Origin of the sequence: Metasolibacillus sp. FSL K6-0083 (assembly GCF_038630865.1) — a bacterium.
Classification (GTDB): domain Bacteria; phylum Bacillota; class Bacilli; order Bacillales_A; family Planococcaceae; genus Metasolibacillus; species Metasolibacillus fluoroglycofenilyticus.
Genome location: NZ_CP152046.1, coordinates 1,384,116 through 1,441,786, shown reverse-complemented (window position 1 = coordinate 1,441,786; position 57,671 = coordinate 1,384,116). Strand labels below are relative to the sequence as shown.

Sequence of the window (57,671 nt, the reverse complement as noted above, 5' to 3'; positions counted from 1 at the left end):
TTCAGATGCAGCCAAAAGGTGAGCTAACAGTTATTTTATTTGTCGGTGTAAACGGTGTCGGAAAAACGACGACAATTGGTAAGCTTGCACACCGATTAAAGTCAGAAGGAAAAACGGTGATGCTTGCAGCGGGCGATACGTTCCGTGCCGGGGCGATTGACCAGTTACAAGTATGGGGCGACCGCGTAGGCTGTGAAGTGATTAAACAAGCGGAGGGTTCAGACCCAGCAGCCGTGATGTATGATGCGATTCGCGCAGCCAAAAACCGCCATGCGGACGTTTTAATTTGCGATACAGCGGGGCGTTTGCAAAATAAAGTAAACTTAATGAATGAGCTAGAAAAAGTACACCGTGTTATTTCACGTGAAATTCCAAATGCACCACATGAAGTATTGCTAGCATTAGATGCAACAACAGGTCAAAACGCGCTTGTACAGGCACAAATGTTTAAGGATGTTACAAATGTAACAGGTATCGTCTTAACAAAGCTAGATGGTACAGCAAAGGGCGGTATTGTCTTAGCGATTCGCAACAAGCTACATATCCCTGTGAAATATGTAGGTTTGGGTGAAAAAATGGATGACCTCCAACCTTTCGATGCAGAGCGCTATGTATATGGGCTATTTGCAGAAGGCTTGGAGAAAGAACTAGAGCAAATCGAAGAGTAAGCAGAGTCGGACGCTAACGGATGGTGTTTTGGTAAAATATTTGCTCATTAAGATAGAGAGCACTCTTTGAAAATGAGAGAAACATGGAATAAACTGCTGAAAACGTAGAAGAAAACCGAAAAAACGTGGAATAAATCTCCGAAAACATGGAATAAAATCGGAATGCACGAGTGCCAGCTAATAAACCCGCTTGAAGTATGCGATATAAAGGGATTTTCCTTGACGGACATTGAGAAACATCATATGATACAAGAGAGAAATTATGAATGGAGAGAGTAAAATGCTACTGGAAAAAACAACACGCATGAATTTTCTCTTCGACTTTTATCAAGCATTATTGACAGATAAACAGCGCAGTTATATGGAACTGTATTATTTAGACGATCACTCCTTAGGCGAAATTGCAGAGTCGTATGAAGTGTCTCGTCAAGCAGTTTATGATAATATACGTCGCACTGAAGCGATGCTTGAAGAATATGAGGATAAACTACAGTTGTTGGAGAAGTTTCAAGAGCGTCAAAAAGTACTTGAACAACTGACAAAGGCGCTACAGCAGGGGACGACGCTTGAAGAACAATTAACACTGATTGAACAACTGAAAGAAGTGGATTAGGGGGCAACGGCGAATGGCGTTTGAAGGATTAGCAGAACGGCTCCAAGGAACGATTCAAAAGATTACAGGTAAAGGGAAAGTAACGGAGCAAGACGTAAAAGAAATGATGCGCGAAGTCCGAATGGCATTAATTGAAGCGGACGTAAACTTGAAGGTTGTAAAAGAATTCGTAAAAAAAGTAAGTGAGCGTGCTGTCGGTTCGGAAGTAATGAAAAGCTTAACACCAGGCCAGCAAGTTATTAAAATCGTACAGGATGAATTAACAGAGCTGATGGGGGGCGAGCAAAGCCCAATCAAATTTAATTCAAGACCACCGACTGTCATTATGATGGTTGGCTTGCAAGGTGCTGGTAAAACGACGACAACTGGTAAGCTTGCAAATGTTTTGCGTAAAAAGTATAATCGTAAGCCGCTTTTAGTAGCAGCTGACGTTTATCGTCCGGCAGCCGTGCAACAGCTTCAAACATTAGGGAAACAGCTAGCATTACCTGTCTTTTCATTAGGGACGGATGTTTCACCTGTGGAAATTGCGCGACAAGCATTGGCTCATGCGAAAGAAGAACATTTAGATGTTGTTATTATCGATACAGCAGGACGTTTGCATATCGATGAGGAGCTAATGCAGGAGTTAAAGGATATTCGTGCATTAAAAGAGCCAGACGAAGTCTTTTTAGTTGTAGATGCGATGACAGGGCAGGATGCTGTGAATGTTGCAGAGAGCTTTAATGAAGCTGTAGGTATTACCGGCGTTGTGTTAACAAAGCTTGATGGTGACACACGTGGTGGTGCAGCGTTATCGATTCGTGCTGTGACAGAGAAGCCGATTAAATTTGTCGGTATGGGTGAAAAGATGGACGCGCTTGAATCATTCCATCCAGAGCGTATGGCAAGCCGTATTTTAGGGATGGGTGATGTGCTATCATTAATTGAAAAAGCACAGGCAAATGTCGATATGGAAAAAGCGAAGGAGCTAGAAGAAAAGTTTTTAACGCAAAGCTTTACATTCGACGATTTCATCGAACAAATACAGGCACTGAAAAAAATGGGTCCACTTGATGAATTATTAAAAATGATTCCTGGCATGAATAAAGTAAAAGGAATGGACAATGTACAAGTCGATGAAAAGCAAATGGGGCGCATTGAAGCAATCATTTACTCGATGACACCGGCTGAAAAAACAAATCCTGAAATTATTAATTCAAGTCGCAAAAAGCGTATTGCACAAGGGTCAGGTACGTCAATTCAAGAAGTGAATCGCTTATTGAAACAATTTGAGGATATGAAAAAAATGATGAAGCAAATGACAGGGATGGCATCTGGAAAAGGAAAGAAAAAGATGAAATTACCTGGTTTAGACTCATTGTTCAAATAAAATTTTTAGGTGTTAAGAAAAAACACTTTACAAACAACACAAACATTGATAATATACTATCTTGTGTGAAACTTATTCGGAGGTGCTATTAAAATGGCAGTTAAAATTCGCTTAAAACGTATGGGAGCTAAAAAATCTCCTTTCTATCGTATCGTAGTTGCAGATGCTCGTTCACCACGTGACGGTCGTCAAATTGAAACAGTAGGTACTTACAACCCACTTACAGTTCCAGCTACTGTAGCTATCGATGAAGAGAAAGCTCTTAAATGGTTAGCTGATGGTGCAAAACCATCTGACACTGTTCGTAACTTGTTCTCAGAGCAAGGCATTATGGAAAAATTCCATAACCAAAAATTCAGTAAATAATCTGAGGTGACATGATATGCAGCAACTGATTGAAACAATCGTTAAACCGTTAGTCGATTACCCAGAAGAAGTCCGTATTGAGACGGATGAAAATACCAATCGAATTGTTTATAAGCTTTTTGTTCATCCAGAGGATCGAGGAAAAGTCATAGGCAAACAAGGACGTGTCGCAAAGGCGATTCGAACAATTGTTTATTCAGCGGCGGGCAGTCACCGTAAGAAAAAGACTTACGTCGATATATTGGATGATTAAGGCTGACCAAGCATTTGGCTAGCCTACATAAAAAAGGAGGAGGGAGCGCACTAGTTCCCTCCTCTTTTTTGTTATATAATGAGCGAAGATAGACTATATAAGAGGTGTACAAACATGGAATGGTTTAATGTAGGACGCATCGTTAATACACATGGTATCCGCGGGGAAGTTCGTGTTATTTCCACGACGGATTTTGAGGATACGCGCTTTGCTGTTGGCAGCAAACTAGCGGTGTTTAAAAAGGATGAGAAGCGTCCGATTTGGGTGACAGTGGAAAGTGTTCGCCGCCATAAAAACTTTATTTTATTAACATTTGAGGGCATGAACAATATTAATTTAGTTGAGCCATTTAAAGAAGGCTTATTAAAAGTGACGATGGACCAGCTTGAAGATGATGAGCTTGAAGAAAATGAATATTACTACTTTGAAATTAAAGATTGCGAAGTATTTTCTGAAGATGGCGAGCGTGTCGGCGTTATTACAGATATTTTAGAAACAGGCGCAAACGACGTATGGGAAGTGAAGGGCCCTAAAAAAATGCATTACATTCCCTATATTGAGGATGTTGTAAAAGAAATTGATATTGATAATAAAAAAATTATTATCCATGTGATGGAAGGGTTATTATGATGAAGATTCATGTGCTGAGCCTATTTCCAGGAATGTTTGAGGGCGTGTTTAATACATCTATTTTGAAAAAAGCGCAGGAAAAAGATGCTGTTACACTTGCTGTCTCCGATATCCGTGATTTTAGCGATAATCGTCATAAGCAGGTGGACGACTATCCATATGGTGGTGGCGCAGGTATGGTGCTGAAGCCTGAGCCAATGTTCCAAGCGGTTGAGGAAATTACAGCCGGGCGCAAGCCGCGTGTTATTTTAATGTGTCCACAAGGTGAGCGCTTCACACAAAAGAAGGCTGAGGAGCTAGCGCTGGAAGAAGAGCTTGTCTTTTTATGTGGCCATTATGAGGGCTATGATGAGCGCATACGCGAATTTTTAGTAACGGATGAAATATCGATTGGTGACTTTGTATTAACGGGCGGTGAGCTTCCGGCTATGACTGTTATTGATGCAGTCGTCCGGTTATTACCCGGGGTTTTAGGAAAAGCCGACTCCCATATATTAGATTCCTTTTCAACGGGTTTGCTAGAGCATCCGCACTACACGCGTCCAGCCGATTTTAGAGGCATGACAGTACCGGAAGTATTAACATCTGGAAATCACGGGAAAATTGAAGAGTGGCGTGAAGAACAATCTTTAAAGCGAACATTGCTGCGTCGTCCTGATTTACTGGAGGCATTGGCGCTAACAGATAAGCAACAAAAAATACTTGAAAAATTAAAAAGTGAATTGTAAAGTAAAAATGCTTGCAAGTATAAAAAAACTATGATAATATTCAATCTGTGCTTTTAAGTAAGCGCTGAATTACGGTGTTCCGCTGTGGCCAAAAATGAGCGTGCATGAGCATCTGTCCAAGGAGAGAAAACAATGACAAACATTATTGCAGAAATCACAAAAGACCAACTTCGTTCAGATTTACCTTCATTCCGTCCTGGTGACACAGTTAAGGTACACGTAAAAGTTGTCGAGGGTACACGTGAGCGTATCCAATTATTTGAAGGCGTAGTTATTAAACGTCGTGGTGGCGGAGTTAGTGAAACTTTCACTGTTCGCAAAATTTCTTATGGTGTAGGTGTTGAGCGTACTTTCCCAGTACACACACCAAAAATCGCTAAATTAGAAGTTGCTCGTCGTGGTAAAGTACGTCGTGCGAAACTTTACTACTTACGTGAATTACGTGGTAAAGCAGCTCGTATTAAAGAACGTCGCTAATATTTATTTAAAGAAGGGGGCTTGTTGCGACAAGCTCTCTTTCTTTTCGTCAAGCGGTAGAATTTTTTGCTTGTCTTTATAATTTCGTATACAATAAGTATGGAAGAACGAGGGGGATATTCGCTTGGAACAAACAAAAAAAGAAAAAAATGAGCTTTTTGAATGGGCAAAAGCGCTGCTCATCGCATTTGCTGTTGCAGCTATTATTCGCTATTTTTTATTCACACCAATCGTTGTAGATGGAGATTCGATGATGCCAACCCTTGAAAATGGCGATCGAATGATTGTGAATAAAATAGGCTATAAAATCGGTAGCCCTGATCGTTTTGATATCGTTGTATTTCATGCACCAGAGCAAAAGGACTATATAAAACGTGTGATTGGACTGCCGGGCGATCATGTTGAATACAAGGATGATCAGCTATATATAAATGGTGAACCGATCGACGAGCCATATTTAGATCAATATAAAGCCGAAATTGTGGAAGGTAATTTGACAGGGAATTTTAAGTTGCAAGATATTGACCCAAATTTAGATGTCATTCCAGATGGTCATGTATTCGTGATGGGCGATAACCGTCGTTTTAGTAAAGATAGTCGTCATATTGGCATTGTCAATCAAAAGGAAATTATCGGTAATACAAGCATTATTTTTTGGCCTGTAAGCGATATAAAGATAGTGAAATAATAGGGCATAGGGCGTCCAAAAAGCAGTGTCTCGCACGCTTTTTGGACGTTTCGGTTGTGTTTGATTAAAATAATCATCACATAGAAAAGTAGGTAATTTGTTTTAAAAGGTTGTAAACGCTGAATGTAACAGTTTGTTGGATTTATCCTGCATTAAAGAGCAGTAAGACATCCACCTCAAGACTTAAGTGAAAACCGGCTTAAGGATAAGAGGGAGCTTAACTGCCCGTAAAAGCCCGATTGATTCAACTAACATTTAGTGGGGATGAGGAAAACCCTCACTGATTGAAGTTTCACTTTATAAGCTGTATAAAAGATGAGTTACATTTGTTGGATAGCCCCTTTTAAGGTAGGAGGATTTATTGTGACAATTCAATGGTTTCCAGGGCATATGGCGAAGGCTCGCCGCGAGGTGTCTGAAAATTTAAAGCTTGTCGATATCGTGTTTGAGCTAGTCGATGCAAGGCTCCCACTATCGTCGCGCAATCCGATGATTGACCAAGTCATTCATCAAAAGCCACGCCTATTAATTTTAAATAAGCAGGATATGGCAGATGAAACTGAAACGCGCAAATGGCTGCAATACTTTGAAGAGCATGGCTATAAGGCAGTGGCGATTAATTCGCTTGAAGGGAAAGGGCTACAATCTGTAACAAAGGCTGCCCAAGCTATTTTAGCGGATAAATGGGCGCGCATGAAGGCGAAGGGTATGAAGCCACGTGCTATTCGTGCGATGATTGTCGGCATTCCAAACGTAGGGAAATCAACGCTCATCAATCGCTTAGCTAAGAAGAATATTGCCAAAACGGGTAATACACCGGGTGTTACAAAGGCACAGCAATGGATTAAAGTAGCGAAAGAGCTAGAGCTGCTTGATACCCCCGGCATTTTATGGCCGAAATTTGAAGATCAAGAAATTGGTTATAAGCTAGCATTAACAGGAGCCATTAAAGATACGATTACCAATATGGAAGACTTAGCAGTATACGGCCTGCGCTTTTTAGCATTACACTATCCTACACGTATGGAGGAACGCTATGGGCTATCCTTTGTACATGAGGACTTAGTCGAAACATTCGACCACATCGGAAAACTACGTCGTGTATTCGGACAAGGTGGCGAAATTGATTACGACCAAGTAGCTGAGCTAATTGTGCGCGACATTCGCAGCCAGCATTTAGGAAAGTTAACATTTGATTTTGTGGACGAGCAATTAGAGAAAGATGCATTTATAGAACAATAAAATAGACGGCTATCGAGGTGACTTTTTTCGATAGCCGTCTATTTTTATTTTTTAACCTAATTTTAACCTTGGTTGTATATATTGGATTTATATAAAAATGAAATATAGAGAGGATAGTCAAGAATGCGAAAAAAATTCTTTTTTATAGTTGGCATTTTAGTAATAGGCACGCTGCTAGGAATACCCACCCCAGCAAATGCGACTGGTTCAACTTACTTTACTGACACAGATAATTGGGGAGGGGGAAATGCTGATAGTGTGGCAGATGGTGATTTAGATATTGAATTAAAAAATGCTAATTCAAATGTTAATTCAAAATATCCAATTGAAGTTAAAATTGAAAATGTTACAAATTTACCGCAAAAAAACGCTCACCTACTTATTCGCGCCTATGATGTAGATGAATATAGGCAGCAAATAACTAATACTGGTGAGTGGAATCGAGTTTATTTTTCAAGTAATCCATCTGATATAGTACTTGGTCCAAATTATACACCATTTCCATGGATTTCCCTCACAGACATTTACAAAAGGGAAATACCTAGTCAATCGTATCTTGGCACACTTGTTGGTGAAAATAATAAATGGAGTACCACAGTTCTGCCCTTTCAGGCGAATGAATGGAGCCGAATTGCGCAGGGGGATAATTATGCTGGGCTAACAATCCATCATTATTATAAAGCCACAGGCGATGTTAATACGGGTTGGGCGCTCACTGTAGACTGGATACAATTAATCATTGACGGTGGGGAGCAGGAATTTGCAGAAATTACAAATGCCACTGTGAAGGTTGAGAATGGAAAAATATTATTGGATACTTCCTTTCTATCAAAAATTTCAGGGGATTTTAGTATGGAGGTATTTATTACAGAAGAAGTGCTAGAAGATGATATATTTATTACAAGAACTGTCGGTCAAACTAAGAAGCTTTTTAATAATATAAATACAATGCAACAAATTTGGAAAAATATTGAGATAATTAATTCACAGATTAGACCAACTGATAATTACCAAATTAGCTTTATATTATCTGAAGATAGAGGCGGAGGGCTGCTTAGTGAAAGCTATACAAACCCTGGGAAAGTTCAACATCTTATCTCGTTTTCTACTAACAATTTAGCTACACCAGTTATTGATTTACATCCTGTAGGGGCAACAGTTACAGTAGATGATGCAAATCCGACAATAAATGTAGGAGCGACTGTTAGCGATGGTGGGCCATTGAACTATCAATGGTATAGTAACTCAATAAATAATAACACAACTGGTACAATTATAGATGGCGCAACAAGTCCAACTTATATTGTACCAACAGGAGTGGAGGGTACTACCTATTATTACGCTGTTGTAGCAAATCGAAACGGCGGTAAAACAGCAGTGAGTAATCCGGCTAAGATGGAAGTTATAGCCAAAATAAACGTAGCCCCACCAATGATTACTAAGCAACCAAGTGGAGCAATAATTCTAGAGGGAAGTGCCCCTCCATTGCTTCATGTAGATGCAACGACAAATGGTAGCGGAACATTGAGTTATCAATGGTATAGCGCTACAACAAATGACCCGAACGATGGTGTGCTAATAGATGGAGCAACAAATCCCCGCTATGAAGCACCGACAAGTATAGAGGGAACAACCTATTACTACTGCATTGTGACGAATACAGATAACAATGCGACTGGTCAAAAGACAGCAACGGAGATTAGTGATGTAGTAAAGGTGCAAGTAAATGCCTTAACTCATGCAGAAAAACTAAGCGTTATGCTGCAACCAGCAAATCAAACTGTAAATATAGGAGAGCCTGCTATATTAAGTGTGATAGCAAGTGGAGGTGCATCACTCAGCTACCAATGGTATAGTAGCGCAACAAATGTTGCAAATAAGGGGATGCCAATAAACGGAGCAATAAATGCAAGTTATTTAGCACCAACAAATACAGAGGGAATTACCTATTACTACAGCGTTGTAACGAACACGGACAGCAGTGCAACAGGCAATCAAATAACAACAACGACTAGTGATGTAGCAAAGGTGCAAGTAAATGCTTTAACAAATGCAACAACTCCTAGCATTATTACGCAGCCAGAAAATCAAATAGTGAATAGAGGAGAGGCTGCTATATTGAGTGTAGTGGCAAGTGGAGGCGTCTCCTTGAGTTATCAATGGTATAGCAGTACAACAAATGACACGAACAATGGCACATTAATAAACGGTGCTACAAATGCAACATATTTAGCACCAACAAATGTGGAAGAAGAAGTCTATTATTACTGTATTGTGACAAATACAGATAATAATGCAACAGGTACTAAAACAGCAGCAATAATTAGCAATATAGTAATAATACAGGTGAAATCAAAGGATGTACCGCCAATCCGAGGCAGCTATTCACCTCCATCAACTGTAAAAATCATTTTGCACATGAATGATGGAACAATACTTGAACCAATTGAAATTACTTATAATACAAAGATAAGCGATTTACCTGTACCAACAAGGGAGGGCTATCGTTTTGATGGCTGGTATCAAGATAAAGCATTAACAAAACGATGGGAAGAGGAGACGCTTGTTCGAGAAAATATCGAGCTTTATGCGAAGTGGATAAAATTGCCGCAAGAGGAATCTGAAACAGCGCAAGAGTCGCCACTACCTAGCATGGTATTTAGCGATATGGAAAGCCATTGGGCAAATGAAATTGTGCATGAGTTAGTAGCACTTGGCATTATTCAAGGCTATGAAGACGGTACTTTCCGTCCGAATGAGGCAATTAGTCGTATGCATGTAACGGCATTACTAACAAGGGCATTTGCATTTGAAAAAGTGCGAACAGCCATTCATTTTTCAGATGTGTCACCAACCCATCCCTACTATAAAGAAATTACTGTCTTACAACAGGCAGGCATTATAGATGGGAAAAATGGTGAATTTTTGCCAGCAGAAAAAATGACACGCGCACAGCTAGCGAAGGTGCTCGCTGGTGTGCTAGGTTTAACTCCAGAGGGTACAAGCTCATTTGCGGATGTGGACAGCCAGCATTGGAGTGCAGGCTATATTGCAGTGTTAGAACGTGAAGGCATCGCATTTGGCGATAATGGGAATTTCCGACCGGGCGAGCCTGTAACACGTGCCCAATTTGCCGCATTTTTATATCGGATAACCCAGTTTCAAGAAGAGTAGTTTTGAAAAAGAGAAGGGCTTGTGAGGTGTAGCATTTCCTCACAAGCCCTTTATTTTAATTGAGCAAGTTCGCCGCAGTGTAATTGATTTTGTTTTATAATAAGAAAAATAAGCCGATATACGTAGTAGAGACGAGGTTATGAAATATGCAGACGATTAAGGAAATTACAGTTGCTTTGAAAGCAGCCACAAAGCAAGAGCCGTGGATGAAGGCAATCCAATATGATGAGCGGGCAGGTGTGCAAAAAGCATGGCAGCAATTTTTAAAGCGCATGGATAAGCAGCAGCTACTACAGCAAACACATGATGCAAAGATTGCCTTTGATGCGCAGTTTGGACAACTCGTTGCAGGTGTAGACGAGGCAGGGCGTGGGCCACTTGCTGGTCCAGTTGTTACGGCAGCCGTTATTTTACCTGAAAATTGTCAGGCTTTACTCGGTTTAAATGACTCAAAGCAATTAACGAAAGAAGCGAGAGCACGTATGAGTGTATTAGTGAAGGAACATGCGCTTAGCTACAGCATCCATTTTCAAAGTGCCCAAATGATTGATACACTCAATATTTATGAGGCAACGAAGCAATCGATGGCGAGCAGTGTATTAGCGTTAAAAATGAAGCCAAATTTTGTAATAGCGGATGCGATGACATTGCCAATTACTGTACCACAACAGTCTATTATTAAAGGGGATGCAAAAAGCTTAGCGATTGCAGCTGCTTCTATATTAGCTAAAACAGCGCGTGATGATTATATGGAGGAGCTGGCAAAGGAATTCCCACAATATGGATTCGTGCAGCATGCAGGCTATGGAACGAAGCAGCATCTAGAGGCGCTTGCCAAATATGGACCTACCATTCACCATCGTGTAAGCTTTGAGCCGATAAAATCTATGATGAAAGGGTGATTGTATGACATCTACATCATTTAATCCAATTGCGCAACAAGCGCAAATAACAGCAACGAATCAGCCGCTCACATTAAAGCAAGGACAAATATTTCACGGTACAATTAAACAACTTTATCCTGACCAAATGGCAGAAATACAGGTGGGTAATAATAAATTAATAGCGAAATTAGAAGTGCCATTGAAAGTTGGTGACGCGCACTTCTTTCAGGTGACAAATACGAGTGGGACACAAACGGAGCTAAAAGTCGTATCGAATCCGATGTCCTCCACTTTAACACCAACACAACAAATGGCACAGTTGTTAGAAACAATGAATTTACCAAAAACAGCGGATATGCAGCAAGTGCTAAGCTATTTTATGAAGCAGCAAATTCCGATTTCAAAGGAACAGCTTATACAGGCCGAGCAATGGATGAAAAGCTTGCCAGAAGGTGTGTCGAAGCAGGATGCTCTTTTGGCGATGCAACGCATGGTTGAATTGAAAATGCCCTTTACAAATCAAGTTTTTCAGGCATTAGTGCAAGGAGCAAAAACAGACGGTATGTCGACAGCATTACAAAATTTATTACAGCAATTGTCGACTTCAACAGCAGGCAATGAACAATTAAAAACATCTGTTATACAGCAGTTGCAGGCAATTGCTAAGCCCTTTGATGTCGAACTAGGCGGTACAATGCTAGCGCGTGCAGTGCAATTACTAAGCGATACAACAGCAAATATTAGTGAGCGATTGCAGTTTTTACAGCTACTCAAGCAAGCGAGCGTTGTACCGCAAAATGCGACTCTTGCTAATTGGCAAGGACAACAGGCACAAGGGCAAGCCCCCTTAAATAGCGCAGGGCAGTTATTAACGCAAATTGTACAAGCAAAACCTGAGCAAAGTGCTGCAATTGCGGAGCAGGTACGTGCTTTTATCGCAGGGGACAGCCTACTAACGACAGCGCAAAAAGAGCATATACAGCAGCTTGTTACGCGCTTTTCACAGCTACCACAAAGCCAGCAAGCACTAACAACCTTTGCTCAGCAACTGCAAACAGAGCTACTCAAAGCTTATGCGAATAATACGACAGCGCAGCTTTTTACGAATAATGAGCAAGGCTTATCAACGAAGGAGCAAATACTTTCGATGATAAAGCCCGAGCTCACAGCGCATAATCAAGAGTTGTTGCTGCGCAATATTGTACAGGAGGCAAAAAATATGTCGCAGCCTGTGATTCAGTCACAGCTAACACAAGCTGATGCCCAGCTTCAATCAGCTATTGATAGCAAGGCGATGGAACAGGCGATGAAAACAGTTTTAAAGGGACTAGGTATAAGCTATGAGGCAGCACTGCAAAATAAGGCAACGGATATGCAGGCTATTGCAGGACAGTTAAAGCCGCAGCTATTAGCGCTTATTCAGGATATGACAACGCCACCCGCATTGCGCGATGCGGCAGAAATGGTGATGACACGCATGAACGGTATGCAGTTATTATCAGGTGAAAATGGACATCAGCATCAGCTTGTTATGCAAGTACCCCTAGAGTTTTTTGGAAAGCGCATGGATGCAACATTGCAGTGGAACGGTCGTATGAAAGAGGATGGTAAAATTGATGCTAATTACGCACGTGTTCTCTTTTATTTGCATATGGAATCCTTGCAAGAAACGGTAATCGATATGCAGGTACAAAATCGCATCGTCACGGTGACGCTTTTTAATGATAACTTGGGGTTAACGCCATTAGCAGAACCACTAAAAAAATCCTTGAAAGAAGGCTTGGCTAGCAAGGACTATCAATTGTCTGGTGTATTTATAAAGCAGTTTGAAAGCGCGCTACAAGAGCAAGCTGGACAAGCTATAAAAGAGCAAGTTGAGGAGCGTAGTGGGGTGGATATTCGCGTATGAGTGAAAGGAAATATGTTAGAAAAGAAGCAATTGCTCTAACTTATAACCCATCAGAAAGTGCTGGCCCTAAGGTTGTCGCAAAAGGGAAAGGGAAAATTGCAGAAAATATTTTAGAGCAAGCCTCGTTGCATAATGTGCCAATTCATGAGGACCCGAATCTTGTCGAATTATTAGGGCAGCTTGATTTAAACGAAACGATACCAGAGCAATTATATCAGGCTGTGGCAGAAGTATTCGCCTTTATTTATCATCTGGACCGTGAGCATAATGAGTTAAAACGACGCAGTTAGTAGCATTTTTGCTGTCTTATAACAAATACAAATAATATTTCGAGAATAATACAGTATAATTGATTGAAAATTCCGCATTAAAGACAATTATAGACATTGTCAGAATGTTTGTATAGAATAGATGATGGTAATTAAAATAATATCCAAATTGTCTGATAGGAGGATGGATTATGAATATCCATGAGTATCAAGGGAAGGAAATCTTGAGAAAGTATGGCGTTGCTGTGCCGAAAGGGAAAGTAGCGTTTTCTCCAGATGAAGCTGTGAAAGTAGCAAAAGAGCTAGGCGCTAACGTAACAGTAGTTAAAGCACAAATTCACGCAGGTGGTCGCGGTAAGGCTGGCGGTGTAAAAATCGCAAAAAATCTTGAAGAAGTGCGTACTTACTCGAAAGAACTACTTGGTAAAATATTAGTAACACACCAAACAGGTCCAGAAGGTAAAGAAGTAAAACGACTTTACATTGAAGAAGGATCAGATATTCGCAAGGAATATTACTTAGGCTTAGTGCTTGACCGTGCTACTTCTCGCGTAACTTTAATGGGTTCTGAAGAGGGCGGTATGGATATTGAAGAGGTGGCAGAAAATACACCTGAAAAAATCTTCAAAGAAATTATTGATCCAGTTGTAGGCTTACAAGGATTCCAAGCACGTCGCATGGCATTCAACATGAATATTCCAACGAAATTAGTGAATAAAGCGGTTAAATTAATGCTAGGTTTATATCAAGCATTTGTAGAAAAAGATGCATCAATCGTTGAAATCAACCCGTTAGTTGTAACAGGTGATGATGAAGTTGTAGCACTTGATGCGAAATTCAACTTCGATGCAAACGCATTATATCGACATAAAGATATCGTTGAATTACGCGATTTTGATGAGGAAGATCCAAAAGAAATCGAAGCCTCTAAATATGACTTAAGCTATATTTCATTAGATGGTAACATCGGCTGTATGGTGAACGGTGCTGGTTTAGCGATGGCGACAATGGATACGATTAGCTATTACGGCGGTCAACCAGCAAACTTCCTAGATGTAGGGGGCGGCGCTACAGCAGAAAAAGTAACAGAAGCGTTTAAAATTATCCTATCTGACGAGAATGTAAAAGGAATTTTCGTTAACATTTTCGGTGGTATTATGAAGTGTGACGTTATCGCAGAGGGTGTTATTGAAGCGACGAAACAAGTAGGGTTAACAATTCCATTAGTAGTGCGTTTAGAAGGTACAAACGTAGAGCTTGGTAAAAAATTATTAAATGAATCTGGTTTAAATATTGTCGCTGCAGACTCTATGGCTGATGGCGCACAAAAAATCGTAGGACTTGTAGGCTAAGGAAGGTAGGGAGAATTAATGAGTGTTTATATTAATAAAGACACGAAAGTAATCGTACAAGGGATTACGGGTGAAACTGCACTTTTCCATACGAAGCAAATGCTTGAATACGGTACAAAAATCGTAGCTGGTGTAACACCGGGTAAAGGCGGCTTAGAAGTAGAGGGAGTTCCAGTTTTCAACACTGTTGAAGAAGCGGTTAAAGCTACTGGAGCGAACGTATCTGTTATATACGTACCAGCACCATTTGCGGCAGATGCTATTATGGAAGCAGTTGACGCTGACTTAGATATGGCAATTTGTATTACAGAGCACATCCCTGTTCTTGATATGGTAAATGTAAAGCGCTATATGGAAGGCAAAAAGACGCGCCTAATAGGGCCAAACTGCCCAGGTGTTATTACATCTGATGAATGTAAAATCGGTATTATGCCTGGCTACATTCATACAAAAGGACATGTAGGGGTTGTATCACGCTCAGGTACATTAACATATGAAGCTGTACACCAATTGTCACAAGCAGGTATCGGTCAAACAACAGCTGTTGGTATCGGTGGCGACCCTGTAAATGGGACAAACTTTATCGACGTATTATCAGCGTTCAATGATGACCCAGAGACATATGCAGTTGTAATGATTGGGGAAATCGGTGGTACGGCTGAGGAAGAAGCGGCTGAGTGGGTAAAAGCAAACATGACAAAGCCAGTTGTAGGCTTTATCGGTGGTCAAACAGCACCTCCAGGTAAACGTATGGGACATGCTGGTGCGATTATCTCAGGTGGTAAAGGTACAGCTGCAGAAAAAATTAAAGCAATGAATGCAGCGGGTATTGAAGTAGCAGATACACCATCTGTTATCGGTGAAACATTGATTCGTGTAATTAAAGAAAAAGGTCTATACGAGAAGTGTAAAACACACTAATTGAATAGGGGCGTCCGAAAAAGCAGTGCTTAGCACGCTTTTCGGACGCTTTGTTTGTGTTTTATTAAAAATCCAACCATTCAGCAATGTTTTTTTATACCGAAAGCGTAGCGACAGGTACAGATGTGCAAGTACAATTTAAAATCCCGACGCAATTACGCCAAGGTGTAATTGCTAAAAGGAATGTAGTTTGTAAAGGAGATAAGTACTCAATTTTATGGCTTTTCTTGTAGATTTAAGCTACACTTTTCTTAATATAGCTGTATCCCCATACGCTATATTTTAGGGGCTGTTTGCAAAATCTAACTCATTCTTTAATGCAGTGAAAAATTGGTTATAAATTCAAAAAGCTGTTAGATTCAGTGTTTATCTTATATAACAGGTTCTCTACTGTGATTAATTTTGATAAAACTCAGACGAAACGTCCCTAAACATTGCTATGCGGTCATAGTACTTCACTGCTTGAAGGAGCGATGACATGCTAAATCAAAAAGAAATACAGCAATTATTAGCGTTGCATTATGTTTATCCCCTGCCATTAAATAAACTTCAGCGCCTATTATGTGCAATACAGACATTGCACGAATTGCAATTCATTTCGGCAAAAGAGCTTGCACAAATACTTCAAATCCAACTACAAACAGCGCAAACATTAAAAGTAAATTATAATAAAGCTGCAAATACACCCTTTAAAGTGTATTATGAGCAGCATAATATGCATGCAATACCTTTTACGAGTGAGGATTATCCGAAAAGTCTGTTGCAGCTTAGCGATGCTCCTACAGTCATCTATGTACAAGGGCATATTGATTTATTGCAGCGTCAAAAAATTGCTTGTATTGGATCACGCAATTCGACAAATTATTCGTCAATTGCTCTACAATCGATATTGCCACCTTTAATTGCTGAGCAATATGTAATAGTGAGTGGACTTGCAAAAGGGGCAGATACATTAGCACATCAGATGACAATTGAATTAGGTGGTAGTACAATCGCTGTCGTAGGACATGGTTTTGCCCATCTATATCCAAAGGAAAATAAAAATCTTGCGGCTAAAATAGTGAGCGAGCATCTATTATTGACAGAATACCCACCGTATATGGGACCAAAGAAATGGCATTTCCCGATGCGTAATCGAATAATTAGTGGCTTGAGCTGTGCTTTAGTAGTAACTGAGGCAGCGATGAAAAGTGGCACTCTTATTACAACAGACCATGCGTTGGAGCATGGCAAAGATGTTTTCGTTGTACCAGGACCCATTCATTCAGAGCAATCAAAAGGAACGAATAATTTATTAAAAGAAGGTGCAATTCCAGTATGGAATGGACAGCAAATTGTTGAAGAGTTACAAATGTTTCAAATGAAATATTGAAAAAAAGTTGCAATCTCTCTCAATCTGTTATACATTTTGCAACAGGTATGCTTTGTAGTTCACAAAATTTTGTGCAATCAATTAAGCTTCGGTTACATGGAGTTTCAGGCTGCTCGATTGGGCTAGAAAAGTCTGCTCCTTCAAATAGATGCAGTAAACGAGAGCTTTATTTCAGCAAAGCTATAATAAATTTGACGCCAATAAAAAGGTAATGGAGACGCCATGGCGTATTAAATATAAAATGAGTAACCTCTCTAAGGGGGAAAGAAATGAATGGCAGATTATTTAGTAATAGTGGAATCGCCTGCAAAGGCAAAAACAATTGAACGATACTTAGGAAAAAAATATAAAGTAAAAGCTTCTATAGGACATGTACGCGATTTACCGCGTAGTCAAACAGGAATTGATACGGATAATAACTACACACCTAAGTACATTACCATTCGTGGTAAAGGACCTGTTTTACAAGAATTAAAAACGGCAGCAAAAAAAGTGAAGAAAATTTATCTCGCATCTGACCCCGACCGCGAAGGAGAAGCGATTGCTTGGCATTTAGCAACAGCTTTAAATATCGATATCGAATCGGATTGCCGCGTCGTTTTCAATGAAATTACAAAGGATGCTATTTTGGAATCCTTTAAAAACCCGCGCCCTATTGATATGGACTTAGTGGATGCACAACAGGCACGACGTATTTTAGACCGTCTTGTTGGCTATAATATTAGCCCTATTTTGTGGAAGAAAGTAAAAAAAGGCTTATCTGCTGGGCGTGTACAGTCTGTTGCATTACGTTTAATTATCGACAGAGAACATGAAATCACTCATTTTGTTCCAGAGGAATATTGGACAATCGAGGGTATGTTCGAAAAAAGTAAAAAGCAATTTGATGCGCTTTATTATGGGACTGGAGCGGAGAAAATTAAGCTTACAAACGAAGAGCAAGTGAAGGAAATATTGAAAAATATAAAGGGGGAGCACTTCACAGTCACAGATGTGATTAAAAAGGAGCGCAGACGCAATGCCGCACCTGCTTTTACAACCTCTTCATTACAACAAGAAGCAGCGCGTAAGCTGAATTTCCGTGCAAAGAAAACGATGATGCTAGCACAGCAACTATATGAGGGTATTGACATTGGTAAAAAAGAGGGTACAGTCGGTCTAATTACGTATATGCGTACAGATTCGACGCGTATTTCAGAAACTGCAAAGACGGAGGCAGTGCAATATATCGACACGAAATACGGTAAAGAATATATTGCGACGGGATCGAAACAGGCGAAAAAGCAATCGAATGCACAGGATGCGCATGAGGCGATACGTCCGACGAGTACGATGCGCACGCCAGATGATTTAAAAGCTGTCTTAAGCCGTGACCAGCTACGTTTATATCGCTTGATTTGGGAGCGTTTTATCGCTAGTCAAATGGCCCCTGCTATTTTAGATACCGTTTCCGTTGATTTATTAAACGGTGATGTGAAATTCCGAGCGAATGGCTCGCACGTGAAATTCCCAGGCTTTATGAAGCTTTATATAGAAGGTACAGATGACCAAACAGAAGAAACAACAAAGCTTCTGCCAGAGATGGAAGTGGGCGATGAAGTAAAGGCTTTAGAAATTGAACCGAAACAGCATTTTACACAGCCACCACCTCGCTACTCTGAGGCTCGCTTAGTTAAAACTTTAGAGGAATTAGGTATAGGACGACCTTCCACATATGCGCCTACGTTAGATACAATCCAAAAGCGTGGCTATGTACAGCTTGACGCGAAGCGTTTTGTACCTACTGAGCTTGGAGAAATCGTTCACCAGCTTGTACTTGAATTTTTCCCGGAAATTATCAACATTGAATTTACGGCAAAAATGGAGCAGGATCTTGACGGTGTAGAGGAAGGGATTACGAACTGGGTACAGGTAATTGATGCGTTCTATAAAGATTTCGAAAAAAGTGTAAAGCATGCTGATGAAGCAATGGAAAAAATCGAAATTAAGGATGAGCCAGCAGGGGAAGATTGCGATAAATGTGGAGCCCCGATGGTATACAAGCTTGGACGCTATGGCAAATTTATGGCTTGCTCAAACTTCCCAGATTGCCGTAATACAAAGGCAATTATGAAGCCAATTGGTGTGAAATGCCCTACATGCCAGGAAGGCGAGATTGTCGAGCGTAAAAGCAAAACGAAGCGATTATTTTACGGTTGCAATCGTTATCCTGAATGTGAATTCGTTTCGTGGGATAAGCCAATTAATCGACCATGTCCAAAATGCAGCTCTTTATTAGTTGAAAAGAAACTGAAAAAAGGTGTACAAATTCAGTGTACGAATACAGATTGTGATTATGAGGAAACACCATCACAATAGAAAGTTGGTAAGTAATATGTCAGAAAAAATTGTAAACGTTATTGGTGCGGGCTTAGCTGGTAGTGAAGCAGCATGGCAAATAGCGAAGCGTGGTGTGAAAGTACGCCTTTACGAAATGCGCCCAGTGAAGCAAACACCTGCTCACCATACCGATAAATTTGCAGAGCTTGTATGCTCCAACTCTTTACGTGCGAATACTTTAACAAATGCGGTAGGCGTTATTAAAGAGGAAATGCGTATACTTGATTCAGTTATTATGAAAGCGGCGGATGGCTGCTCTGTACCAGCTGGCGGTGCACTTGCAGTAGACCGTCATGAGTTTGCTGGCTATGTAACAGATGCTGTTAAAAATCATCCTCTAGTAGAAGTGATTCAAGAGGAAGTAACAGAAATCCCTGAAGGTATTACAATTATTGCGACAGGGCCATTGACATCACCAGCATTAGCGGAAAAGATTCAAGCTTTAACAGGCGAGGATTATTTATATTTTTATGATGCGGCAGCACCAATTATCGAAAAAGATTCAATTGATATGGATAAAGTATATTTGAAATCGCGTTATGATAAAGGCGAGGCGGCATACTTAAATTGCCCGATGACAAAGGAAGAATTTGAGCGTTTCCGTCAAGCGTTGATTGAAGCGGAAGTTGTACCGTTAAAGGAATTTGAAAAAGAAATCTATTTCGAAGGCTGTATGCCTATCGAGGTAATGGCAGCGCGCGGTGAGAAGACGATGCTCTTTGGTCCGATGAAACCAGTCGGTCTAGAAGATCCGAAAACAGGTAAGCGCCCATATGCTGTTGTTCAATTACGCCAAGATGATGCAGCAGGTACTTTATACAATATTGTTGGCTTCCAAACACATTTGAAATGGGGTCCGCAAAAGGAAGTGCTACAGCTCATTCCTGGCTTGGAAAATGTTGAAATTGTACGTTATGGTGTGATGCACCGCAACACATTTATCAACTCTCCAAAAGTGTTGACGAAAACATATCAATTAAAGGCGCAGCCAAATATTTTCTTTGCAGGTCAAATGACTGGAGTAGAAGGCTATGTTGAATCAGCAGGTAGCGGTTTAATTGCAGGTATTAATGCGGCACGTTTAGCAAAGGGGGAGGAGCTATTATACTTCCCTGAGGAAACAGCGCTTGGTTCAATGGCACGCTATATTACGGAAGCTGATTCAAAAAACTTCCAGCCGATGAATGTTAATTTTGGCTTGTTCCCAGATTTAGGTGAACGCATTAAAGCAAAGGCGGAGCGTGCAGAGCGTCATGCCAATCGCGCATTGGAAACAATTCGTAATTTTGTGAACTCGAAAACAATCTAATTGTGAAAAAGCCCTTTGAATTGTATAATTTGAAGGGCTTTATCTATGCAATTGACAAAATGTATTGATTTTTTAAAATTCATGCACATTTTACTTGCTAATTTTTTAGTTAAGGTATAGTGTCAGTATGTAATTAATTTGCTCCGCTCGAAGGAGGCTACGTTATGTCAAGTTCTCAGCAAAATGAATTACTACACCAATTCATTCGCTATGTGCAAATTGAAAAAAATTTCTCTGTCCACACAGTGCGGGAGTATGAAGCGGATATTCAGCATTTTTTAACATTTTTACAGACAGAAGGCATCGACAATTTACAAGATGTAGAATATATTCATGCAAGATTATACGTGACAAAGCTCTACGAAGAAAAAAAAGCGAGGGCTTCTATTTCAAGAAAAATATCTTCGATTCGTTCCTTTTTTCGCTATTTACATCGAGAATTTAATTTGGATGATTCATCTTTTCGCTCATTGTACCACCCGAAAAAAGAGGAACGACTTCCAAACTTTTTTTATGAGGAAGAGCTAACACAATTATTTGAAGCAAATCAAGGCCAAGATTTTCAATCGCTCCGCAATATCGCCTTATTGGAACTGCTTTATGCAACAGGTATTCGGGTAAGTGAATGCACAGCATTGGAGATAGGACATATCGATTTCCATTATTCAATTATTCGCGTCATGGGAAAAGGACGTAAGGAGCGTATCGTACCATTTGGTGAATATGCTCATAGAGCACTACAAACTTACATTGAAGAAGCACGACCGCATATAATGAAAAATATGAATCATTCTTCTGTTTTTGTGAATATGAGAGGTGGCGAACTTACTCCTCGGGGTGTACGTCACATATTAAATGAAATGGTGAATAAAGCAAGCCTGCATACGAAGCTCTATCCACATATGCTTAGGCATTCATTTGCCACACATTTACTAAACAATGGTGCAGATATGCGTACTGTGCAGGAATTATTAGGGCATGCGCACCTTTCTTCGACACAAGTGTATACGCATGTAACGAAGGAGCATTTACGCAGCACCTATATGAATACACATCCTAGAGCTTAAGGAGGAATCAATATGGGGCAAATACATGCCACAACGATTTTTGCCATTCACCATAATGGTGGCTGTGCAATGGCTGGAGATGGTCAAGTAACACTAGGAAATGCTGTTGTGATGAAACATACAGCAAGAAAGGTCAGACGTCTGTTTAATGGCAAGGTGCTAGCAGGCTTCGCTGGTTCAGTGGCTGATGCTTTTACTTTGTTTGAGATGTTTGAAGGTAAGCTTAATGAGTATAACGGCAATTTACAGCGTGCAGCTGTCGAAGTAGCGAAGCAGTGGCGTGGTGATAAAATGTTGCGTCAATTAGAGGCGATGCTTCTCGTCATGGACCAGTCAACCTTACTTCTAGTATCTGGCACAGGTGAGGTCATCGAGCCTGACGATGGCATTTTAGCAATTGGTTCAGGCGGCAACTATGCATTATCCGCAGGGCGTGCCTTGAAAAAGCATGCAGGTGAGCATTTAACGGCACAGCAAATAGCGGAAGCAGCTTTAACGACAGCGGCTGATATTTGTGTATTTACAAACCATAATATTATCGTGGAGGCGCTATAATGACGACTAATTTAACGCCAAGACAAATTACTGAGCACTTGAATCGATACATCGTTGGACAAAATGAGGCAAAGCGTGCGGTAGCCATTGCGCTTCGTAATCGCTATCGTCGCTCTTTGTTGAATGATGAAATGAAAAATGAAATTATCCCAAAGAACATTTTAATGATTGGTCCAACAGGTGTTGGGAAAACTGAAATCGCAAGGCGCATTGCCAAATTAACGAAAGCGCCGTTTATTAAAGTAGAGGCGACGAAGTTTACAGAAGTAGGCTATGTAGGTCGCGATGTAGAATCAATGGTTCGCGATTTAGTTGAAGCTTCTTTGCGTCTTGTCAAAGAAGAAATGCTTGCTACAGTTCAAGATGAGGCAGAAAAGCTAGCAAATCAAGCAATTGTTAAATTGCTTGCACCTTCAAAAAAGAAAGCGAAAGCGCAGCAAAACCCATGGGAAATGCTTTTTGGACAAAAGCCAGAGCAGGCGGAAGATGAAAATTCGACGGAAGAAGCGGAGGTTCGCTCACGCCGTAGTCAAATTGCAGCAGATTTAGCGGAAGGGAAGCTTGAAAATCAATGGGTAACAATCGAAGTAACTGAGCAGGCAGCCCCGTTACTTGATATGCCTGGTATGGAAATGCAGATGAGTGGCATGCAAGATATGTTGACCAATTTAATGCCTAAGAAAACGAAGAAGCGAAAGGTGCAGGTCAAGGACGCACGTCGCATTTTAGCGTTAGAGGAGGCAAACAAATTAATTGATACGGATGAGTTAACTGCCGAAGCAATTCATCGTGCTGAGCAGACAGGTATTATCTTTATTGATGAAATTGATAAAATTGCGAGTAAGGATAGCGGTTCCTCAGCGAATGTTTCACGTGAGGGAGTGCAACGTGATATTTTACCAATCGTTGAAGGCTCTACAGTAACAACAAAATATGGTCCTGTAAAAACGGATTATATTTTATTTGTAGCGGCTGGTGCATTCCATATGTCCAAACCGAGCGATTTAATACCTGAGCTACAAGGGCGCTTCCCAATTCGTGTAGAACTTGAGAAGCTGACAAAGGCTGACTTTGTACGTATTTTACAGGAGCCGGACCAATCGCTTATTTTACAATATAAAGCCCTTTTAGAAACGGAAGCTGTCACGATTGACTTTTCAGAGGATGCAATCGATCGCATAGCCGAAATTGCAACGGAAGTAAATCAAGAAACGGATAATATTGGTGCTAGACGTTTGCATACAATTTTAGAGCGCCTATTAGAAGAGCTCTCCTTCGAAGCATCAGAAATTGCACCAGCGCATATTGAGATAACACCAGCCTATGTCGATCAGAAATTAGGCAATATCGTAAAAAATAAAGACTTGTCACAATTTATTTTATAGATAACAATTGCTGTAAAGAACTTTACAATATAGATAATTGCTATAAATTATAAAAACCTTTAGAATATTACGTAAATAGAGAAATAGCCTTAGGAGGACTATAAAAAATGAATTTATTATCAAAAACAAGAAAAATTAATGCACTGCTACAAGCTTCTGCTGGTAAGCCAGTAAATTTCAAAGAAATGGCAGATACATTAGGCGATATTATCGATTCTAACGTCTTTATTGTTAGTCGTAAAGGCAAGCTTTTAGGTCTATCAATCCATCAACAAATCGAAAATGAGCGCATGAAGAAAATGTTTGCAGAGCGTCAATTTCCAGAAGAATATACGCAAAACCTTTTTAACATCACAGAAACGTCGCCAAACTTAGATATTAACAATCAACATACGGCATTCCCAGTTGAAAATAAAGATTTATTTGCTTCTGGCTTAACGACAATTGTGCCGATTATTGGCGGTGGTGAGCGCCTAGGCACACTAATTCTTGCTCGTATTAACGATGAATTTAACGATGATGACTTAATTTTAGCGGAGTACGGTGCAACTGTAGTTGGCATGGAAATTTTACGTGAAAAAGCTGAGGTTATTGAGGAAGAGGCTCGCTCGAAAGCTGTTGTACAAATGGCGATTAATTCATTATCATACTCTGAGCTTGAAGCAATTGAGCATATTTTTGAGGAGTTAGATGGTCATGAAGGGTTACTTGTAGCTTCAAAAATTGCAGACCGTGTGGGGATTACGCGTTCGGTTATTGTTAACGCATTACGCAAGTTAGAGTCTGCTGGAGTAATCGAATCTCGTTCACTTGGGATGAAAGGCACTTATATTAAAGTGTTAAATGATAAATTTTTAGTAGCATTAGCTGAAATCAAAATGAAGTAATTGTAAAAAGGTCTTGTGGCAAACCCATAAGACCTTTTTTTCACTTAGTCCAAACAGTCTGGTACAAAAAATGGGTTTTTTGGTTTAGATTTCGTTGAGAGGTTAGCGATACATAATGTGTTTTTTGATAAAATTTGTAGAACCTTGACAATAAAATATCATTTTCAAATAAATGCCATTGCTAATCTTCGACAAGGGAGAGAAGAAAATGGAACAAAATAGTTCTTATAGACTATCTAAAAAAGCTAAAAGACAATAGACACTATGGATTAACTTAATTACAATTAAACTAATAACACCTATATCGAAATGTGACGAATACCCTATATATATAAAAGAGGTGAATGGCTTGGATTTATTCGGAGGAACAATTCGCAATTTAGAAAACGGTCTTTCATATGCAACTTTAAAACATAAAACAATCGCTAATAATATAGCGAATGTCGATACGCCAAATTATAAGGCGAAAGATGTAAGCTTTAAAAGCATGCTAGAGGATGCAAGGCGTGCAACAATTGCTGCAAATAAAAATGATATTCGTCATTATGATTTTCAGTTTAAGCAATTTGAATCAGGTGTATTTGATTACGCAAATTTACGTGCTCGTCATAATGGCAATGGTGTAAATATGGATGCAGAGCAAGCGAAATTAGCTGAAAATACAATTTACTACAACGCGCTTATAGACCGCGTGAACGGAAAGCTAAATACATTAAATACAGTCATTAAAGGAGGGAAATAAGTATGACAATTTTTCATAGCATGAATACAACGGCCTCCGCTTTAACCGCACAACGCCTCCGTATGGATGTTATTTCTTCCAATATGGCTAATATGGATACGACACGCGCTAAACAAGTAAATGGTGAATGGGAGCCGTACCGCCGTAAAACAGTTACTTTAACAGCACAAGAAGGGCAATTTTCCAACTTCCTAAATGTAGCGATGGGGAAAACGACGAAGCAAGGTGTCGGAAATGGTGTGAAAGTATCACAAATTAAAGAGGATAACGAAACGCCATTTAAGCTTGTCTATGATCCGACACATATCGACGCAGACGAAAATGGCTATGTAAGAATGGCGAATGTAGATCCGTTAAAAGAAATGGTCGATTTAATCTCGGCAACACGCTCCTATGAAGCAAACATAACAGTATTCAATGCCAATAAATCGATGTTGACAAAAGCTTTAGAAATAGGTAAATAACGTATTGGAAGGAAAGGTGATAAAATATGGCGATTAATTCTATATCGATGCTTACTCCAACGCAAGGCTTACAAGAAACAAATAAGCTTACTGCAACACCTTATGAAGCACAGCAAAACTTTGCTGCAACATTAAAAGAAGCCATTGCACAAGTGAATGAACAACAAATCCAATCTGACACGATGACAAATAAGTTGATTAATGGTGGCAATGTGGATTTACACGAGGTAATGATTACTGCACAAAAGGCGAGCATTACACTAAATGCGACAATTGAAATTCGTAATAAAGCGGTTGAGGCATACCAAGAAATTATGCGAATGAGTGTATAATGAACGGTTACAGCGAAGCGAATTTATTTTGATTCAGCAGAATTTTTTGTGCCAAAAAAGCGAGGCATCAGGTACATAAGGTTTCAACTTCTATGGCTACGAGAATAGCACATTCTTTATTTAGCTGGTACTTAAAGTCTCGCTGAATCAAGCTAAAGCCTCTGGCGAATGTCGTAGATTATAAAGAGTTGGTTTTAACCCGCGCTCGAAAAATCTGCCTAAAGATTAGCCAGCCAAGGTGTAATTAATTATAGCATTCACTATTACCGGAGGATTCATAATGAATGAACGACTGACAAAAATAAAAAGCGATTCGACCAATTTTTGGTCGAGTCGTACAAAAAAACAAAAAGGTGCAATGTTCGGCGCACTTGTTGCAATCATTGTATTTGCAAGTGTGCTTACATATTTTTCAACACGTACAGAAATGGTTCCGATGTATACGAACCTATCACAGTCCGAAGTTGGAAAAATTAAAGATGTTTTAGATGCGCAAGGAGTTACATACGAAATCGCAGCGGGTGGCACTAATATTTTAGTGCCAGCAAAGCAAGCTGATTCATTGAAAGTATCATTAGCAAATCAAGGCTTTCCGCAATCAGGTGGCATTAGCACCTCGTTTTTTGCAGAAAACGCAGGATTCGGGATGACGGAAAATGAGTTCGATGTTTTAAAGCTTGCTGCAACGCAAACCGAAATTGCGAATTTATTAAAACAGTTTGATGGTGTCAATAATGCTGTCGTACAAATTTCCATGCCAAAGCAAGGTGTCTTTTTGCAGGATGGGCTAGGAGAAGCAAAGGCTGCGGTCATGCTAGAAACAGCACCGGGGCAGCAGTTTACAGATGCTCAAATTAAAACATTATATAGTTTAGTAGAAAAGAGCATTCCGAATTTAACGACAGATAATATTCAAATTACGAATCAGTATGCAGAGCATTACGATTTGGATGCTGCGGTATCTGGCGGTGGCTCTGTAGCTACTGTTGATGGACAGATGCAAATAAAGAAAACAATTGAGCGTGACTTGCAGCGTCAAGTTCAAAATATGCTCGGCACATTAATGGGGCAGGATAAAGTGCTTGTATCTGTCACGACAGATATTGACTTTAAACAGGAAAATCGACAAGAAAACTTAGTGCTACCTGTTGATGAAGAAAATATGTCGGGAATTGCGATTAGTGCCCAACGTATTACAGAAACCTATACAGGTTCGGGGGCTACGGCTACAGGAACACCTGAAGCAGGTCAAGTGACAGATAATTTCACTGATTATGTAGAGGGTGCTGTTGGCGATGGTGAGTATGAACGAATGGAAGAAACAATTAACAATGACGTCAATCGCATTCGTAAAGAAATTCATGAGAGTCCCTATAAAATTCGTGATATTGGTATTCAGGTGATGGTGGAGCCACCGAACCCAGAGGACTTATCCTCATTATCAGAAGAGGCACGTGCAGATATCGAGCAATTTTTAACGTCGATTGTTCGTACAACGCTTGATAAAGAGGCTGCTGGTGACTTAACGAACGAAGCAATCGCTAATAAAATTGTTGTATCTGTACAACCGTTCTTCGGTAAGGATGTAGCGGCAGATACAGAAGCAACTGCCATTCCTTGGTGGATTTGGGTAATTGGTGGGGTGTTATTAGTTGCAATTTTACTGCTCGTATTCTTTATTCTACGTTCACGTAAGCGTAGAGAGGAAGAGGAGCTATCAGCAATTGGTGAACAGCAGGAAAAAATCATTGTTGAAGATATTGCAGAAGAAAAAGAAACAGAAGCTACAGTACGTCGTAAGCAATTAGAAAAAATGGCGAAAGACAAGCCAGATGATTTTGCTAAGTTGTTGCGTAGCTGGATTGCTGAGGATTAATTAGGGGGTTGGCTATGTCTAAGAGAGATAAGGAATTAACAGGAAAGCAAAAAGCTGCCCTACTTTTAATTTCACTGGGACCAGAGGTGTCAGCTTCAGTATATAAGCATTTAAGCGAGGAAGAGATTGAACGCTTAACATTAGAAATTTCAAGTGTGAAAAAAGTAGAAGCAAATGTCAAAGAAGAGATTATTGAGGAATTCCATAATATCGCATTAGCGCAAGATTATATTACACAGGGTGGTATTGGCTACGCAAAAACAGTTTTAGAAAAAGCGTTGGGTAGCGATCAAGCGCAGGCCATTTTAAATCGCCTAACGTCATCATTACAAGTAAGACCATTTGATTTCGCGCGCAAAGCAGACCCAGCTCAAATTTTTAACTTTATTCAAAATGAGCATCCACAAACGATTGCGTTAATTTTATCTTATTTAGAGCCTGGGCAGGCAGGTGTCATCTTATCGTCATTACCGCAGGAAGTTCAGGCAGATATCGCTAAGCGTATTGCCGTAATGGATTCGACATCACCGGAAGTAATTAGTGAAATTGAATCTGTTTTAGAACGTAAGCTATCCTCTACTGTGACGCAGGATTACACTGAAACAGGTGGCGTTGACGCAGTTGTTGAGGTGCTTAGCGGGGTTGATCGCCAAACAGAAAAAACAATCTTGGATGCACTCGAAATTCAAGATCCAGAGCTGGCAGAGGAAATCAAGAAGCGCATGTTCGTATTCGAGGACATTGTTACGCTTGATAATCGCTCAATTCAACGTGTTATTCGCGACTGTGAAAATGAAGATTTACTATTATCGATGAAAGTATCATCTGATGAAGTAAAAGATATTATTTTCCGCAATATGTCACAGCGTATGGCAGATACATTTAAAGAAGAAATGGAAATTATGGGACCGGTGCGTTTAAGAGATGTAGAGGATGCACAGTCTCGCATCGTTGCTGTTATTAGACGTTTAGAAGACGCAGGAGAAATCATTATAGCTCGTGGTGGAGGGGATGACGTCATTGTCTAGAATTATTCGCTCTATACAAGCACAGTCAACTGAAGCGGAGCAAGGTGTTAAAATTGAAATAAAGGATTTTTTTCAACCGACCGTTTTTCAAGCAAACAACGAAATCGAAGAGCTCGAGAATCTAACATTAGAAGATATTCATGCAGAGCGAGAAATGTATTTAGAAGAAGCAAGACAACAAATTGAATTGGAACGTCAACAGCTAGAGCAATATCGTGACGAACAATTGCAAGCTATTGAGCAATTGAAGCAAATTTGGCAGGAAGAGAAGCTTATGCTAGAGCAGCAGGCTCATGAGGAGGGTTTTGCTGCTGGCTATGAGGAAGGTATTCAAAAAGCAAATGCAGCAATGGAGCATTCGCTGCAAATTGCCAACAAGACGATTGAACAAGCGCAGCAAAATGCGGAAAAGTATATCGATGACCAAGAGTTTGTTGTGCTTGAACTAGCTTTAACTGCGGCAGAACGCATTATTGGTGTGGCATTAGAACGAGATAATGAATTATTTACTGAAATCATAAAACGCGGCTTAAAAGAGGCGCGGGAAATGAAGGAAATAAAAATTTATGTAGCACCAGCATATTATCAGCTAATTACGAAAAATCGTGATGAATTAGCTGAAATGTTCCCGCCAGATGTTCCTTTATTATTTTTTGTGAATGAAGACTTGGAAAATACCGAAAGCTATATCGAAACGAATCACGGACGTATCGTTGTGTCAATTGATGAACAGTTGAATGAACTACGTTTGAAACTAAATGAAATTTTAACAAGCAAGGACTGATATGGATGAAGACGGCTCAATTAATTGAACATATACCCAATCTCAATACATTCAAAAAATTTGGACGAGTAACGAGAGTAGTAGGCTTAATGATTGAGTCACGAGGCCCAGAGAGCTCCATAGGGGATGTCTGTAAAATACATGTCCAAACGATGCAGCATGGGCAGCAAACAATATTAGCTGAAGTAGTAGGCTTCAGGGATGAAATTGTTGTCCTAATGCCATTCTCCTCATTGCGTGAAATTTCAATCGGCTGTTTAGTGGAAGGGACAAGCAAGCCGTTAGAAATAAAAGTGGGTCCAGAGCTAATTGGTAAAGTACTAGATTCGATGGGCAATCCATACGATGGCTATACATTGCCAAAAGGGCTTGTATCAGTACAAACAGAACGACAGCCTCCTAACCCAATGACACGTCCGCCAATTAGCGAACGAATGGAAGTTGGTGTAAAGGCCATTGATGGTATGTTGACAATTGGCACTGGGCAGCGTGTAGGGATTTTTGCAGGTTCCGGTGTCGGAAAAAGTACATTGCTCGGTATGATTGCCCGAAATACAAAGGCTGACTTAAACGTTATTGCTTTAGTCGGCGAGCGTGGGCGTGAAGTTCGAGAATTTATAGAGCGAGACTTAGGTCCAGAAGGATTAAGTCGTTCAATTGTTGTTGCGGCAACAAGTGACCAACCCGCATTGATGCGTATAAAAGCAGCATTTACAGCTACAGCAATTGCGGAATATTTCCGAGATCGAGGGATGAATGTCATGCTGATGATGGATTCGGTAACGCGTGTTGCGATGGCGCAGCGTGAAGTAGGTTTAGCAGTTGGAGAGCCACCCGCAACACGTGGCTATACCCCTTCTGTATTTGCTATTTTACCTTCTTTATTAGAGCGGACAGGGACAAATTTAAAAGGGTCTATTACAGCCTTTTATACGGTGCTAGTAGATGGTGATGACATGAATGAACCAATTGCCGATACAGTACGAGGTATTTTAGACGGCCATATTGTTTTAGACCGTACATTAGCAAATAAAGGGCAATATCCTGCCATTAATGTGTTAAAAAGTGTTAGTCGACTAATGAACCATATTTCAGAGCCTGAGCATGTAAAAGCAGCGGAGCGCTTACGAGAATTGTATTATACGTATGCGAAATCAGAGGATTTAATTAATATTGGCGCATATAAGCGAGGCACGTCGCGTGAAATCGACGAAGCAATCCAATATGAACCGCTCATTACAACCTATTTAAAGCAAGGCTATAAGGATTATGTATCAATAGAGCAAGCTGTAAATGAATTAATTACTTTAGCAAATGGTGGTGTATCGTCATAATGCAATACACATATCGATTCGAAAAAATATTAGTAGTGCGTGAGCAGGAAAAAAACGAATCAGAAATTGCTTACAAGGAGTCCGTGCGTGTCTTTGAAGAAGTAGCGACAAGGCTGTATGACTTATTAAAGAAAAAAGAGGATTTAATTTCTTTTCAGCAGGAGCGTTTAACAATCGGCGCTTCGATAGATGAAATTAGCCATTATGCAAACTTTATTGACAGCATGGAAAAAACGATAGCGGATGTCCAAGAAAAAGTTGTACAAGCACGTTCAAAAATGAATTGGCATGAGCAAAAGTTACTGGAAAAAAATTTAGAAGTACGCAAGTTTGAAAAAATGCGTGAAAAAGATTTTGATGCCTTTAGAGAAGAGCAAAATCGCATCGAGGCAAAGCAGTTAGATGAACTATCATCGCTTGCGTATAACAAGAGGGAAATCAGGTGATGTCATGGCGAAAAAACAGATTGAAAACATAAATGAAGAAGAGCGTGATGACAAGAAACCGGGATTTTTTCAAAAATTCTTTATGCTGTTTATTATCCCATTGTTGTTTACGATTACGATTGTATTAATCGTAGCATATTTCACGAACACGAATGTTTTCCAATTCGCAGATAGTATGAAAGAAAAAATTCCATTCCTTGACACAGACAAAGAGGAAGTAATAGAAAACACATCAATGACAGAACAAAAAATAGTAGCATTGCAGGCAGAGCTACAAGAAAAAGAAGCAATTACGGCACGATTGCAATCCGAAATTGATGCTTCGAATGAAAAAAATGAAGAATTATTAATTGAGCAGGAGCGTTTATTATTTGAAATCGATAAACTAAAACGCGAGCAAGAAGAAGTGAAAAAGGACTTCCAAGAAATTTTATCTACTTTTGAAAAAATGTCTGCAAAAGCAGCGGCCCCAATTTTAATAGAAATGAACGATGAAGAGGCACTGCGAATTATGTCAAATTTGAAGCCGGATATTTTGTCAGCTATTTTCACAAAAATGCCAGCAGCAGACGCAGCACGCTATACGGAATTACTAGCACAGCAATGATTTGAAAGGGGGTGAAAAAATGAATATCGCAATGGTTCAGCAATTGTCTCCAAAAGTGACAATGCCAAAGCAGGCAGCGTCAGCAGCTACAAATGGCCAACTTAGCAATGAAAAATTTGGTTCGGTCTTTAATGAAATTTTGGCAGCGTCGAATCAACCAACAATGACATCATCAACTACAGCTCAAACGGACCTGGGCGCAGTTGAGCAGCTTATGAAAGCTGATTCACTTGAATCCGTACTAGAAATATTGGGCATTCCCCACGACGAGGCACTTTTATTTGTTGAGGTGGAAGGTGAGGCTATAGCGGTTGAAAGCATGATGAATTTAGACAATTTGGCAGCAGCTTTAGATATTGAAAAAGACGAGCTAATGATGATTGTCCAACAGTTACTTGGAGAGGAAGCACAAATTGAGGATGTTTGGACTTTTATTGAGCAAGCACCAAATTTAGTAGCACAAATCATGTCAGCATTGCAAGGTGAGCATCAAGTAGCGCCACAGCAGGCTGAAAAAGTGTTAGCTGTATTGAAATTAGCAGAAGTAATTGGCGCTAAAGTAGATACAGTATATAACCAAGAATGGCTGCTGGCACAAGTAAAGGAAGCATTCCAGCAAATCGCTCTACAGTTACAGCAAGCAGCGCAAACGCAACAACAAACTGTGCAGGAAGCACCTAAAACAGTTGTATTTCAGCAAGTGATTAAGCAAGAAGTAGAAAATTCACAGCCGACATCTATTGCATCACAGCCAGCATCTACAGCAGTTAAAACAGTAACATTAACGTTGCCAGCGGAGCGTCCAGCACAATCTGAAGCCTTACTAAAAGAAATACAAAATTTAATTAATCGCAGTCAACTGTCAAATACGCAAGGTACGATGCGATTGATGCTAAAGCTTTATCCAGAAAATTTAGGCTCTATTCGTATTGAAATTATGCAAAAAGACGGTATGCTAACAGCGCGATTACTTGCATCTACAGCGGTAGGAAAAGAATTACTTGATTCGAATCTACAACAATTAAAGACGGCATTTGCGGCACAAAACATTCAAATGGAGCGTATTGATGTTTCGCAAGCCCTACAAGATGCAGAACGCAATATGCGTGACCAAAGCTTCTTTAATAACTTCTTTAAACAACAGCAAAACGAAGAACAAGAAACACAAAACGATGAAGATGATGATGATAAAAAATCATTTAGTGAATTTTTAAGCGAGGAGGTGTAAGGAATGACAAATACAAGCACAACTGGAATTCCAGAAAGTTATTATCATTCGAGCTACAACCCGCCAACAAAGGAAACAGGCAATAGCACGTTAGGTAAAGATGCTTTTTTGCAGCTATTAATTACACAGCTACAAAACCAAGACCCAACAAATCCAATGAGTGACCGTGAGTTTATAGCTCAAATGGCTCAGTTCTCATCTCTAGAACAGATGCAGAATATGACAAAAGCAATAGAGGTATTAGTGGAATCACAACAACAAACACAATTAATGTCCTATACTACTTTTATTGGTAAAGAGGTAAAATGGCATGAGTTGACTGAAGAATTAGATGAAAAAGGTATGCCAATTGCCAATGAGGGCGTAGGAACAATTGTTGAGTTGAAATTCGTCGATGGGCAACCACAATTCGTACTAGAAGATGGCAAAACGATTTCAGCCGGTAATATTTCTTCGATTGTCGGGAAGGATTCGACTTCCGGAGCTGGTAATCCATTTGCAGAAGCGAGCAAATTGATTGGTCAAATCGTTCGTTATGAAGTAGATGGACAAAATCTTGAGGCAATTATTGAAGCAATCACAATGAAAAATGGCTCAATTCTTTATTTGTTAAGTGATGGCACTCGCTTAACGCAAGACCAGTTTGAAGTAGTAAATGATGAGACAGAATCAACAGAGCCAACTGAAAATTCTGAATCGCCTGCTGATAACGAGTAAGGTGGTGGGGCACATGAAGCAGATAAATTCAATTCAGCGCATTCCGTATCATCCACCGATACAGCCAGCACAGCGAGCAAAACAAACTGCACCGACATCCTTTATGGAGCACTTACAGTCGGCAGTCAATGGACAGCAATTAAAAATTAGCAAGCATGCAACAGAACGCATACAAGAGCGTGGAATTATTATCTCGGATTCAGAGTGGCAGCAAGTAACGGATAAAGTATTTGAGGCACATGAAAAAGGGGTAAAGCAGCCTTTAGTATTGATAGAGCAGGCAGCGCTTATTGTCAGCTCCCAAAATGCGACGGTTATTACAGCGATGGACCGCTTAGAGGCGAAAGCACAAATTTTCACAAATATTGATGGTACAATTATTTTATAGGCTGGACCTTTTAGGAGGCCTATTGGATGCTACTGACTGACTGATGTAGTATCACACTAAAAAATACAAACGAATTTGATAAGACGAAGGGAGAACAAAACAATATGTTACGTTCGATGTATTCGGGTATTTCAGGCTTAAGAAACTTCCAAACAAAGTTAGACGTAATTGGTAACAATATTGCCAACGTAAATACACATGGTTTTAAAAAAGGTCGCGTAATTTTTAAAGATTTAATGTCACAAAGTATAGGTAGTGCTTCAGGTCCAACGAACACTATCGGGGGTGTCAATCCAAAACAAGTAGGCTTAGGCTCAGAGCTTGCTGCAATTGATACTATCCATACAGAAGGCTCGCGTCAAAATACAGGACGTACGTTAGACTTCTCAATTGGAGGAGATGGTTTCTTCTTAGTGGCGGATGCAACTGCACCAAACGATGAAGGAATCATTGAGGAAACAGGGGAAGACGCATTTAGCAATATTTTATTTACACGTGCAGGGAATTTCTATATGGACCGTAACGGCTATTTAGTAAATGCTGACGGGAAATATTTAGTTGGTGTTAGAGCGGAAGAATATTCTGTTGATGCTGATGGAGATGAAGGGATACTATTAGACGACAGACCAGCTGTATCTGGCGATGAAGGAGCAAACTTATATGATCCAGAGGATGCGACTTTAAACCCTGAAGAGGGGGATATTGGAACAATTCGTATTCCTACAACTGCTCAAAATATTAGTATCGGGAAAGATGGAACAATCTCTTATGTTGACTATAAAGGAGATTTAATGTACGCAGGTACATTAATCCTTGGTAAATTCCCAAATGCTGGTGGTTTAGAGAAAGTTGGCGCAAACTACTATCAAAAAACAGCTAACTCTGGTGAATTATACGCGCAAGTAGGAACAGTAGCGGGTATTGGAGCTGTTGTGTCAGGTTCTTTAGAAATGTCGAATGTTGATTTATCAGAAGAGTTTACAGAAATGATTGTAGCGCAGCGTGGTTTCCAAGCGAATACACGTATTATTACGACATCAGATGAAATTTTACAAGAGCTTGTAAATTTAAAACGATAATTTGACAGATGTGTTGATTATGTAAACATTGTTTATTAATTAGCGTGTATTATTTAGAAGAAATGCCTTCTCTTAGGCATACACTCGTTGATTGGAACGAAGGGGGCGACTCCATCGGGATACAAAGGTAGGGAGGCTAAGGTCGCTACGACAAGCGAGCAACGTCTTCATGACCAACATCGTATTGGCCTCGGGCTGAAAATCCATTTATTTCGGCATTGACCGAAATAAATTAGTTGAAGCCGCACCCCGAGGAAAGTGTCCCCCGTAGCGGAAATCAACGAGTTACTAGGCTTGCCTTGTAAAAAAAGCTAATCAACACGCCTGATAATTTGATTGATTATAATTCATTGTAAGGGAGGGTCGGGCCGGCACTTCGTTCGACCGGCCCTAATTCAATGATTGAACTGACGCGTCTAAATGGCAAAACATTTACGTTAAATGCATTATACATAGAAACCGTCGAATCCTTTCCGGATACGACGATTACATTAACAACTGGCAGCAAATTAATCGTTTTAGAAAAAGAGGAGCAGGTGCGCCAAAAGGTAAAAACCTTTTATCAACATATACAAATATTATCTAATCCGCATCTACGAGGTGAAGAGAATGAAGAATAATAAGCTGTTAACGATTATGATTATTATTTTAGTGGCAATAATTTTAGTAGGAGCAATCCTGTTTGTCGTTTATGTACAGGCAAATAAAGGAACGCAAAATACAGAGCCGACAATTGACGAAATTTTAGAAGCGTCAGTAGATGTTCCTGAAATTAGGACGAATTTGGCTGATAAACGCATTGTTATTATGCAGCTGAAAATTCAAACAGATAGCAAAGAGGCTGCAACGGAATTAGAAAAGCGCCTATTTCAAGTGAATAACATCGCTATCCAAGAGCTATCGGCTATGGAGCTAAAAGAATTAGAAGGAAAGCAAGGTAAAATAGCATTTGAAAATACGCTAGAGACGAAAATTAATGAATTTATGCAAGAGGGTACAGTTCAACAAGTATATATAACCTCTTTCATAAGTCAGTAGACCTAGCTAACTTGCAATCTAGCATACTTATAAGTAAAGTACTAGCTACAACTAATTTCTAAAACATAGCAACGCCCTCGTTACCTATGGTAGGGCAGTTGCTAAAAACGAAAGATAACTGCCGAATAAACATACTAGAAACATCTTTTGAAATGGAGGTGGGCAAATGGCAGGAGATGTATTATCCCAATCTGAAATTGATGCGCTGTTATCTGCGATTTCAACAGGAGAAATGTCAGCGGATGATATGAAAAAAGAAGATGAAACGAAAAAAGTGAAAATTTATGACTTTAAACGCGCACTTCGTTTTTCAAAAGATCAAATCCGAAGTTTGACCCGAATACATGAAAACTTTGCTAGATTATTAACGACATCGTTTTCAGCACAATTAAGAACCTATGTTCAAATAACAGTTGTATCTGTTGACCAAATACCTTTTGAAGAATTTGTTCGCTCAATACCGAATATGACATTAATAAATGTATTTGAAGTACCGCCGTTAGATGGTAATATTTTAATGGAGATTAATCCAAACATCGCCTATTCGATGTTAGACCGTTTAATGGGGGGAGCAGGTTCAAGTCATAGCAATGTCGATAATTTAACAGAAATTGAACAAAAAATTATGACGAATTTATTTGAACGTTCGTTTGATAACATGCGTGAGGCGTGGGAAAGTATTGTAGAAATCGACCCGATGCTTGTTGAGTTAGAAGTAAATCCGCAATTTTTGCAAATGATTTCACCGAACGAAACGGTTGTTGTCATATCACTAAATACAGTTATTGGTGAAACGACAGGGATGATTAACATTTGTCTGCCTCACGTTGTGCTTGAACCAATTGTGCCTAATTTATCAGTGCGCTATTGGATGCAGACAAATACGAAGCAAAACTCACCAGAGCAAATGGATTTTTTACAATCACGCGTGAAGCAATCTGCGTTACCAGTTGTAGCGGAGCTTGGAAATACAACGATTTCAGTAGAAGATTTCTTAACGATGCAACTCGGTGATGTTATACCATTAGAACAGAAAATTGATGAACATCTCGTACTGAAAGTTGGCAATACGCCGAAATTCACGATACAACCTGGTAAACTAGGTAAAAAGATGGCTGTTCAAATTATTGATCCTATGGAAGGAGGAGACGAAGATGAGTGATGAAATGCTCTCCCAAGAAGAGATTGAAGCCTTGTTAAGAGGTGAAACTTTAGAAAATCAAAAAGATACATCGGAGGATGCTGCAACAGTATTAGCTGATGAGGTTAGAATAGAAGACCATCTGAGTCCAATGGAACAGGATGCATTAGGTGAAATAGGTAATATTTCTTTTGGTAGTTCAGCAACTGCGTTATCTGCATTGCTTGGTCAAAAAGTAGACATTACAACACCTAGCATTTCAATGATTAATCGCAATAGACTAGATGAGGAATTCCCGCATCCATATGTTGCAATTCAAGTAGAATATACGATTGGATTAAAAGGTGTTAATCTACTCGTTATTAAACAGTCAGATGCTGCAATTATTGCCGACTTAATGCTTGGTGGAGACGGCTTAAATCCGAAGCCTGAGCTAGGAGAAATCCAATTAAGTGCCGTACAGGAAGCAATGAATCAAATGATGGGCTCTGCAGCAACATCGATGTCAACAATCTTTAATCAGAAAGTAGACATTTCACCGCCTTCCATTGATTTAATGAACATTGCTCAAGATGAAGGAAAAGACAATATACCGGACGATGATTTCCTTGTACGCGTTTCCTTTAGATTGCGTATTGGTGAATTAATCGATTCGAATATTATGCAACTATTACCTTTAAACTTTAGTAAGAAAATAGTAAAGTCATTAATGGGGGAAACTGATGAGGAGGAAGCATCAGCTGCAGTGGAAGCTGTAGCGCAGCCGACACAGCCTGCTTCCGAACCGGTGCAGCAGCAAGTACAGCAACAAATGCAACAACCACCTGTACAACAGCAGCAGCCGATGTATCAGCAACCTATGTACGAACAATCGGCATATCAACAGCCGCCAATGTATCAGCAGCCTGTATATCAAATGCCTCCACAGCAGCAGGTGAATGTACAAACGGCACAATTTGCAAGCTTTGAGCAAGCAAATTTATCACAGCAAGAATCACGTAATTTAAATATGCTGTTAGATATTCCATTGCAAGTGACTGTAGAGCTTGGAAGAACAAAGCGTTCAGTAAAGGAAATTTTAGACCTTTCAAGTGGCTCGATTATCGAGCTAGACAAGTTAGCAGGAGAGCCTGTTGATATTTTAGTAAATAGTCGCTTAATTGCGAAAGGCGAAGTTGTTGTTATTGATGAGAATTTCGGTGTTCGTATTACAGATATTTTAAGTCAAGCTGACCGCTTGAATAATTTACGATAGTTTAAACTGGAGGAATTGATTATGTCTAAAAAGATTTTAATTGTTGATGATGCTGCTTTCATGCGTATGATGATTAAAGATATTTTAACGAAAAATGGCTATGAGGTAGTAGGCGAGGCAGCGGATGGTGCACAAGCAGTCGAAAAATACAGCGAATTACGTCCTGATTTAGTAACGATGGATATTACAATGCCAGAAATGGACGGTATCGCGGCACTAAAAGCAATTAAAGGGACAGACCCAAATGCTATTGTAATAATGTGCTCCGCGATGGGACAGCAAGCGATGGTAATTGATGCGATTCAAGCTGGTGCTAAAGATTTCATCGTAAAGCCATTCCAAGCTGACCGAGTAATTGAAGCAATCCAAAAAGCTTTAGGTTAATAGAATGCTAAAAAATAAATCATTACATGCGTATTTTTTTGTTATGCTGCTTGTATTGATTGCCGTTTTTTCACCAACTGAAGCATACGCTGCGCAAGATGGCTATGTTATTGATCATTTGAAGAACAGTCCATCTTCCGATGATATTGATGCTGAAACAGATGCCGCTACAGATGCCGTTACAGATGAAAATGCCCCGGCATCTGGCTCTTTCAGTTTATGGAGCTATATGAAAGTATTGTTTGCACTTATTTTGGTTCTTGCTTTATTGATAGGTGTGCTTAGATTTTTAAATAAACGCAATGTAAAATACCAACAAAATAGTGTTGTTCGCAATGTTGGTGGACTTTCGGTTGGCGCACAAAAATCCGTTCAAATTATTCAAGTAGGCAACCATCTTTATATGATTGGTGTCGGTGACAATGTTCAACTATTAAAAGAGCTTTCAGATGAAGAAGAAATTGAGCAAATTTTGGCGCAGTATGAAGATAAGCAACTGACGATGCCAACAGTACCACATATTGTTGAGCTGTTTACGAAAAAATCAGAGCAGAAGCAAAAAACGGAACAACAAGTAGAAAGCTTTGGCAATATATTCGATAAAAGATTATCAGAAATAAAAAAAGAACGTAGTAATGGACTAGAGCAATGGAAAGAAAAGGAGCATGATAAGCAATGATGGCATTAATTACTGCATTCTCTGATTTTGATCCAGCAAATGTCTCAACGTCAGTCAAACTACTTCTTTTATTAACAGTGCTGTCCTTAGCACCTAGTATTTTAATTTTAATGACTTCCTTTACTCGTATCGTCATTGTGCTCTCTTTTACTAGAACGGCATTAGCCACACAGCAAATGCCTCCAAACCAAGTGATTATAGGGTTAGCATTATTTTTAACATTTTTTGTTATGGCACCTACCTTTCAGGAGGTAAATGATCAAGCATTGCAACCATTATTTAACGAGGAAATTGATTTGGAAGAGGCCTATGATCGCGCCGCTATACCTTTTAAGGAATTTATGGCTAAGCATACGAGGCAAAAGGATTTAGAATTATTTATTGCATACAATCAAGCAGAGCGACCAACAACAATTGAGGAAATACCGCTGACGATGCTCGTGCCTGCCTATGCATTAAGTGAAATAAAAACAGCATTTCAAATGGGCTTTATGATTTTCATTCCGTTTTTAGTTATTGATATGGTTGTCGCAAGTACACTTATGTCGATGGGGATGATGATGTTACCGCCCGTTATGATTTCATTGCCATTTAAAATTTTGCTATTCGTATTAGTAGATGGCTGGTATCTAGTAATGAAATCATTACTTCAAAGTTTTTAGGGGATGATACATAATGACACAGGAAATGGTCATTTCAATTGCAGAGCGAGCAATTTTTGTTGTCCTTGTTACGTCGGGACCGCTACTTCTTATTGCATTAGCGACAGGGCTAATGGTGAGTATTTTTCAAGCGACGACATCCATTCAGGAGCAAACATTAGCGTTCGTACCAAAAATTGTAGCCGTGTTAGTAGCAATTGTCTTTTTTGGTCCGTTTATGATTTCACAGATGACAAACTTTTTTCATGAGATTTTAAATAATTTGGTTCGTTACATAGGATAGAAGATGGCAGAATTAGTTCCTCAAATAACCGTTTTGCTATTGATGTTCGTTCGTGTATCTGCCTTTTTTGTATCAGTCCCGTTATTTTCATATCGTACAATACCGCCTCAAATGAGAATTGCTCTAGCGTTTGCGTTATCGTTAATTATGTATTACGCATTTCCAAACGAGGCAATTGCATTTGATGGTTATTACATATTACTCGTATTAAAAGAAGCTATTATTGGATTAATGCTAGGGTTAACCGCCTATATCATTATGTCAGCAGTCCAAATTGCCGGTGGCTTCATTGATTTCCAAATGGGCTTTGCAATGGCCAATATTATTGATCCACAAACAGGTACTCAAAGTCCATTAATGGGTCAATTTTTTAACTTCCTAGCGCTTTTAACAATGCTAGCTATAAATGGACATCATTTGCTGTTAGATGGTATTTATTACAGCTATCAATTTATGCCGATGAATCAATTTTTCCCTAGTTTCGGCAGTGAGGCGACTGTGGATTTTATTATTAAAATGTTTGTGGCTGTATTTGCAATCGCCTTTCAAATGTCAGCTCCAATAATTGCAACACTATTTTTAGTTACAGTGGCACTTGGAATTACAGGGAAAACTGTACCGCAAATGAATATTTTCGTCGTTGGTTTCCCAATTAAAATTGCAGTGGGTTTTATCATTTTAGTCATTACGATGGGTGTAATGGTAGGCGTTATGCAAAAGTTGATTGAAATGATGATTGTGCACTTACGAGATTTAATGGTTCTTTTAGGTGGTGGCTAACATGAAACTTTATATTACACTGGACCTCCAATTTTTTGCAGGTGAAAAAACGGAGAAAGCGACGCCTAAAAAACGTCAAGATGCGAGAAAAAAGGGGCAAGTATTAAAAAGCCAAGATGTAACTGCCGCTTTTTTATTACTTATAACATTTGCTTTTTTATTCATTGCGGCTCCGTTCATGTTTAGCGGTTTAATAGACTTCTTGAATCAAGCTTTTGGACGTAATCTACTAATCGATACGATGACAGTTGATACAGTGATGGAGATGTATTTTGAATCATTAAAAGAAATGGCGATGCTTGTTTTGCCAATTATGGTAGTTGCGATGGTTGCGGGTATTGGAGCTAACTATTTTCAATTTGGACTTCTATTTACAACAGAAACATTAAAATTAGATTTAAAAAAAATGGACCCTATAAAGGGAATAAAGAAAATTATTTCGACACGAGCGATTATTAATTTAATTAAATCGTTGTTGAAAGTTGCATTTATTGGCACTGTAACGACAACTGTTATTTGGATGAATTTAGAAAATGTTTTATCGCTCGCTTTTAAAAGCCCGTGGGAAATTTTGGGTACAGTTGCCTATTTGACAGGCATTATGGGACTTGCCGCTGCACTAATGTTAATACTTATTGCGATTCTAGATTATTTTTATGAAAAATATGAATATGAAAAGCAATTAAAAATGTCAAAGCAGGACATTAAAGATGAATATAAAAATAGCGAGGGTGACCCCTTGATTAAGTCAAAAATTAAGCAGCGCCAACGTGAAATGGCGATGCGCCGCATGATGCAAGAAATACCGTCGGCTGACGTTGTTATTACAAACCCGACGCACTACGCTATTGCTTTAAAGTATGATGAGAATAGCATGGATGCACCGCGTGTAATTGCAAAAGGGACAGATTTTGTTGCTCAAAAAATTAAAATGATTGCCAAGGAACATGATGTCATAATGGTGGAAAATCGACCACTAGCGCGTGCGATGTATGACCAAGTTGAAATTGGTGATGCCGTACCAGAAGAGTTTTTTAAAGCAGTAGCAGAAATTTTAGCGTATGTGTATCGTATTAAACGCAAAATTTAGCAGGAGGGAAAGTAATGAAAATTCGCGATATAGGGGTTTTAGCTGCGGTTATTTTAGTAGTAGCGATGCTCATTATCCCTCTACCTACGTGGTTATTAAGCTTTCTAATTATTATTAATATTACGCTAGCTTTACTCGTATTATTAACAGCAATGAATATGAAGGAAGCTTTAGACTTCTCCATTTTTCCGTCCGTTATTTTATTACTGACATTATTCCGTTTAGGATTAAGTGTATCTACTACGCGAGCAATTTTAGCGAACGGAGATGCAGGGGATGTTGTTGATACATTTGGTAATTTCGTAACAGGTGGAAATATTTTAGTTGGTTTAGTTATTTTCATGCTGTTAGTAATTATCCAATTTATTGTTATTACAAAAGGGGCGGAGCGTGTAGCTGAAGTAGCAGCACGTTTTACATTAGATGCGATGCCTGGTAAGCAAATGAGTATCGATGCCGATTTAAACGCTGGTATTATTTCTGAAAAAGAAGCGCGTGAACGCCGCGATAAAGTAGCAGGAGAATCGGATTTTTACGGAGCGATGGATGGTGCCACTAAGTTCGTAAAAGGAGATGCAATCGCCTCTATTATTATGGTATTTATTAACCTATTATTCGGTATGATTATAGGGATTGTCAGCTTAGATTTAAGCTTTTCGGAGGCAGCCAATAAATTCTCGATTTTAACTGTCGGAGATGGTCTTGTATCGCAAATCCCAGCACTATTAATTTCAACTGCAACAGGTATTGTTGTAACGCGTGCAGCATCAGATGGTAATCTTGGAGAAGATATTACAAAGCAACTATTTGCACAATCAAAGCTGCTTTATGTAGCCGGTGCAACTATTTTCTTACTTGGTCTATTCACACCTATTCCATTTTGGATTACGATTCCAATTGCAGCAGCTTTAGCAATCGGTGCTTGGTTAATGGATCATAAAAAAGAAGAAAGCCCTGAAGAATTGCTTGAGTTGGAAGAAGAAGTAGCAACGGATACGATGAAAAGTCCTGAAAATGTCGTTAGTTTATTAAGTGTTGACCCGATTGAATTTGAGTTTGGCTATGGCTTAATTCCACTTGTTGATGCGGCACAGGGCGGGGATTTATTAGACCGCGTTGTTATGATACGTCGTCAGCTTGCCTTAGAGCTAGGTATTGTTATCCCTGTTGTACGAATTCGTGATAATATACAGTTACAGCCGAATGAATATCGCATTAAAATAAAGGGCAATGAAATGGCGCGCGGAGAGCTTCTATTAGACCACTTTTTAGCAATGAGTCCTGGCGATGATGATAGCATCGATGGCATTGATACAATCGAGCCTTCCTTTGGTCTACCTGCAAAATGGATTACAGAGCAGGTGAAGGAAGAGGCCGAAATGCTTGGCTATACAGTTGTTGATCCACCAAGCGTTGTTTCAACGCATTTGACGGAAATGATTCGAGCAAATGCTTACGAATTACTTGGACGTCAAGAAACGAAGCAATTAATTGATCATTTACGTGAAACACATGCTATTTTAGTAGAAGAATTAACACCTGCCCCATTGTCTATTGGAGAAATTCAAAAGGTGCTTAGCAAATTATTGCGTGAAAATGTATCCATTCGTAATTTACCAATTATTTTTGAAACATTAGCAGACTATTCAAAGCTAACGAGTGATACAGATATTTTAACTGAATATGTAAGACAAGCACTTGCAAGACAAATTACGACGCAATACGTCAACGGTCAACCAGCACTTAAAGTAATTACTGTTTCGGCGAAAGTAGAGAAGCTAATCGCAGACAGTATTCAACAAACAGACCACGGCAATTATTTAGCGATGGACCCGCATGACTCTCAGCTAGTGCTTGAAACGATTGCTAAAGAAGTAGAGCGGGTTTCCTATATGGAGCAATCCCCGTTAATTTTATGCTCACCGGGAGTGCGTATGTATTTGCGTCAATTAACGGAACGTTATTTCCCGCAAATCCCTATTTTAAGCTACAATGAGCTTGATGCCGCTGTGGAAATTCAAAGTGTTGGAGTGGTGAATGTTGAATGAAGATGAAGAAATATAATGCCCCATCAATTGCGGAAGCCATGAAATTGATTCGGGCTGAGCTCGGTGATGATGCTGTAATTTTAAATTCAAAGGTCGTCGTCAATAAAAAGTTTTTTGGTCTAGTGAAAAAGAAAAGCTTTGAAGTTGTGGCAGGAGTTGATAAGGTGGAAGCGAAGCCCGTTTTTCCACCTTTACAAGACTTGCAATCTTTGAAGCCGATAATAGAGGCTGCTGCACCATCTATAATGAAAGAACAAGAGCAGGCTATTTCTAAAAAAACATCTGCAGAAGAAGACTCTACAATGACAAACGAATTAAAAAAGGAAATTGCAGATTTAAAATTAATTATGCAATCTTTACATCGACAATCCATTCAGTCAAAATATCCCGATGAACTCTTGCACTTTATCGACTATTTGAAACAGCAAGAGCTGAATGAAGAGCTCATCACACAAGTTAGTGATGAGCTTTTTGTTCATACAGAAAATCTTGTTACTATTGACTTTGATGATTTCCAAGAAGCGACAAGGCGCATTTTAGAGCGGCAATTAAGAGGTATTGAAATAGGTGCTGTTTCTTATGACCGTAAATATATTAATGTGCTTGGACCTACAGGTGTAGGAAAGACGACAACGATTGCAAAAATGGCTGCTCGAGCTGTGCTCGAAAAGAAAAAAAAGGTCGGTTTTATTACGACGGATACGTACCGAATCGCAGCAATTGAACAATTGAAAACATATGCAGGCTTGTTACAAGTGCCGATTGAAATTGTTTACAGCGCTGAAGATTATAAAGCAGCGATTGAGAAGTTTGCCCATTTAGATTTAGTGTTTATCGATACAGCAGGGCGAAATTATAAAGAAGCAAGGTATATTACTGATTTGCAGCGCCTTATTAATTTCGGTGACGAGGTACAAACTTTTTTAGTACTATCACTAACATCGAAAGAACAAGACTTAGAAACAATCATTCAGCAGTTTAATCAAATTCATGTCGAAAAATTCATTTTTACGAAGCTGGATGAAACAAATTCTATTGGCACAATGTTCAATTTAATGATTAAATATAAGAAAGGACTTGCTTACTATACAAATGGGCAAGAAGTACCAGAGGATATAGAGGAGCCAAGTTTAGAAAAATTATTTGAGTTGTTCTTTCAAGGAGAAATTAAATGAGAGATCAGGCTGAAATTTTGCGAATGAAAATGTTAGAAAGTCAGGGTGCTTTAGGAAAGTCAATAGCGATTGTAAGCGGTAAAGGCGGTGTAGGAAAAAGTAATTTTACAACGAATTTTGCGGCATTATTAGCGAAAGAAGGAAAAAACGTCGTCATTTTAGATATGGATATCGGTATGGGAAACATTCATATTCTTTTTGGGAAAACGACAGAATATAGTTTAAAAGATTATTTGCAAGGTAGTGTAACGCTTGACCAAGTGATGTTTGCAGGGCCAAATGAGGTACGTTACATTTCTGGAGGCTCAGGTATGTCGGCGCTTGTTGAATGGTCTGACGCGATGTTTGAGGCGCTTATTTCAGCCTTTAGACAGCTTCAGCAATCCTTCGATTATATTTTATTCGATATGGGTGCTGGTGCAACAAACTGGTCGCTTGACTTGCTAACATCTATTGATGAAATAATCGTTATTTCTACAGCAGAACCAACCGCTATTATGGATGCCTACTCGATGATGAAATTTATTCATCTAAAGGACAGCGAAAAAACATTTTATATATTATGTAATCGCGTAATGTCTAAGGAAGAAGGGCAAGAAACGCTAGGGCGGCTAAATGGAGCTATGCAAAAGTTCATGTCAAAAGAAACAATACCGCTTGGCTCACTGCCAGAGGACCCTGTTGTAAGAAAAGCTGTTAGGGAGCAGGTACCGTTTACTATTTTATATCCGAACGCTCCAATTTCGAAAACGATGCAGCAAATTGTCCAGCGTTTTTTGCAGGAAACAACAGAAGAAATACATGCACCGAAACATTCGAATAATTTGTTAACAAAACTGAGAAGTATTTTTTCGAAAGGGCGTGATTAGTTGGGATTCTCAAGTAAAAAAAAGTTGCTGATCGTGGATGACTCGGCTTTTATGAGAAAGCTAGTTGGCGACTTTTTTGATGGTAACTTAAATATTGAAGTGGTGGGAACAGCGCGCAATGGAAAAGATGCGATTGAAAAAATACAGAAACTACAGCCAAATGTCGTCACGATGGATGTAGAAATGCCTGAAATGAATGGGTTAGATGCATTAAGAGAAATTATGAGTATTTGTCCAGTTCCTGTAGTCATGCTCTCAAGTACAACAAAGCAAGGAACAGAAAATACATTAATAGCAATGGAGTATGGTGCTGTAGATTTTGTCGCAAAAACTAGTGGTACGATTTCTCTCGATTTACATAAAATTAAAGAGGAATTAGTTCAGAAAGTAGAATCGGCAGCCAATATTTCTGTAACGAAGCTAAAAAGACCGCTAGAAGTAGCTCGAAAAACAGAGCCTTTTAAAGCGGAAAGGCCATTTAATATTCCGCACATAAAAAAGCAGCAACCAGTCACGTCACCCATTCCAAATAAAAGAGAATGGAGCAAAACGTCTAAAAAAATTATTTTAATTGGTACATCCACAGGAGGACCCCGTGCATTACAAGAAGTGATTACGAAAATTCCTGAAAATGTTAATGCACCAATTTTAATTGTACAACATATGCCAGCAGGCTTCACGAAATCTTTGGCCAATCGTTTAGATCAACTAAGTAGTATTCATGTAAAAGAAGCAGAGCAAGGCGATATTTTAAAAGATGGCGTTGCCTATATCGCGCCTGGAGGCTACCATTTAAAGCTTCGAAAAATAGGAACAACTTACGCTATCGTTCTCGATCAAACAGAGCCACCGAGGTCGGGACATCGCCCATCAGTGGATGTCATGTTTGAAGATGTTAGTAGCTGTCATGATATGGATAAAATCGCAGTTATTATGACTGGTATGGGACAGGATGGTGCGAATGGTTTAAAAGCATTAAAAAAATCAGGTAATGTAAGGGCAATTGCTGAGTCTGCTGATACGTGTATCGTTTATGGTATGCCAAAAGCAGCGGTAGAAACGCAGCTTGTTGATGAAGTGGTAGACGTAGATCATATCGCGCAAACGATTATGAAATATATGTATTAAAGGGGTGCCTTCATAAATGGAAGTGAATCAATATTTAGAAATGTTCATCGAAGAGAGCAAAGAGCATTTACAGGCGTGCAGTGAGCATTTATTAGAATTAGAAAAAAATCCAGAAGATTTATCAATTGTGAATGAAATTTTCCGTTCTGCCCATACATTGAAGGGTATGTCTGCAACAATGGGCTTCGAGGACTTAGCAGACTTGACACATAAAATGGAAAATGTTTTAGATGCAATTCGCAATGAGAAAATTAAAGTAACGCCAGAAATTTTAGACATCGTTTTTGAATCTGTAGATCATTTAGAAGAGATGGTAATGGATATCGCGGAAGGCGGAGACGGCAAGCGCGATGTACAAGCTACAGTAGCGCAGTTAAAACGCATTGAAGCAGGTGAAGAGCTAGCAAAGGCAGCGGAAGAAACAGCTGCGACAATTGTTCAGCATGAGTCAAAATTAACATATGATGATTTTGAAAAAACAGTGCTGGCACAATCAATTGAACAAGACCATTTTGCATACGAAATTTCTGTCACATTGCGTGAAGACTGTCTATTAAAAGCTGCACGTGTCTTTATGGTTTTTGAGATTTTAGAGAAAAATGGTGATGTCATTAAATCTGTTCCAACTGTCGATAATTTGGAAGAAGAACAGTTTGATCAAACATTCCAAATTGCCTATATTTCAAAGGAACAAGCTGATGATTTACAAAAGAAACTAATGAAAGTTTCAGAAGTAGAAGAAGTAATCGTCATTCCTCTCAATGAAAATGTTTTAAAGTCAGAGAAAAAGCTAGAAGTAGCAGAGGAAGCGCCACAGGAGCAGCAGGAAATAGTAAAAGTTGCAGCAGAGCCGGTGGCAACAAATAACAAGGCGCCATCATCGAATAGCAAATCAGGTAGTCATGTTTCCAACAAAATGATTCGCGTAAATATTGAGCGTCTCGATATTTTAATGAATTTATTTGAGGAGCTTGTGATTGATCGAGGTCGACTGCAATCTATTTCGGCAGAAGTCAATCACCCTGAATTAAATGAAACAGTAGAGCGTATGAGTCGGGTAATGGGCGATTTACAAAATATTGTATTAACAATGCGCATGGTGCAAGTGGAAACAGTATTTAACCGCTTCCCGAAAATGGTGCGCCAACTGTCACGTGACCTAAATAAAAAAATCAATTTAGAAATTATTGGGGCAGAAACAGAATTAGACCGTACAGTTATCGATGAAATTGGTGATCCACTCGTACATTTAATTCGTAATTCCCTTGACCATGGAATCGAAAGTCCAGAAATGCGTATGGCGAAAGGAAAGCCAGAGGAAGGTACTGTGCAGCTTCGTGCTTTCCATAGTGGAAACTATGTATTCATTGAAATCGAGGACGATGGCGCGGGCATTAATCAAGAAAAGGTTTTAGCAAAGGCTCTTGCTAAAGGAGTTGTAACAGCAGAAACGGCTAAAACATTATCGGATAAACAAATTAATGAGCTTATACTAGCTTCTGGTTTCTCGACAGCAGATGTGATTTCTGACATTTCTGGTCGTGGCGTAGGGCTGGATGTGGTGAAAACAACAATTGAGTCATTAGGAGGAAATATTTCAATTGACTCTACTGAAGGTGTTGGCTCAACATTCTCAATCCAGCTACCTTTAACATTATCGATTATTTCTGTCATGCTTGTAGAAATCGAAAAAGAAATTTATGCGATTCCTTTATCGTCAATTATTGAAACATCGATTATTCGCCATTCGGAAATTTTAAATGCGCATAATCAAAAAGTAATTGATTTCCGCGGTAAAGTCGTACCGCTTGTGTTCTTAGATGAAATCTTTGAAGTGCCTCGTACAGAAGCGCAGGACGATGAATTTTATTCAGTAGTAATTGTCCGTAAAGGGGAAAAGCTTGCTGGTTTAGTTGTAGATTCCTTTATTGGTCAGCAAGAAATTGTATTAAAATCTTTAGGAAATTACTTAACAAATATTTTTGCGATTTCAGGTGCAACAATTTTAGGAAACGGAAAAGTAGCATTAATTGTTGATTGTAATGCGCTAATGAAGTGATAAGGATAAGAAGAGGTGTAAACTATGACAAATGCTGTTGAACAAGAATATATTAAAGTAATTGTTTTTCAATTAGCAGATAAAGAGTATGCGATTCCGGTATCACATGTGCAAGGAATTGAAAAGTTAATGCATATTACGCGAGTGCCTAAAACGCCATCCTACGTAAAGGGAGTTATTAATTTACGTGGTGTTGTAACACCGATTATCGATTTACGCGAGCGCTTTAATTTGCCGATTGTTGGAGAGGAAGACGCAGCACGTATTATTATAATTACGCTAGAAGATATGGAAGTAGGCTTTGTTGTTGATTCGGCAAATGACGTTTTAGATATTGCAGCAGGCTCTATCGAACAGCAGCCAGAGGTAGTTGGTTCTTTGGAAGAAGAGTTTATTTCAGGCGTTGCAAAGCTGGACAATCGCTTGTTAATTTTATTGCATTTAGACAGAGTATTAAATCCATTAAGCTAAAATGATGCCTCTAAATAGCCTCAGCTGTTTAGAGGCTACTAAAGTAGGGATATGAGATGAATTTTAATCAAAAAATTACTTCACTACATTTAGATGTATTAAAGGAAATCGGGAATATCGGTGCTGCACACGGAGCGACTGCTCTATCAGATTTATTAAATAAAAAAATTGATATGCAAGTACCTAAAGTCGAAATGGTAACCTTTGAACATATGATGGAGCTAGCAGGAGGCTCTGAAACAGTTGTAGTTGGTGTTTTTTTAAGAATCGAAGGGGATATTGAGGGCAGTATGTTTTTCATCTTACCAATTGAGCAGGCGAACCGTTTTATTCGTCGCTTAATTCATGATGAGACATTTGATTTTTACAAGACCCCTGTGTCAGAGCTTGCATTATCGGCTATGCAGGAAATGGGCAATATTTTATCGGGCTCTTATTTATCGGCTTTATCAGATTTCACGAAGTTAAAAATCTATCCGACTGTACCGGGATTAAGTGTTGATATGTTCGGCGCTATTATTAGTACAGGTTTAATCGAGTTATCTCAAGTAAGCGACCATGTTATCGTTATTAACACATCCATTTTTGAAGAAGATATTGCGCTCGACGAAGCTGTACATGGCCATTTTTTCTTGTTACCAGACCCAGATTCGTTTGCAACAATTTTCAAGGTGTTAGGTGTATCGTAGATGCTAGTGTCTAACACAATTGTTAAAGTAGGTATTGCACAAATGGATGTAGTAAAGGCTCCCCACACAATTCGCACATCTGGCTTAGGGTCGTGTGTCGGTGTCGTGATTTATGACGAAACAAAACAAATCGCTGGTTTAATTCATGTTATGCTTCCTGATTCGAGTTTAGGTAAAGTAGATGCAACAAATGTAGCAAAATTTGCTGACACAGGTATTAAGGCGTTATTAGATTTGCTAAAAGCTGAGGGCGTTCAAACATTTAAACTAAAGGCTAAAATCGCCGGTGGTGCACAAATGTTCCAATTCACGTCTGATAAAAGCTCGATGCGTATTGGACCGCGTAATGTAGAAGCTGTGAAAAATGAACTGAGCAAATATAAAATTCCTCTTATTGCAGAGGACACAGGTGGAAACAGTGGTCGAACAATTGAATTTAACCCTGTTACGAGCATGTTAAATATTCGTACAGTGAACCGAGGGGTGAGTGAAATATAATGCTTGGTTCGATTTTAATTAACTGTTGGGTTGCGCTATTTAGTTTTACGGCGTATTTCGTCTATGCAATTCAAAATCCATTAGCGACACCAATCCCAACAATCGGAATGTCATTGGGTGTAGCGGCGATTGGCTTTATCATCGTATTCCCGCTGCGATATGTCTTAGGCTATATTTTTTATACACCAGAAGAAATTGTCTTTAGCGAAGAACATGATGAAGTTGCTGAAATCACCACTTCTGAGGAGCAACCATTTGTACAGCAAAATGCTACATCAACAGTCGAATTTGCTGATGAAAGTACAGAGGATATCGCACAAGTTGTGCGCACGATGATGCATAGGGAAGATGAAATGGTAAAGAGCCCTTCTTCTTAATGCTAAATCAAGAAATATAGAACTGTTTAGAAGCATTGAAGATTTTCTGAACAGTTCTTTTTTTGTTAAAATGTGTCTAACGTACATATGAAAAATATGAATAAATTTGTTATAATCATTATAATAATACTTTATGTCGACACAGTGACACAGCTCTCACTGTAGCGACATAAAATCTATGGCAATTCGCTTGAATAAGTTGACAGAGGCACGATTGATTTCAAAGAGAGGTGGATACGTGTGACACAACCGATGGTAAATGATGAGCAAAATCTTTGGCATAGCTGGACGATGGAGCGAGATGTAGAAGCTGGCAATCAATTAATAAAAAAATATAAACCGCTTGTATCTTATCATGTGCAGCGTATCGGGGCTGGGTTACCTAAAAATGTTTCGAGAGATGACTTATATAGTCTAGGCATGATGGGGTTATTCGATGCTTTAAATAAGTTTGATATAAAGAGAGATTTAAAGTTTGACACATATGCGTCCTTTCGTGTACGAGGCGCGATTATAGACGGTTTACGCAAGGAAGACTGGCTACCGCGCTCAGCCCGAGAAAAAGCCAAGAGGCTTGAGGCGCAAATTGAGGCACTTGAGCAAAAGCTAATGCGTCATGCCACACCAGAGGAATTAGCAGAGCATATGCAATTACCAATTGAAGAAATCTATCAAACGGTGCAAGAGCACTTTTTCTCAAATGTGTTATCGATTAATGAGCAGCAAGATCAAGAAGAGGTAGAAGGAAAAACATTTGTTATACGCGATGATGATACGCGTACACCAGAGCAGGAAGTTGTGCATAACGAGCTACTAGCCGATTTAGGGCGCAATATTGAAAAGCTTAATGAAAAAGAGCAGCTTGTGCTGAGCTTATTTTATACCGAAGAAATGACGCTCACAGAAATTGGCGAAATGCTCGAATTATCAACTTCTCGAATATCACAAATTCACTCAAAGGCGTTATTTAAGCTAAGGAAGTTTTTATCGTCAGAAGTCATTAATTCATAGGAGTGATTAGCATGAGTTTAAAGGGTGTGGAATTACAAATCGCAATTCCTAAAACTTTTGATGCTGGGAAAATGGCTGACCAGCAGCATCAAAATAATATACTTCAACAAATGCATGCCAATGAAGCACTAAAAAAAGAATTAGAGCGAAAGCAAAAAACAGTGAATGATACTGAAAATTTAGATGCCATTTCAGACGAAGAAAGCCATAATGAGTCAAATGCTGAGCAGCAAAAAAAGAAAAAGCAAACAAAAGAGGAAAAAGAAAAAGCACATCACCCGTTTAAAGGAAACTTTATTGACTATAGCGGATAGGAGAAAGCATGAATTCAGTTATTAGTGTTTTATTGATAGGGCTTATTATTTCACAGCTTATTATTTTTTATTTAATTATCATCTTGAATAATAAAGTGGCTAAATTTAAAGATTTAGAAATTAGACAAGATCAATTAATGCAGGAAATGGACGATGCTATCGGTGTTTATTTAATTGAAATGCGCGAGGAAAATAATCGCTTGCTGCGCGAATTAAACGAGGCAAAAAACGTGATGCCAAGTGCCCAGCAAGCTACACAAGAAATTGCATCAACGTTGGAGATAAGGAATGAGCCGCTGTCTGAAAATATTTTGAAGGAGCAAGTGCAAATCGAAAAGAAAGCCTTTGTCCCTAAAAATATTGCAGCAAGTGTCTATAGGCAGCACAAGGCAAAAGAGCCTGAAAAACATGAAGCACCGGCAGCAAAGCGAGAGCCATTGACACCAGAGCAACAAATTATTGCTATGTATAAAAACGGGCAATCTATTGAAGAAATCGCTAAACAAGCTCAAAAAGGCAAAACAGAAATCGAACTCCTTATTAAATTTCATCAGGGGGAGAGCGTCTGACAAGCATGCAAAGCACTGCTTGTCAGACTTTTTTTGTTAAGAAATTTATAGAATTTTGCATTGTGGATAGTTTTCTGGCAAAACAATAATAGGAACCACTCTTTTATTAATTAGTTGCAAGCTGTCCAAAAGTATGCTATATTTTATAGCGGTGTTAACAATACACACGTATTTTGATGTAGTAAGTGGTGCTCTATATTATAGAGTTACTTGTTGCAGATGACAAATACGGAGGGAAAAAACCAAACAATTAGGAGGAACTAAACATGTCAGTAATTTCAATGAAACAATTACTTGAAGCTGGTGTACATTTCGGTCACCAAACACGCCGTTGGAACCCAAAAATGAAAAAATACATTTTTGTTGAGCGTAACGGTATTTATATTATCGATTTACAAAAAACAGTTAAAAAATTAGAAGAGGCTTATGACTTCATGCGTCAAGTTGGCGAAGAAGGCGGAAAAGTACTTTTCGTTGGTACTAAAAAGCAAGCGCAAGAAGCGATTAAAGAAGAAGCTGAGCGTTCAGGTAACTACTACATCAACCAACGTTGGTTAGGTGGTACTTTAACAAACTTCGGTACAATTCAAAAACGTGTTGCACGTATGAAAGAAATCGAAAAAATGGAAGAAGATGGTATCTTCGAAGTTCTTCCTAAAAAAGAAGTTATTCAAATTAAAAAAGAGCATGAGCGTCTAGTGAAATTCTTAGGCGGTATCCGTGATATGTCAGCTATTCCAGATGTAATGTTTGTAGTAGACCCACGTAAAGAGCGTATTGCTGTTGCGGAAGCTCGTAAATTAAACATCCCTCTAGTAGGTATTGTTGATACAAACTGTGATCCAGATGAAATCGACTATGTAATCCCTGCGAACGATGACGCTATTCGCGCTGTTAAATTATTAACTGCAAAAATGGCTGACGCGCTAATCGAGTCTAAACAAGGTGAATCAGAAGCTCCAGCTGTTGAAGAAGAAACAGTAGCTGCTGAGTAATTATTCCTTTTTACACAATGGTGATAAGTGGCTGATCCCTCTTATCACCTTTTTTTGAGAATACAATATTAATTTTATCTATTTCGAGGAGGCACACTTAAAATGGCAATCACTGCACAATTAGTTAAAGAATTACGTGAAAAAACTGGCGCTGGTATGATGGACTGTAAAAAAGCGTTAGTAGAAACAGATGGTAACTTAGAAGCGGCAATCGATTTCTTACGTGAAAAAGGTTTAGCGGCTGCAGGTAAAAAAGCTGACCGTATCGCTGCGGAAGGTACTACTTACATTTTAGAAAATGGCAACGAAGCAATTCTTCTTGAAGTTAATGCTGAAACAGATTTCGTTGCGAAAAACGACAAGTTCCAAGACCTAGTTGCTAGCTTAGCGGAGCAATTATTAGCTGCGAAACCAGCATCAGTAGAAGCTGCTTTCGACCTTGAAAAAGACGGTGTTAAAATCGTTGATCAAATTTCTCAAGCTACAGCTACAATTGGAGAAAAAATCTCTTTACGTCGTTTTGAAATCAAAACTAAAACAGATGCTGATGCATTTGGCGCATACTTACACATGGGTGGTCGCATCGGTGTATTAGTTACTTTAGAAGGCTCTACAGACGCTGTAGCTGCAAAGGATATCGCAATGCATATCGCTGCAATTAACCCAACTTACGTATCTCGTGACGAAGTTTCTGCTGAAGAAGTTGAGCGTGAGCGCAAAGTATTAACTGAACAAGCTCTAAACGAAGGTAAACCAGAAAACATCGTAGCAAAAATGGTAGAAGGTCGCCTTGGTAAATACTTCGAAGACGTTTGCTTACTTGACCAAACTTTCGTTAAAAACTCAGACCAAAAAGTTCGTGACTTCGTAAAATCAACTGGTGGTAATGTAACTGCATTCACTCGTTATGCTGTAGGTGAAGGTATTGAAAAACGCGAAGATAACTTTGCTGAAGAAGTAATGAACCAAGTTAAAGGTAACTAATCTTATATCTCAAATTGAGAACTACATTTAGGGAGCACAGCACTAGCGTGTTCCCTCTTTTTCAAGCAAAATTCAAGTGAATTAACAAATTTAACTATATTTTAAACATACAAGTGACGGAGGTTTACTATGAGTGTGCCAAAATACAAACGTGTAGTAATTAAACTAAGCGGTGAAGCGTTAGCTGGAGAAGCGGGCTTTGGATTAGCGCCAAAAATAATTAAAGATGTTGCAGCTGAAGTGAAGCAAGTAGTGGATCTTGGTGTAGAAGTGGCAGTAGTAGTAGGCGGAGGAAACATTTGGCGTGGCAAAGTAGGTAGCGAAATGGGAATGGACCGCGCTGCTGCTGACTATATGGGCATGTTGGCAACTGTTATGAACTCTTTAGCATTACAAGATGCATTAGAGAAATTAGGCATCGAAACACGTGTACAATCATCAATTGTTATGACACAGGTTGCTGAACCATACATTCGTCGTAAAGCTGTACGTCATCTTGAGAAAAAGCGCGTTGTTATTTTTGCAGCAGGAACTGGTAACCCATTCTTCTCTACAGATACAACAGCTGCATTGCGTGCGGCTGAAATTGATGCAGAAGCGATATTAATGGGCAAAAATAATGTGGATGGCATTTACTCAGCGGATCCAAAAACGGATCCAAACGCAGTAAAATACGATGAGTTATCATACTTAGATGTAATTCAACAAGGGTTACAAGTAATGGATTCAACAGCGTCTACTTTATGTATGGACAACGACATTCCATTAATAGTATTCTCATTAATGGAAGAAGGAAATATTAAACGTGCTGTCACGGGCGAAAAAATTGGAACTGTTGTTAGGAGGAATTCATAATGGCAAAGCAAGTTTTAGAACAAGCAAAAGATAAAATGGAAAAATCATTGAGCGCATATTCACGTGAACTAGCATCTATTCGTGCTGGACGTGCCAACGCATCATTATTAGACCGCATTTCTATCGATTACTATGGTGCCCCAACACCAATTAACCAATTAGCGGGGATTTCAGTACCAGAAGCTCGTCTTTTAGTGATTTCACCTTATGATAAAACAGCATTAGGTGAAATAGAAAAGGCAATTATGAAGTCAGATATTGGTATTACACCAACAAATGACGGAACGGTTATTCGTTTAGCAATTCCTGCATTAACAGAAGAACGTCGTAAAGAGCTTGTGAAGCAAGTGAAAAAGGAAGCTGAGGATGCAAAAATCGCAGTTCGTAACGTTCGTCGTGATGCGAATGATGAATTGAAAAAGCTTGAAAAAGGCGGCGAAATTACAGAGGATGATCTGCGCGGCTATAATGATGATATTCAAAAGCTAACAGACGAATTTATCACAAAAATCGACGATGTAACAAAAGAAAAAGAACAAGAAATTTTATCTGTATAATGACGATAGAACTTTAAGTGAATTAAGGCGTCCTTTCAAACAGGACGTCTTTTTTATCTTGATGGATAGACCTTTGCTTAATTCAATGAGTGGTAAAAGAAGAGGCTGAATCATAAATTATTTACATACTATCAAAAGATAATGAATACATGTTGTGGTGGAAGGCGTAATTAGGAAATTTCCATGCTATGACCGGTGGAATATGGCAATTACTAACGAGGGCGAATAGGTTGAC

Annotated in this window: 62 protein-coding genes (1 of these 62 only partly in view); all 62 read left to right on the top strand. The window is 39.2% G+C overall.

From position 1 onward, the window contains the following. Positions 1-668, top strand: the 3' portion of a protein-coding gene (gene ftsY, locus MHB51_RS06910) for a signal recognition particle-docking protein FtsY (protein WP_066169950.1). The gene continues 544 nt to the left of window position 1, outside the view; 668 of the gene's 1,212 nt are visible here — the last part of the coding sequence; its start codon lies beyond the left edge, outside the window; it ends in the stop codon at positions 666-668. Between the two features lie 280 nt (positions 669-948). Continuing rightward, the gene (locus tag MHB51_RS06905; RefSeq protein WP_066170312.1) at positions 949-1,281 is read left to right on the top strand and encodes a putative DNA-binding protein; all 333 of its coding nucleotides are present in this window, start codon (positions 949-951) and stop codon (positions 1,279-1,281) included. 13 nt (positions 1,282-1,294) lie between these two features. Next, on the top strand, positions 1,295-2,653 hold the full coding sequence (gene ffh / locus MHB51_RS06900; RefSeq protein WP_066169956.1) for a signal recognition particle protein: 1,359 nt from the start codon (positions 1,295-1,297) through the stop codon (positions 2,651-2,653). Positions 2,654-2,746: 93 nt separating this feature from the next. After that, the gene (gene rpsP / locus MHB51_RS06895) at positions 2,747-3,019 is read left to right on the top strand and encodes a 30S ribosomal protein S16 (RefSeq protein ID WP_066169959.1); all 273 of its coding nucleotides are present in this window, start codon (positions 2,747-2,749) and stop codon (positions 3,017-3,019) included. A 16-nt stretch (positions 3,020-3,035) separates the two neighbouring features. Continuing rightward, a complete protein-coding gene (locus MHB51_RS06890) occupies positions 3,036-3,272 on the top strand; it encodes a KH domain-containing protein (RefSeq protein WP_066169962.1) in 237 nt (78 codons plus the stop codon). Positions 3,273-3,386: 114 nt separating this feature from the next. Further along, on the top strand, positions 3,387-3,902 hold the full coding sequence (rimM, locus tag MHB51_RS06885; RefSeq protein ID WP_342472866.1) for a ribosome maturation factor RimM: 516 nt from the start codon (positions 3,387-3,389) through the stop codon (positions 3,900-3,902). Then, positions 3,902-4,630: a tRNA (guanosine(37)-N1)-methyltransferase TrmD gene (gene trmD / locus MHB51_RS06880; RefSeq protein WP_342559473.1), complete on the top strand. Its 729-nt coding sequence runs from the start codon at positions 3,902-3,904 to the stop codon at positions 4,628-4,630. Before rimM ends, trmD begins: the two co-directional genes overlap by 1 nt. A 132-nt stretch (positions 4,631-4,762) precedes the next feature. Further along, positions 4,763-5,107, top strand: a complete 345-nt coding sequence (gene rplS, locus MHB51_RS06875) for a 50S ribosomal protein L19 (RefSeq protein ID WP_342559267.1) — start codon at positions 4,763-4,765, stop codon at positions 5,105-5,107. 124 nt (positions 5,108-5,231) lie between these two features. Further along, a complete protein-coding gene (gene lepB, locus MHB51_RS06870) occupies positions 5,232-5,795 on the top strand; it encodes a signal peptidase I (protein WP_107942278.1) in 564 nt (187 codons plus the stop codon). A gap of 363 nt (positions 5,796-6,158) precedes the next feature. Then, the gene (ylqF, locus tag MHB51_RS06865; protein WP_342472865.1) at positions 6,159-7,037 is read left to right on the top strand and encodes a ribosome biogenesis GTPase YlqF; all 879 of its coding nucleotides are present in this window, start codon (positions 6,159-6,161) and stop codon (positions 7,035-7,037) included. Positions 7,038-7,160: 123 nt separating this feature from the next. Next, positions 7,161-10,211, top strand: coding sequence for an S-layer homology domain-containing protein (locus tag MHB51_RS06860; RefSeq protein WP_342559266.1), 3,051 nt, complete (start codon positions 7,161-7,163; stop codon positions 10,209-10,211). A gap of 146 nt (positions 10,212-10,357) precedes the next feature. After that, complete coding sequence (locus MHB51_RS06855) at positions 10,358-11,113, top strand: ribonuclease HII (protein ID WP_342559265.1); 756 nt, start codon at positions 10,358-10,360, stop codon at positions 11,111-11,113. 4 nt (positions 11,114-11,117) lie between these two features. Continuing rightward, positions 11,118-13,004, top strand: a complete 1,887-nt coding sequence (locus MHB51_RS06850) for a hypothetical protein (protein ID WP_342559264.1) — start codon at positions 11,118-11,120, stop codon at positions 13,002-13,004. After that, on the top strand, positions 13,001-13,294 hold the full coding sequence (locus MHB51_RS06845) for an EscU/YscU/HrcU family type III secretion system export apparatus switch protein (RefSeq protein WP_066169980.1): 294 nt from the start codon (positions 13,001-13,003) through the stop codon (positions 13,292-13,294). Before MHB51_RS06850 ends, MHB51_RS06845 begins: the two co-directional genes overlap by 4 nt. A gap of 170 nt (positions 13,295-13,464) precedes the next feature. Next, positions 13,465-14,625: an ADP-forming succinate--CoA ligase subunit beta gene (sucC, locus tag MHB51_RS06840; protein WP_066169983.1), complete on the top strand. Its 1,161-nt coding sequence runs from the start codon at positions 13,465-13,467 to the stop codon at positions 14,623-14,625. Between the two features lie 18 nt (positions 14,626-14,643). Continuing rightward, positions 14,644-15,546 carry a succinate--CoA ligase subunit alpha gene (gene sucD, locus MHB51_RS06835; protein WP_066169986.1) on the top strand — a complete coding sequence of 301 codons (903 nt, stop codon included), beginning with the start codon at positions 14,644-14,646 and terminating at the stop codon, positions 15,544-15,546. Positions 15,547-16,024: 478 nt separating this feature from the next. Continuing rightward, the gene (dprA, locus tag MHB51_RS06830) at positions 16,025-16,918 is read left to right on the top strand and encodes a DNA-processing protein DprA (protein WP_066169988.1); all 894 of its coding nucleotides are present in this window, start codon (positions 16,025-16,027) and stop codon (positions 16,916-16,918) included. Positions 16,919-17,191: 273 nt separating this feature from the next. Then, positions 17,192-19,276 carry a type I DNA topoisomerase gene (gene topA, locus MHB51_RS06825; protein ID WP_066169990.1) on the top strand — a complete coding sequence of 695 codons (2,085 nt, stop codon included), beginning with the start codon at positions 17,192-17,194 and terminating at the stop codon, positions 19,274-19,276. Between the two features lie 16 nt (positions 19,277-19,292). Next, entirely contained in the window at positions 19,293-20,606 is a 1,314-nt protein-coding gene (gene trmFO / locus MHB51_RS06820; RefSeq protein ID WP_066169993.1) for an FADH(2)-oxidizing methylenetetrahydrofolate--tRNA-(uracil(54)-C(5))-methyltransferase TrmFO, read from the top strand. 164 nt (positions 20,607-20,770) lie between these two features. Then, positions 20,771-21,673 (top strand): tyrosine recombinase XerC, encoded by a 903-nt coding sequence (gene xerC / locus MHB51_RS06815; RefSeq protein WP_066169995.1) that lies wholly within the window; start codon positions 20,771-20,773, stop codon positions 21,671-21,673. A 12-nt stretch (positions 21,674-21,685) separates the two neighbouring features. Beyond that, positions 21,686-22,228: an ATP-dependent protease subunit HslV gene (gene hslV, locus MHB51_RS06810; protein WP_066169998.1), complete on the top strand. Its 543-nt coding sequence runs from the start codon at positions 21,686-21,688 to the stop codon at positions 22,226-22,228. After that, positions 22,225-23,613, top strand: a complete 1,389-nt coding sequence (gene hslU, locus MHB51_RS06805; RefSeq protein WP_107942284.1) for an ATP-dependent protease ATPase subunit HslU — start codon at positions 22,225-22,227, stop codon at positions 23,611-23,613. The genes hslV and hslU overlap by 4 nt, the downstream gene beginning before the upstream one ends. Before the next feature lie 107 nt (positions 23,614-23,720). Next, complete coding sequence (gene codY, locus MHB51_RS06800) at positions 23,721-24,500, top strand: GTP-sensing pleiotropic transcriptional regulator CodY (protein ID WP_066170004.1); 780 nt, start codon at positions 23,721-23,723, stop codon at positions 24,498-24,500. 349 nt (positions 24,501-24,849) lie between these two features. After that, on the top strand, positions 24,850-25,242 hold the full coding sequence (gene flgB, locus MHB51_RS06795) for a flagellar basal body rod protein FlgB (protein ID WP_342559263.1): 393 nt from the start codon (positions 24,850-24,852) through the stop codon (positions 25,240-25,242). Between the two features lie 2 nt (positions 25,243-25,244). Further along, positions 25,245-25,706 carry a flagellar basal body rod protein FlgC gene (flgC, locus tag MHB51_RS06790; RefSeq protein WP_066170009.1) on the top strand — a complete coding sequence of 154 codons (462 nt, stop codon included), beginning with the start codon at positions 25,245-25,247 and terminating at the stop codon, positions 25,704-25,706. A gap of 26 nt (positions 25,707-25,732) precedes the next feature. After that, on the top strand, positions 25,733-26,038 hold the full coding sequence (fliE, locus tag MHB51_RS06785; protein WP_066170012.1) for a flagellar hook-basal body complex protein FliE: 306 nt from the start codon (positions 25,733-25,735) through the stop codon (positions 26,036-26,038). 280 nt (positions 26,039-26,318) lie between these two features. Then, the gene (gene fliF / locus MHB51_RS06780) at positions 26,319-27,914 is read left to right on the top strand and encodes a flagellar basal-body MS-ring/collar protein FliF (protein ID WP_066170015.1); all 1,596 of its coding nucleotides are present in this window, start codon (positions 26,319-26,321) and stop codon (positions 27,912-27,914) included. 14 nt (positions 27,915-27,928) lie between these two features. Beyond that, on the top strand, positions 27,929-28,942 hold the full coding sequence (fliG, locus tag MHB51_RS06775; protein ID WP_066170017.1) for a flagellar motor switch protein FliG: 1,014 nt from the start codon (positions 27,929-27,931) through the stop codon (positions 28,940-28,942). Beyond that, a complete protein-coding gene (gene fliH, locus MHB51_RS06770; protein WP_342472854.1) occupies positions 28,926-29,726 on the top strand; it encodes a flagellar assembly protein FliH in 801 nt (266 codons plus the stop codon). Before fliG ends, fliH begins: the two co-directional genes overlap by 17 nt. Before the next feature lie 5 nt (positions 29,727-29,731). Beyond that, complete coding sequence (gene fliI / locus MHB51_RS06765) at positions 29,732-31,060, top strand: flagellar protein export ATPase FliI (RefSeq protein WP_107942286.1); 1,329 nt, start codon at positions 29,732-29,734, stop codon at positions 31,058-31,060. Beyond that, positions 31,057-31,506 (top strand): flagellar export protein FliJ, encoded by a 450-nt coding sequence (gene fliJ, locus MHB51_RS06760; RefSeq protein WP_201261918.1) that lies wholly within the window; start codon positions 31,057-31,059, stop codon positions 31,504-31,506. The genes fliI and fliJ overlap by 4 nt, the downstream gene beginning before the upstream one ends. Before the next feature lie 4 nt (positions 31,507-31,510). Then, positions 31,511-32,113, top strand: coding sequence for a hypothetical protein (locus tag MHB51_RS06755; protein ID WP_107942287.1), 603 nt, complete (start codon positions 31,511-31,513; stop codon positions 32,111-32,113). Positions 32,114-32,132: 19 nt separating this feature from the next. Next, entirely contained in the window at positions 32,133-33,341 is a 1,209-nt protein-coding gene (locus MHB51_RS06750) for a flagellar hook-length control protein FliK (RefSeq protein ID WP_342559262.1), read from the top strand. A gap of 3 nt (positions 33,342-33,344) precedes the next feature. Beyond that, entirely contained in the window at positions 33,345-34,058 is a 714-nt protein-coding gene (gene flgD / locus MHB51_RS06745; protein WP_107942289.1) for a flagellar hook assembly protein FlgD, read from the top strand. A 13-nt stretch (positions 34,059-34,071) separates the two neighbouring features. Beyond that, entirely contained in the window at positions 34,072-34,446 is a 375-nt protein-coding gene (locus MHB51_RS06740; RefSeq protein WP_066170038.1) for a TIGR02530 family flagellar biosynthesis protein, read from the top strand. A gap of 104 nt (positions 34,447-34,550) precedes the next feature. After that, the gene (gene flgG, locus MHB51_RS06735; RefSeq protein ID WP_066170041.1) at positions 34,551-35,525 is read left to right on the top strand and encodes a flagellar basal body rod protein FlgG; all 975 of its coding nucleotides are present in this window, start codon (positions 34,551-34,553) and stop codon (positions 35,523-35,525) included. Positions 35,526-35,923: 398 nt separating this feature from the next. Beyond that, entirely contained in the window at positions 35,924-36,145 is a 222-nt protein-coding gene (locus MHB51_RS06730; protein WP_066170043.1) for a flagellar FlbD family protein, read from the top strand. Beyond that, positions 36,135-36,563, top strand: a complete 429-nt coding sequence (gene fliL, locus MHB51_RS06725; protein ID WP_066170046.1) for a flagellar basal body-associated protein FliL — start codon at positions 36,135-36,137, stop codon at positions 36,561-36,563. Before MHB51_RS06730 ends, fliL begins: the two co-directional genes overlap by 11 nt. Before the next feature lie 166 nt (positions 36,564-36,729). Further along, positions 36,730-37,725 carry a flagellar motor switch protein FliM gene (gene fliM / locus MHB51_RS06720; protein ID WP_066170048.1) on the top strand — a complete coding sequence of 332 codons (996 nt, stop codon included), beginning with the start codon at positions 36,730-36,732 and terminating at the stop codon, positions 37,723-37,725. After that, on the top strand, positions 37,718-38,959 hold the full coding sequence (fliY, locus tag MHB51_RS06715; RefSeq protein ID WP_066170051.1) for a flagellar motor switch phosphatase FliY: 1,242 nt from the start codon (positions 37,718-37,720) through the stop codon (positions 38,957-38,959). The genes fliM and fliY overlap by 8 nt, the downstream gene beginning before the upstream one ends. A 21-nt stretch (positions 38,960-38,980) precedes the next feature. Next, on the top strand, positions 38,981-39,343 hold the full coding sequence (locus MHB51_RS06710; protein WP_066170053.1) for a response regulator: 363 nt from the start codon (positions 38,981-38,983) through the stop codon (positions 39,341-39,343). 4 nt (positions 39,344-39,347) lie between these two features. Continuing rightward, positions 39,348-40,022, top strand: coding sequence for a flagellar biosynthetic protein FliO (locus tag MHB51_RS06705; protein WP_066170056.1), 675 nt, complete (start codon positions 39,348-39,350; stop codon positions 40,020-40,022). Beyond that, on the top strand, positions 40,019-40,684 hold the full coding sequence (gene fliP / locus MHB51_RS06700; RefSeq protein WP_066170061.1) for a flagellar type III secretion system pore protein FliP: 666 nt from the start codon (positions 40,019-40,021) through the stop codon (positions 40,682-40,684). Before MHB51_RS06705 ends, fliP begins: the two co-directional genes overlap by 4 nt. Before the next feature lie 13 nt (positions 40,685-40,697). Next, positions 40,698-40,967 (top strand): flagellar biosynthesis protein FliQ, encoded by a 270-nt coding sequence (gene fliQ, locus MHB51_RS06695; protein ID WP_066170064.1) that lies wholly within the window; start codon positions 40,698-40,700, stop codon positions 40,965-40,967. 3 nt (positions 40,968-40,970) lie between these two features. Then, positions 40,971-41,747 (top strand): flagellar biosynthetic protein FliR, encoded by a 777-nt coding sequence (gene fliR / locus MHB51_RS06690; protein ID WP_066170070.1) that lies wholly within the window; start codon positions 40,971-40,973, stop codon positions 41,745-41,747. Position 41,748: 1 nt separating this feature from the next. Continuing rightward, the gene (flhB, locus tag MHB51_RS06685; protein ID WP_342559261.1) at positions 41,749-42,837 is read left to right on the top strand and encodes a flagellar biosynthesis protein FlhB; all 1,089 of its coding nucleotides are present in this window, start codon (positions 41,749-41,751) and stop codon (positions 42,835-42,837) included. Positions 42,838-42,851: 14 nt separating this feature from the next. Next, positions 42,852-44,885 (top strand): flagellar biosynthesis protein FlhA, encoded by a 2,034-nt coding sequence (flhA, locus tag MHB51_RS06680; protein WP_066170074.1) that lies wholly within the window; start codon positions 42,852-42,854, stop codon positions 44,883-44,885. Then, the gene (gene flhF, locus MHB51_RS06675; protein WP_342559260.1) at positions 44,882-46,060 is read left to right on the top strand and encodes a flagellar biosynthesis protein FlhF; all 1,179 of its coding nucleotides are present in this window, start codon (positions 44,882-44,884) and stop codon (positions 46,058-46,060) included. The genes flhA and flhF overlap by 4 nt, the downstream gene beginning before the upstream one ends. Next, positions 46,057-46,929 (top strand): MinD/ParA family protein, encoded by an 873-nt coding sequence (locus MHB51_RS06670; protein WP_066170077.1) that lies wholly within the window; start codon positions 46,057-46,059, stop codon positions 46,927-46,929. The genes flhF and MHB51_RS06670 overlap by 4 nt, the downstream gene beginning before the upstream one ends. Then, complete coding sequence (locus tag MHB51_RS06665) at positions 46,930-48,057, top strand: chemotaxis response regulator protein-glutamate methylesterase (protein ID WP_268807848.1); 1,128 nt, start codon at positions 46,930-46,932, stop codon at positions 48,055-48,057. A 16-nt stretch (positions 48,058-48,073) separates the two neighbouring features. Next, positions 48,074-50,116, top strand: coding sequence for a chemotaxis protein CheA (locus MHB51_RS06660; protein ID WP_107942295.1), 2,043 nt, complete (start codon positions 48,074-48,076; stop codon positions 50,114-50,116). A 24-nt stretch (positions 50,117-50,140) separates the two neighbouring features. Beyond that, positions 50,141-50,587, top strand: coding sequence for a chemotaxis protein CheW (locus MHB51_RS06655; protein ID WP_066170082.1), 447 nt, complete (start codon positions 50,141-50,143; stop codon positions 50,585-50,587). A gap of 56 nt (positions 50,588-50,643) precedes the next feature. Continuing rightward, entirely contained in the window at positions 50,644-51,276 is a 633-nt protein-coding gene (locus tag MHB51_RS06650) for a chemotaxis protein CheC (RefSeq protein ID WP_066170089.1), read from the top strand. Beyond that, a complete protein-coding gene (locus tag MHB51_RS06645; protein WP_066170092.1) occupies positions 51,277-51,774 on the top strand; it encodes a chemotaxis protein CheD in 498 nt (165 codons plus the stop codon). Continuing rightward, positions 51,774-52,151, top strand: coding sequence for a hypothetical protein (locus MHB51_RS06640; RefSeq protein ID WP_066170095.1), 378 nt, complete (start codon positions 51,774-51,776; stop codon positions 52,149-52,151). Before MHB51_RS06645 ends, MHB51_RS06640 begins: the two co-directional genes overlap by 1 nt. Positions 52,152-52,403: 252 nt before the next feature. Then, positions 52,404-53,162, top strand: coding sequence for a FliA/WhiG family RNA polymerase sigma factor (locus MHB51_RS06635; protein ID WP_107943076.1), 759 nt, complete (start codon positions 52,404-52,406; stop codon positions 53,160-53,162). Positions 53,163-53,173: 11 nt separating this feature from the next. Further along, positions 53,174-53,476: an RNA polymerase subunit sigma gene (locus tag MHB51_RS06630; RefSeq protein ID WP_342559259.1), complete on the top strand. Its 303-nt coding sequence runs from the start codon at positions 53,174-53,176 to the stop codon at positions 53,474-53,476. 8 nt (positions 53,477-53,484) lie between these two features. Then, on the top strand, positions 53,485-54,045 hold the full coding sequence (locus MHB51_RS06625) for a hypothetical protein (RefSeq protein ID WP_342559258.1): 561 nt from the start codon (positions 53,485-53,487) through the stop codon (positions 54,043-54,045). Positions 54,046-54,311: 266 nt separating this feature from the next. Then, complete coding sequence (rpsB, locus tag MHB51_RS06620; protein ID WP_066170113.1) at positions 54,312-55,040, top strand: 30S ribosomal protein S2; 729 nt, start codon at positions 54,312-54,314, stop codon at positions 55,038-55,040. A 102-nt stretch (positions 55,041-55,142) separates the two neighbouring features. Further along, positions 55,143-56,024 carry a translation elongation factor Ts gene (gene tsf / locus MHB51_RS06615; RefSeq protein ID WP_107942296.1) on the top strand — a complete coding sequence of 294 codons (882 nt, stop codon included), beginning with the start codon at positions 55,143-55,145 and terminating at the stop codon, positions 56,022-56,024. 129 nt (positions 56,025-56,153) lie between these two features. Further along, positions 56,154-56,879: a UMP kinase gene (gene pyrH / locus MHB51_RS06610; RefSeq protein ID WP_066170118.1), complete on the top strand. Its 726-nt coding sequence runs from the start codon at positions 56,154-56,156 to the stop codon at positions 56,877-56,879. Next, on the top strand, positions 56,879-57,436 hold the full coding sequence (gene frr / locus MHB51_RS06605; RefSeq protein WP_066170121.1) for a ribosome recycling factor: 558 nt from the start codon (positions 56,879-56,881) through the stop codon (positions 57,434-57,436). The genes pyrH and frr overlap by 1 nt, the downstream gene beginning before the upstream one ends. Positions 57,437-57,671 lie beyond the last annotated feature (235 nt).

Excerpts from the sequence above, each read along its gene's own strand:
- MHB51_RS06850 (WP_342559264.1), top strand. The coding sequence starts at position 11,118 with ATGACATCTACATCATTTAATCCAATTGCGCAACAAGCGCAAATAACA.
- ffh (WP_066169956.1), top strand. The coding sequence starts at position 1,295 with ATGGCGTTTGAAGGATTAGCAGAACGGCTCCAAGGAACGATTCAAAAG.
- hslV (WP_066169998.1), top strand. The coding sequence starts at position 21,686 with ATGGGGCAAATACATGCCACAACGATTTTTGCCATTCACCATAATGGT.
- MHB51_RS06845 (WP_066169980.1), top strand. The coding sequence starts at position 13,001 with ATGAGTGAAAGGAAATATGTTAGAAAAGAAGCAATTGCTCTAACTTAT.
- MHB51_RS06855 (WP_342559265.1), top strand. The coding sequence starts at position 10,358 with ATGCAGACGATTAAGGAAATTACAGTTGCTTTGAAAGCAGCCACAAAG.
- flhB (WP_342559261.1), top strand. The coding sequence starts at position 41,749 with ATGAAACTTTATATTACACTGGACCTCCAATTTTTTGCAGGTGAAAAA.
- flhA (WP_066170074.1), top strand. The coding sequence starts at position 42,852 with ATGAAAATTCGCGATATAGGGGTTTTAGCTGCGGTTATTTTAGTAGTA.
- MHB51_RS06750 (WP_342559262.1), top strand. The coding sequence starts at position 32,133 with ATGAATATCGCAATGGTTCAGCAATTGTCTCCAAAAGTGACAATGCCA.
- MHB51_RS06625 (WP_342559258.1), top strand. The coding sequence starts at position 53,485 with ATGAATTCAGTTATTAGTGTTTTATTGATAGGGCTTATTATTTCACAG.
- MHB51_RS06860 (WP_342559266.1), top strand. The coding sequence starts at position 7,161 with ATGCGAAAAAAATTCTTTTTTATAGTTGGCATTTTAGTAATAGGCACG.
- MHB51_RS06905 (WP_066170312.1), top strand. The coding sequence starts at position 949 with ATGCTACTGGAAAAAACAACACGCATGAATTTTCTCTTCGACTTTTAT.
- rpsP (WP_066169959.1), top strand. The coding sequence starts at position 2,747 with ATGGCAGTTAAAATTCGCTTAAAACGTATGGGAGCTAAAAAATCTCCT.
- pyrH (WP_066170118.1), top strand. The coding sequence starts at position 56,154 with ATGAGTGTGCCAAAATACAAACGTGTAGTAATTAAACTAAGCGGTGAA.
- MHB51_RS06740 (WP_066170038.1), top strand. The coding sequence starts at position 34,072 with ATGAAGCAGATAAATTCAATTCAGCGCATTCCGTATCATCCACCGATA.
- trmD (WP_342559473.1), top strand. The coding sequence starts at position 3,902 with ATGAAGATTCATGTGCTGAGCCTATTTCCAGGAATGTTTGAGGGCGTG.
- rplS (WP_342559267.1), top strand. The coding sequence starts at position 4,763 with ATGACAAACATTATTGCAGAAATCACAAAAGACCAACTTCGTTCAGAT.
- dprA (WP_066169988.1), top strand. The coding sequence starts at position 16,025 with ATGCTAAATCAAAAAGAAATACAGCAATTATTAGCGTTGCATTATGTT.
- fliQ (WP_066170064.1), top strand. The coding sequence starts at position 40,698 with ATGACACAGGAAATGGTCATTTCAATTGCAGAGCGAGCAATTTTTGTT.
- MHB51_RS06670 (WP_066170077.1), top strand. The coding sequence starts at position 46,057 with ATGAGAGATCAGGCTGAAATTTTGCGAATGAAAATGTTAGAAAGTCAG.
- MHB51_RS06730 (WP_066170043.1), top strand. The coding sequence starts at position 35,924 with ATGATTGAACTGACGCGTCTAAATGGCAAAACATTTACGTTAAATGCA.
- fliY (WP_066170051.1), top strand. The coding sequence starts at position 37,718 with ATGAGTGATGAAATGCTCTCCCAAGAAGAGATTGAAGCCTTGTTAAGA.
- fliL (WP_066170046.1), top strand. The coding sequence starts at position 36,135 with ATGAAGAATAATAAGCTGTTAACGATTATGATTATTATTTTAGTGGCA.
- codY (WP_066170004.1), top strand. The coding sequence starts at position 23,721 with ATGAATTTATTATCAAAAACAAGAAAAATTAATGCACTGCTACAAGCT.
- trmFO (WP_066169993.1), top strand. The coding sequence starts at position 19,293 with ATGTCAGAAAAAATTGTAAACGTTATTGGTGCGGGCTTAGCTGGTAGT.
- MHB51_RS06645 (WP_066170092.1), top strand. The coding sequence starts at position 51,277 with ATGCTAGTGTCTAACACAATTGTTAAAGTAGGTATTGCACAAATGGAT.
- MHB51_RS06650 (WP_066170089.1), top strand. The coding sequence starts at position 50,644 with ATGAATTTTAATCAAAAAATTACTTCACTACATTTAGATGTATTAAAG.
- sucD (WP_066169986.1), top strand. The coding sequence starts at position 14,644 with ATGAGTGTTTATATTAATAAAGACACGAAAGTAATCGTACAAGGGATT.
- topA (WP_066169990.1), top strand. The coding sequence starts at position 17,192 with ATGGCAGATTATTTAGTAATAGTGGAATCGCCTGCAAAGGCAAAAACA.
- MHB51_RS06655 (WP_066170082.1), top strand. The coding sequence starts at position 50,141 with ATGACAAATGCTGTTGAACAAGAATATATTAAAGTAATTGTTTTTCAA.
- MHB51_RS06630 (WP_342559259.1), top strand. The coding sequence starts at position 53,174 with ATGAGTTTAAAGGGTGTGGAATTACAAATCGCAATTCCTAAAACTTTT.
- fliI (WP_107942286.1), top strand. The coding sequence starts at position 29,732 with ATGAAGACGGCTCAATTAATTGAACATATACCCAATCTCAATACATTC.
- MHB51_RS06890 (WP_066169962.1), top strand. The coding sequence starts at position 3,036 with ATGCAGCAACTGATTGAAACAATCGTTAAACCGTTAGTCGATTACCCA.
- sucC (WP_066169983.1), top strand. The coding sequence starts at position 13,465 with ATGAATATCCATGAGTATCAAGGGAAGGAAATCTTGAGAAAGTATGGC.
- fliF (WP_066170015.1), top strand. The coding sequence starts at position 26,319 with ATGAATGAACGACTGACAAAAATAAAAAGCGATTCGACCAATTTTTGG.
- MHB51_RS06755 (WP_107942287.1), top strand. The coding sequence starts at position 31,511 with ATGGCGAAAAAACAGATTGAAAACATAAATGAAGAAGAGCGTGATGAC.
- MHB51_RS06705 (WP_066170056.1), top strand. The coding sequence starts at position 39,348 with ATGCTAAAAAATAAATCATTACATGCGTATTTTTTTGTTATGCTGCTT.
- xerC (WP_066169995.1), top strand. The coding sequence starts at position 20,771 with ATGTCAAGTTCTCAGCAAAATGAATTACTACACCAATTCATTCGCTAT.
- MHB51_RS06635 (WP_107943076.1), top strand. The coding sequence starts at position 52,404 with ATGGTAAATGATGAGCAAAATCTTTGGCATAGCTGGACGATGGAGCGA.
- frr (WP_066170121.1), top strand. The coding sequence starts at position 56,879 with ATGGCAAAGCAAGTTTTAGAACAAGCAAAAGATAAAATGGAAAAATCA.
- flgD (WP_107942289.1), top strand. The coding sequence starts at position 33,345 with ATGACAAATACAAGCACAACTGGAATTCCAGAAAGTTATTATCATTCG.
- fliE (WP_066170012.1), top strand. The coding sequence starts at position 25,733 with ATGGCGATTAATTCTATATCGATGCTTACTCCAACGCAAGGCTTACAA.
- MHB51_RS06640 (WP_066170095.1), top strand. The coding sequence starts at position 51,774 with ATGCTTGGTTCGATTTTAATTAACTGTTGGGTTGCGCTATTTAGTTTT.
- fliP (WP_066170061.1), top strand. The coding sequence starts at position 40,019 with ATGATGGCATTAATTACTGCATTCTCTGATTTTGATCCAGCAAATGTC.
- tsf (WP_107942296.1), top strand. The coding sequence starts at position 55,143 with ATGGCAATCACTGCACAATTAGTTAAAGAATTACGTGAAAAAACTGGC.
- flhF (WP_342559260.1), top strand. The coding sequence starts at position 44,882 with ATGAAGATGAAGAAATATAATGCCCCATCAATTGCGGAAGCCATGAAA.
- fliR (WP_066170070.1), top strand. The coding sequence starts at position 40,971 with ATGGCAGAATTAGTTCCTCAAATAACCGTTTTGCTATTGATGTTCGTT.
- flgG (WP_066170041.1), top strand. The coding sequence starts at position 34,551 with ATGTTACGTTCGATGTATTCGGGTATTTCAGGCTTAAGAAACTTCCAA.
- fliM (WP_066170048.1), top strand. The coding sequence starts at position 36,730 with ATGGCAGGAGATGTATTATCCCAATCTGAAATTGATGCGCTGTTATCT.
- fliG (WP_066170017.1), top strand. The coding sequence starts at position 27,929 with ATGTCTAAGAGAGATAAGGAATTAACAGGAAAGCAAAAAGCTGCCCTA.
- flgC (WP_066170009.1), top strand. The coding sequence starts at position 25,245 with ATGACAATTTTTCATAGCATGAATACAACGGCCTCCGCTTTAACCGCA.
- fliH (WP_342472854.1), top strand. The coding sequence starts at position 28,926 with ATGACGTCATTGTCTAGAATTATTCGCTCTATACAAGCACAGTCAACT.
- MHB51_RS06710 (WP_066170053.1), top strand. The coding sequence starts at position 38,981 with ATGTCTAAAAAGATTTTAATTGTTGATGATGCTGCTTTCATGCGTATG.
- MHB51_RS06660 (WP_107942295.1), top strand. The coding sequence starts at position 48,074 with ATGGAAGTGAATCAATATTTAGAAATGTTCATCGAAGAGAGCAAAGAG.
- rimM (WP_342472866.1), top strand. The coding sequence starts at position 3,387 with ATGGAATGGTTTAATGTAGGACGCATCGTTAATACACATGGTATCCGC.
- rpsB (WP_066170113.1), top strand. The coding sequence starts at position 54,312 with ATGTCAGTAATTTCAATGAAACAATTACTTGAAGCTGGTGTACATTTC.